Origin of the sequence: Nostoc sp. C117 (genome assembly GCF_043099735.1) — a bacterium.
Classification (GTDB): Bacteria; Cyanobacteriota; Cyanobacteriia; order Cyanobacteriales; family Nostocaceae; genus Nostoc.
On record NZ_CP170991.1, the window covers coordinates 4,790,245 to 4,847,915 of the forward strand.

General features: G+C 40.8%; 35 protein-coding genes (2 of these 35 only partly in view). 20 read left to right on the forward strand and 15 right to left on the reverse strand.

Annotated elements, in window-relative coordinates; all coding sequences use genetic code 11:
• Together ACFG4S_RS20725 and ACFG4S_RS20730 are read right to left on the reverse strand one after the other, a co-directional pair.
• Nucleotides 1-3,223: the 5' portion of a response regulator gene (locus ACFG4S_RS20725; protein WP_392530900.1), read on the reverse strand. It extends 1,052 nt beyond the left edge of the window; the window shows 3,223 of its 4,275 coding nt (coding positions 1-3,223); it begins with the start codon at nucleotides 3,221-3,223; its stop codon lies beyond the left edge, outside the window.
• Between the two features lie 255 nt (nucleotides 3,224-3,478).
• Complete coding sequence (locus tag ACFG4S_RS20730; RefSeq protein ID WP_392530901.1) at nucleotides 3,479-5,647, reverse strand: putative bifunctional diguanylate cyclase/phosphodiesterase; 2,169 nt, start codon at nucleotides 5,645-5,647, stop codon at nucleotides 3,479-3,481.
• A gap of 672 nt (nucleotides 5,648-6,319) precedes the next feature.
• Here ACFG4S_RS20730 and ACFG4S_RS20735 point away from each other — a divergent pair.
• The gene (locus ACFG4S_RS20735; RefSeq protein ID WP_392536040.1) at nucleotides 6,320-12,526 is read left to right on the forward strand and encodes an AAA family ATPase; all 6,207 of its coding nucleotides are present in this window, start codon (nucleotides 6,320-6,322) and stop codon (nucleotides 12,524-12,526) included.
• The gene (locus ACFG4S_RS20740; protein ID WP_392530902.1) at nucleotides 12,519-12,998 is read left to right on the forward strand and encodes a response regulator; all 480 of its coding nucleotides are present in this window, start codon (nucleotides 12,519-12,521) and stop codon (nucleotides 12,996-12,998) included. The genes ACFG4S_RS20735 and ACFG4S_RS20740 overlap by 8 nt, the downstream gene beginning before the upstream one ends.
• A 28-nt stretch (nucleotides 12,999-13,026) precedes the next feature.
• Here ACFG4S_RS20740 and bioF read toward each other — a convergent pair whose 3' ends face one another.
• From bioF to ACFG4S_RS20755, 3 genes are all read right to left on the reverse strand, one after another.
• On the reverse strand, nucleotides 13,027-14,262 hold the full coding sequence (bioF, locus tag ACFG4S_RS20745; RefSeq protein WP_392530903.1) for an 8-amino-7-oxononanoate synthase: 1,236 nt from the start codon (nucleotides 14,260-14,262) through the stop codon (nucleotides 13,027-13,029).
• Between the two features lie 163 nt (nucleotides 14,263-14,425).
• A complete protein-coding gene (gene ruvA, locus ACFG4S_RS20750) occupies nucleotides 14,426-15,067 on the reverse strand; it encodes a Holliday junction branch migration protein RuvA (RefSeq protein ID WP_392530904.1) in 642 nt (213 codons plus the stop codon).
• Nucleotides 15,064-15,825, reverse strand: a complete 762-nt coding sequence (locus ACFG4S_RS20755; RefSeq protein ID WP_392530905.1) for a sucrose-phosphate phosphatase — start codon at nucleotides 15,823-15,825, stop codon at nucleotides 15,064-15,066. The genes ruvA and ACFG4S_RS20755 overlap by 4 nt, the downstream gene beginning before the upstream one ends.
• A 378-nt stretch (nucleotides 15,826-16,203) precedes the next feature.
• On the opposite strand from ACFG4S_RS20755, the gene ACFG4S_RS20760 reads away from it, so the two are divergent.
• Nucleotides 16,204-16,905, forward strand: coding sequence for a Uma2 family endonuclease (locus ACFG4S_RS20760; RefSeq protein WP_392530906.1), 702 nt, complete (start codon nucleotides 16,204-16,206; stop codon nucleotides 16,903-16,905).
• Between the two features lie 110 nt (nucleotides 16,906-17,015).
• Here the strand turns inward: ACFG4S_RS20760 and xseB are convergent, their stop codons facing one another.
• Together xseB and xseA are read right to left on the reverse strand one after the other, a co-directional pair.
• Nucleotides 17,016-17,249: an exodeoxyribonuclease VII small subunit gene (xseB, locus tag ACFG4S_RS20765; RefSeq protein ID WP_392530907.1), complete on the reverse strand. Its 234-nt coding sequence runs from the start codon at nucleotides 17,247-17,249 to the stop codon at nucleotides 17,016-17,018.
• Nucleotides 17,242-18,510, reverse strand: coding sequence for an exodeoxyribonuclease VII large subunit (xseA, locus tag ACFG4S_RS20770; RefSeq protein WP_392530908.1), 1,269 nt, complete (start codon nucleotides 18,508-18,510; stop codon nucleotides 17,242-17,244). Before xseA ends, xseB begins: the two co-directional genes overlap by 8 nt.
• Before the next feature lie 628 nt (nucleotides 18,511-19,138).
• On the opposite strand from xseA, the gene ACFG4S_RS20775 reads away from it, so the two are divergent.
• Both ACFG4S_RS20775 and ACFG4S_RS20780 read left to right on the forward strand, forming a co-directional pair.
• A complete protein-coding gene (locus ACFG4S_RS20775) occupies nucleotides 19,139-19,906 on the forward strand; it encodes a glucose 1-dehydrogenase (protein WP_392530909.1) in 768 nt (255 codons plus the stop codon).
• A 164-nt stretch (nucleotides 19,907-20,070) separates the two neighbouring features.
• Nucleotides 20,071-22,731, forward strand: a complete 2,661-nt coding sequence (locus ACFG4S_RS20780) for a glucosidase (RefSeq protein ID WP_392530910.1) — start codon at nucleotides 20,071-20,073, stop codon at nucleotides 22,729-22,731.
• A gap of 745 nt (nucleotides 22,732-23,476) precedes the next feature.
• Here the strand turns inward: ACFG4S_RS20780 and ACFG4S_RS20785 are convergent.
• From ACFG4S_RS20785 to ACFG4S_RS20805, 5 genes are all read right to left on the reverse strand, one after another.
• Nucleotides 23,477-25,468, reverse strand: coding sequence for an amylo-alpha-1,6-glucosidase (locus ACFG4S_RS20785; protein WP_392530911.1), 1,992 nt, complete (start codon nucleotides 25,466-25,468; stop codon nucleotides 23,477-23,479).
• 66 nt (nucleotides 25,469-25,534) lie between these two features.
• Nucleotides 25,535-26,926, reverse strand: coding sequence for a Dyp-type peroxidase (locus ACFG4S_RS20790; protein WP_392530912.1), 1,392 nt, complete (start codon nucleotides 26,924-26,926; stop codon nucleotides 25,535-25,537).
• A 95-nt stretch (nucleotides 26,927-27,021) separates the two neighbouring features.
• Complete coding sequence (locus tag ACFG4S_RS20795; RefSeq protein ID WP_392530913.1) at nucleotides 27,022-28,956, reverse strand: galactose oxidase-like domain-containing protein; 1,935 nt, start codon at nucleotides 28,954-28,956, stop codon at nucleotides 27,022-27,024.
• Nucleotides 28,957-29,009: 53 nt separating this feature from the next.
• A complete protein-coding gene (locus ACFG4S_RS20800; protein WP_392530914.1) occupies nucleotides 29,010-30,020 on the reverse strand; it encodes a sugar phosphate isomerase/epimerase family protein in 1,011 nt (336 codons plus the stop codon).
• Between the two features lie 272 nt (nucleotides 30,021-30,292).
• Nucleotides 30,293-33,271 (reverse strand): glucosidase, encoded by a 2,979-nt coding sequence (locus ACFG4S_RS20805; protein ID WP_392530915.1) that lies wholly within the window; start codon nucleotides 33,269-33,271, stop codon nucleotides 30,293-30,295.
• Between the two features lie 392 nt (nucleotides 33,272-33,663).
• Here ACFG4S_RS20805 and ACFG4S_RS20810 point away from each other — a divergent pair, with 392 nt between their 5' ends.
• The 8 genes from ACFG4S_RS20810 to ACFG4S_RS20845 all read left to right on the forward strand — a co-directional run bounded on the left by ACFG4S_RS20810 (nucleotide 33,664) and on the right by ACFG4S_RS20845 (nucleotide 42,230).
• Nucleotides 33,664-34,524, forward strand: coding sequence for a hypothetical protein (locus tag ACFG4S_RS20810; protein WP_392530916.1), 861 nt, complete (start codon nucleotides 33,664-33,666; stop codon nucleotides 34,522-34,524).
• A 547-nt stretch (nucleotides 34,525-35,071) separates the two neighbouring features.
• On the forward strand, nucleotides 35,072-36,889 hold the full coding sequence (locus tag ACFG4S_RS20815; protein WP_392530917.1) for a GMC family oxidoreductase: 1,818 nt from the start codon (nucleotides 35,072-35,074) through the stop codon (nucleotides 36,887-36,889).
• Between the two features lie 471 nt (nucleotides 36,890-37,360).
• A complete protein-coding gene (locus ACFG4S_RS20820; protein WP_392530918.1) occupies nucleotides 37,361-38,443 on the forward strand; it encodes a ferritin-like protein in 1,083 nt (360 codons plus the stop codon).
• 50 nt (nucleotides 38,444-38,493) lie between these two features.
• Nucleotides 38,494-39,051 carry a hypothetical protein gene (locus tag ACFG4S_RS20825; protein WP_392530919.1) on the forward strand — a complete coding sequence of 186 codons (558 nt, stop codon included), beginning with the start codon at nucleotides 38,494-38,496 and terminating at the stop codon, nucleotides 39,049-39,051.
• 115 nt (nucleotides 39,052-39,166) lie between these two features.
• Nucleotides 39,167-39,835: a pentapeptide repeat-containing protein gene (locus ACFG4S_RS20830; protein ID WP_392530920.1), complete on the forward strand. Its 669-nt coding sequence runs from the start codon at nucleotides 39,167-39,169 to the stop codon at nucleotides 39,833-39,835.
• A 382-nt stretch (nucleotides 39,836-40,217) separates the two neighbouring features.
• Nucleotides 40,218-40,370, forward strand: coding sequence for a hypothetical protein (locus tag ACFG4S_RS20835; RefSeq protein ID WP_392530921.1), 153 nt, complete (start codon nucleotides 40,218-40,220; stop codon nucleotides 40,368-40,370).
• Between the two features lie 43 nt (nucleotides 40,371-40,413).
• The gene (gene iolE / locus ACFG4S_RS20840) at nucleotides 40,414-41,604 is read left to right on the forward strand and encodes a myo-inosose-2 dehydratase (RefSeq protein WP_392530922.1); all 1,191 of its coding nucleotides are present in this window, start codon (nucleotides 40,414-40,416) and stop codon (nucleotides 41,602-41,604) included.
• 233 nt (nucleotides 41,605-41,837) lie between these two features.
• The gene (locus ACFG4S_RS20845) at nucleotides 41,838-42,230 is read left to right on the forward strand and encodes a YybH family protein (RefSeq protein WP_392530923.1); all 393 of its coding nucleotides are present in this window, start codon (nucleotides 41,838-41,840) and stop codon (nucleotides 42,228-42,230) included.
• A 133-nt stretch (nucleotides 42,231-42,363) separates the two neighbouring features.
• On the opposite strand, the gene ACFG4S_RS20850 is transcribed toward ACFG4S_RS20845, so the two are convergent.
• Nucleotides 42,364-43,419, reverse strand: a complete 1,056-nt coding sequence (locus ACFG4S_RS20850) for a serine hydrolase (RefSeq protein WP_392530924.1) — start codon at nucleotides 43,417-43,419, stop codon at nucleotides 42,364-42,366.
• Between the two features lie 597 nt (nucleotides 43,420-44,016).
• On the opposite strand from ACFG4S_RS20850, the gene ACFG4S_RS20855 reads away from it, so the two are divergent.
• The 6 genes from ACFG4S_RS20855 (at nucleotide 44,017) to ACFG4S_RS20880 (ending at nucleotide 50,900) form a co-directional block, all read left to right on the forward strand.
• The gene (locus ACFG4S_RS20855) at nucleotides 44,017-44,742 is read left to right on the forward strand and encodes a polysaccharide deacetylase family protein (RefSeq protein WP_392536041.1); all 726 of its coding nucleotides are present in this window, start codon (nucleotides 44,017-44,019) and stop codon (nucleotides 44,740-44,742) included.
• 207 nt (nucleotides 44,743-44,949) lie between these two features.
• The gene (locus tag ACFG4S_RS20860; protein WP_392530925.1) at nucleotides 44,950-45,129 is read left to right on the forward strand and encodes a hypothetical protein; all 180 of its coding nucleotides are present in this window, start codon (nucleotides 44,950-44,952) and stop codon (nucleotides 45,127-45,129) included.
• 12 nt (nucleotides 45,130-45,141) lie between these two features.
• The gene (locus ACFG4S_RS20865; RefSeq protein ID WP_392530926.1) at nucleotides 45,142-46,416 is read left to right on the forward strand and encodes a ribulose bisphosphate carboxylase small subunit; all 1,275 of its coding nucleotides are present in this window, start codon (nucleotides 45,142-45,144) and stop codon (nucleotides 46,414-46,416) included.
• A 762-nt stretch (nucleotides 46,417-47,178) separates the two neighbouring features.
• Nucleotides 47,179-47,937 (forward strand): DUF2993 domain-containing protein, encoded by a 759-nt coding sequence (locus ACFG4S_RS20870; protein WP_392530927.1) that lies wholly within the window; start codon nucleotides 47,179-47,181, stop codon nucleotides 47,935-47,937.
• A 106-nt stretch (nucleotides 47,938-48,043) separates the two neighbouring features.
• Nucleotides 48,044-49,738, forward strand: coding sequence for a beta-carotene ketolase CrtO (gene crtO, locus ACFG4S_RS20875; RefSeq protein ID WP_392530928.1), 1,695 nt, complete (start codon nucleotides 48,044-48,046; stop codon nucleotides 49,736-49,738).
• A 418-nt stretch (nucleotides 49,739-50,156) separates the two neighbouring features.
• Nucleotides 50,157-50,900 carry a tetratricopeptide repeat protein gene (locus tag ACFG4S_RS20880; protein ID WP_392530929.1) on the forward strand — a complete coding sequence of 248 codons (744 nt, stop codon included), beginning with the start codon at nucleotides 50,157-50,159 and terminating at the stop codon, nucleotides 50,898-50,900.
• A 67-nt stretch (nucleotides 50,901-50,967) separates the two neighbouring features.
• Here the strand turns inward: ACFG4S_RS20880 and ACFG4S_RS20885 are convergent, their stop codons facing one another.
• Nucleotides 50,968-51,879, reverse strand: coding sequence for an Rpn family recombination-promoting nuclease/putative transposase (locus ACFG4S_RS20885; protein ID WP_392530930.1), 912 nt, complete (start codon nucleotides 51,877-51,879; stop codon nucleotides 50,968-50,970).
• A 39-nt stretch (nucleotides 51,880-51,918) separates the two neighbouring features.
• Entirely contained in the window at nucleotides 51,919-54,330 is a 2,412-nt protein-coding gene (locus ACFG4S_RS20890) for a tetratricopeptide repeat protein (protein ID WP_392530931.1), read from the reverse strand.
• 498 nt (nucleotides 54,331-54,828) lie between these two features.
• Between ACFG4S_RS20890 and ACFG4S_RS20895 the strand changes: the two genes are divergently transcribed.
• Nucleotides 54,829-57,671 carry the 5' portion of a plasmid replication protein, CyRepA1 family gene (locus ACFG4S_RS20895; RefSeq protein WP_392530932.1) on the forward strand. Its footprint extends 421 nt past the window's final position, so only the first 2,843 of its 3,264 coding nucleotides appear in the window; the start codon lies at nucleotides 54,829-54,831; its stop codon lies beyond the right edge, outside the window.

The following is a 57,671-nucleotide window of genomic DNA, read 5'->3' on the forward strand; positions in this document are numbered from 1 at the left end:
TAGCCAAAATTAAACCGTCCATATTTGGCATCTGCATATCTAAAACGGCAATATCAAATTCCTCTCCAGAATTAATCAATGCCAAAGCTTGCAAACCAGACTCCACAGAGCGAACAATCATGCCCCAATTTGAGGCTTGGACGCCGATCACTTGTCGATTAGTGGCATTGTCATCGACCACTAGTAAGCGTTTGCCGGTTAAATTTGGTTGAACAACCTCCAGGTCAACGATTTCTGGACTAGAAGCCGACTCAGCCACCAGGGTAAAATAAAATGTCGAGCCAACCCCCACAGAACTCTCAACCCAAATACTGCCACCCATCATTTCACATAAGCGTTTGGTGATGACTAAACCCAATCCAGTACCGCCATATTGGCGATTCATCGATGCATCAACCTGGCTAAAAGGCTTAAATAGTCGCTCCAGTCGTTCTTCGGGAATGCCAATGCCTGTATCCTTGATGGCAAATTGAATTTCGTATTTGTCTTGACTAATTACTTGTTTTACTGTCACAGAAACAACAACTTCCCCAACCTTGGTGAATTTAACTGCATTGCCAATTAAATTCACTAAAATTTGTCGGACTCGCGTCACATCTCCCACAATTGTCTTTGGGTTTTGACAGTCAATTAGATAAGCTAAATCTAAGTTTTTGGCTGCGGCTTCCGCAGCGAGAAGGTCGAGAGCTTCTTCTATGCAATAACGTAGGTTGAAAGGATGTTCTTCTAAATCTAATTTCCCCGACTCGATTTTGGAGAAGTCCAAAATATCATTGATGATAGTCAACAAGGCATCACTACTACTGCGGATAATTTCTACAAAGTTGTGTTGTTCGGGCGTGAGTTCCATATCTAGCAGTAGTCCAGTCATACCGATTACGGCATTCATTGGAGTACGAATTTCGTGGCTCATCATGGCCAAAAACTCGCTTTTGGCACGATTTGCAGCTTCTGCTTCCCGTTTAGCCTGTTTCAGTGCCCAGTTGTTCCAGGTGAGTTCTTCGAGTCGCTGACTTTCTTGCTCTAGTAAATCTGCGTGGGCTAGGGCAATACCCAGTTGGGCTGCAACTGCTTCTAATAATTCTATTTCTTCTGGAGTCCACTGACGAAAATGGCTGCACTGGTGTATGCCAATGATTCCATTCGGTTTTCCTTGATAGGAGGTGCGGATTACTAGCAGGGACTTGAGGTCAATCTGCCGTAATATTGGTTCAGCAGTTTGGAGTAAAGCATCGAGGTAAACATTGGGAGAAGCGATCGCCCGATCCTGTAAGATTATTTTTTCAACATCAGGATTACCAACCATCGGCATCTCTAATTCCAGCATCGAACTGCAACCAGGAACAACATACTCTGCGACTATGGGAATTTGTGGTGTGGCGTCACTCACATAAGAGTGGATTAGACAGCGGTCTACTTTGAATGCTTGTCCAATTTGAATGGCAGCCGTAGCAAAGATTTTTTTGGTATCCAGGCTTTGACGGATTTCCTGAGTGATTTGTTCGAGCAACATCGTGCGTTGCAATTGCTTTTGTATTGCCCGTTCAGCTTGTTGGCGCTCGGTAATATCAATGGCAATTCCTCCTACCAAACAGCGATCGATTTGACTAGAAATCGGAAATTTATAAACTAAAAAATCTCGAACTATACCGTCAATGCAGGGTGCAGATTCAACTGCTTCTAGAACTTGGTTAGTATGAGCAACTCTTTGAATGTTGTCGATGAATTGCTGGGCAAATTCCGGCGGATAAATGTCAGATACAGTTTTGCCAATCATTTCTCGTGTAGGCAATTGAAACACCCGCAAGTATGGTTCGCTGACGTAGAGAAACATTCCGTCAGTATCGGTAATCCAGGCAGGTATCGGGCTGTAATTCATGAAAGATTGAAAACGTTCTTCACTTTCAATCAGCAGAACTTCTGTGCGTTTGCGTTCGGTGATATCTTGCAGGAAACCAATGATAGCAATAGTTTGCTCGTGTTCATCTCGTAAGGGTACTACAGTGGAGCGGCAAATTCCCTGACTACCATCTTTGCGGACAACATTAATTTCATCTGACCAACGTCTCTGCTGTTTGATTCCTTCAAGAACCATATTGTTTAAGCTTGTAGCTGTTTCTTCAGCATGTTGAAGAATATCAGGAGGAGTTTTGCCTAAAACCTCCGCTTTGGTATAGCCAAATATTCTTTCAGCAGATGGACTCCAGTCTGTAATATTGCCTGCAAGATCCGTAACGATCGCGGCATCATGAATATTTTCAAAGGTGAGAGCTTGGCGACGTAGAGCAACTTCGACTTTTTTCTGCTCTAAAACTCTGAGAGATAGCTCCTGATTTATGGCTGCTATTTGATAGTTACTCGCTTTGGTAGCTTGGGCGAAATAAGTTAACAAAGTGAGTGTGGTGGCAAATAATAACCCCACAAACAATACAACTGTGGGGATGCGCGAATGCAAATTTGTGAGTAACTCTGGAGTGGGATAAATTTGTACTCGCCAGTTAAGTCCGTACAAGTTAACGTTGATCTCTTGCTGCCAAGGTGACTGTTTTGTTAGTTGTGAATCATCACCATAAATCAATTCCTGACCCTCAAATACCTTAATTTTGTAAACTCGTGGCACATGGACAACTGAATCAAAAAAGGGTTGAATTTGAAAAACTCCTAAGATGAATCCGTCAAATTTATCTTCTAAAAATAAGGGTATGTATGCTAAAAATCCTTTGCCACCCACTACAAGGTTGACTGTGCGAGTCAAAGTTGTTCGATGGCGATCGCGTGCTTTTTCTAGTGCTTCCCGTCGCCTAGTTTCTTGACTTAAATCAAAATTTAATGCTTTTTCGTTTCTGGCTAACGGCACAATCCATCTCACTCGCAAAGATGGATCGACCCATTCAATTGCCCGATATCCTCCGAAGTCTTTGACAGAGGACGCTGCATCTGCTTCCCATTCCTTTTGAGGAGTACCCCCACGCACTTGCCAGCGTCCTCCCATCCGTTCTAATGCGATGATACGAGTTTTTAGTTCAGTAGCCAGTTCAGTTTGAATGGCGATCGCCTGTTGGTAAATCAGTTGTTCAATCTTGGACTGTTCTTCAATTACAAACCATTCCCGGAGTCCAATCACTGCAATTGAGATCAAAATACCAACTAACAAGGGCAACACATATTGCTTGCCAAAACTTGTTACTAACTGTAACCAGCGATATTTATACTGACTAACCACTGATTCGCCTTTGAGAAATTTAAGTATTTTTTTTTAGTAATGTTTACTTTTAATTAATTTAAAATATGAACAGCAATGGTATAATTACGGAAACATTTTTTGTGAATATTTGTGTATATTTAAAAATAAAAATTCACCCTTACTTATCTACTAAGTACCTAGTCGGAAATAAATGAAATTTTTTGTAGTCAGGACTTTATTCCTAATAATCCAAAATCAGTGATGAATTGCTCGCTACGAACTGTGCTAAGCTTTTTAAAAGCCGATTCCTCTTCCCGCCTGAATCGCTATCAGTGTTTCTGCTTTTTCGGGGCTGAGGGGTTTAGAGAATAAGTAACCTTGACCGAATTCACATCCAAGCTCCTGTAACCATTGAAGTTGCTGTGGCGTTTCAATACCCTCTGCAATCACGGCTAATCCAAGTTGATTACTCAAAGCAACGATGGTACTTACAACTTGATAATTACGATTTCCTTCGTGCATTTGACTGACAAAAGAGCGATCGATCTTCAAATTATCAGCAGGTAAACGATGAAGATAATTGAGTGATGAATAACCAGTACCAAAGTCATCAATACTGATCTGAATTTTTCTTGCCTTTAGTTGACTTAATAAATCTATTGTCTTACTGATATTTTCAATTAGCATACTCTCAGTAATTTCTAAATCTATAGAATCGCCTTCTAAACTTGTTTGGGCTAGTATTTTATCCATGTCTTCAATGAAGTTCCCTTGGCGAATATCTTGAGCAGAAAGATTAATACTAATTTTTCGGGGACAATGACTAGGAAACTTTTTTTTCCAGTTTGCAAGTTGTTGACAAGCTGTGTAGAGCATCCAGCGATCGATTTGCACAATTAGCCCTGTTTCTTCGGCGATAGAAATAAATTCCCTTGGCAAAATCAACCCGCGAATCGGATGTTGCCAACGTACCAATGCTTCAAATCCAATCAACTGACATGCTTGGAGTGGGTTTTTTTTTAAAGACGCTGTACCAATGTCTTGGCTTTGTTTTGCGTAGCGATCGCCAAGTAGATCAATTATCGGTTGGTAATATATAACAAACTCTTCTCTTTCCAGAGCTTTGCGAATATCGGTTTCTAAAGTTAGTCGATTTACGGCTTGGGTGTGCATTTGGACATCAAAAATTTTGTACGAACTTCTCTTTTGAGCCTTAGCTCGATACATAGCAATATCCGCATCTCGAAGTAAATCAGAGGCTTGATGATAGTGATTTGTTCCTAAGACAATGCCGATGCTTGTATTAATAACCACTTCTGCATCGCCAAGTATCAATGGTGTTTGAAAATCTGTGAGGATACGCTCAGTCACTTGAATGGCTTTTTCAATACCAGAAATATCTTCCAGCAAAATTACAAATTCGTCGCCACCAATGCGAGCGACTAAATCAACTTCCCGCAGATGAGTTTTTAGTTTCTGAGCAATATTCTTTAGTAGTTGATCTCCAGCTAAATGTCCTAGACTGTCATTGATGACTTTGAATCGATCTAAGTCTAGAAACAAGACAGCATAACGATAAGTTTCTAGTCGTTTAGCTCGGTTAATCGCTAATTCTAGGCGTTCTACTAAAAGTGTCCGATTTGGTAAATCCGTCAACGGATCGTGCAAAGCGTTGTGAATAATCAACTCTTGTGCTTGTTTGCGATCGTTCACATCCAATAAAACACCATACCAGACAATATCCCCGTTTTCTCGAGACTCTGGACGAGCATTTGTTTGTACCCATTTGATTTTGCCAGAGGGTGTAACTAATCGCCACTCGCAAGAAAATGGTTTTAAAGCTTTAGCGCTCTGTTTGGCAGCTGCATAAAATCCTGTACGATCATCAATATGAATTTGAGCAAAACAAACAGAGGCATTTTCTAAAATTTGATTTGGTGTTAACTCTAAAAGATCTAAACAGCCCAAACTGATGTATTCAAAGCTATTAGAACCATCAGAATGGCGAACAAAATTGTAAATCATTCCGGGTATATTAGACGCTAAAGTTTCTAGCAGCTTTTGGGCTTGTTTCCGTTCTGCTCGCACCTGTGCATCTCGAATTTCTCGACGTACTGCCTCTGGCAATCGATTTAAGTTATCCTTCATAACATAATCATGGGCACCCGCTTTCATCATTTCCACAGCAAATACTTCGCCGATTGTGCCGGAAACGAGAATAAAAGGAATATCTTTTTGGCTCTCCTTTGCTATTTCTAAAGCCGCAGGAGCATTGAATCCAGGCAATCGATAATCTGAAATTATCACATCCCAGGTACAGCTATTGAGAGCTAAATATAGCTCTTGGGCTGTTTGGACACGCTGCCAAATTGGATTGAAACCACCGTGACGCAGTTCACGGAGAACTAACATAGCATCGGTTTCTGAATCTTCAACAATCAGCACGTTCAATGGTTCACTCATGCCCTACAATCTCCTTAGTAATACAATACCAATTTGAAAAAAGAATGTGACACATACAAACCTGCAAACCCAGAGAGAGATAATCACACTTTCTTAATTTTGAATTGTGTTAGCAAGTCCGCGTACTTCTTCAAAGAAGCAAGCTACGTGCTGCGTCTAGGAGAGAGCGTGATTGCGAATTGCGAATTGGTATAACCATTGAATAATCCAGCAATATTTTCATTTCAATTTTGTAAAAATGCCCCTAGCATAGTTGAAGAAAGAAGCAAGGAGGCAAAACTAAGTCTGTCTTCTTGTATGTTCATTTCTGTTGTCTCCTGGTATGTTCATTCTCCTTGTTCTCTTGATAAATGGGAAATGAGGGGTTCGGCTATTGTATAATCGGGTTTGTGACTCAACTAAATTTTGGATTTTAAATTGACCTGATATCTCACAGCAGTAGCTCTGAGTAAAAAGTTTTAGATTTAGGATTTGAAATTTGTTGTCATATTTTAATTCGCTTGCTCTGAAACCAGTTTTTAAATTTGGGATTGAGAATTAGACATCTCCAAAATCCTAAATTCGTCTTGAAAGTTCTGAGCGCTGGAAGCCGACGCTGAGACTTTCGGCAAAATCTAAAATTCGGTAAACCCGGCTTTGTCCTTCTGTATAGTAATTGCAGGTGGTTTGACTATGCTGGAAATTCCTGGATATGAAATTCTGACAAAAATCCATGAAAGTGTTAATTCACGGGTCTATAGAGGAATTTACCAACGGGATCGTTTGCCTGTAATCTTCAAGATTTTGAAGAAAGACTACCCCACCCCAGAAGAAATCACGCGCTATAAGCTCGAATATGAAATTACACGGAGCTTATCATTGGAAGGTGTCATCCAAGCTTATAGTTTCCAGCAATATCAAAATAGTTTTGTACTTATTTTGGAGGATTTTGGCGGAGAATCTTTAGCAAAAATATTAACTACAAGAAAATTTACCTTAACACAGGTTCTTAAATTAGCTATTGAAATAACTCAAACTTTAAGTGAAATTCATACCGCAAATATTATTCATAAGGACATAAATCCATCCAATATTGTTTTAAATATCCAAACACAACAACTGAAAATTATTGACTTTGGAATTTCAACTGCCTTATCGCGGGAGACATTAACTCTCAAAAATCCAACCGTGTTAGAGGGAACACTAGCTTATATATCTCCAGAGCAAACAGGCAGAATGAACCGTTCTCTGGATTATAGAACTGATTTTTATTCTTTAGGTGCCACCTTATATCAACTGTTGACCCATCGATTGCCGTTTGAATCGAGTGATGCCCTGGAGGTAATTCATTATCATCTGGCTTTAGAACCCATTCAACCACATTTTATCGATCCAGAAATTCCTGTGATGGTTTCCGCAATTGTCTTGAAATTGTTAGCAAAAGCAGCAGAAGAACGCTATCAAAGTGCCTGGGGAATAAAAACTGATTTAGAAGAGTGTTTGAAGCAGCTACAAAATAGGGGACGAATAGAGTCTTTTTTGTTAGGGCAACAGGATATTTTTGATAAGTTTCATATCCCGGAAAAACTGTATGGGAGAGAAAGGGAAGTTAAGACGTTATTAGCAGCGTTTGAAAGAGTTGCAGGTCAAGAGGACGTAGAGAGTCTTGGCAATCAATTCCCCGTGTCCTCCTCTCACCATGTCACAGCATCTTCTTCGCAAGTTGAAATGATGCTGATAGCAGGATACTCTGGTATTGGTAAGTCAGTTTTGGTGCAGGAAATTTATCGGCCAATTACACAACGGCGAGGTTACTTTATTTCGGGAAAATTTGACCAATATCAGCGCAATATTCCTTACTTGGCGATCGCCCAAGCTTTAGAATCACTGATCAAACAATTACTGACTGAAGACGAAGCGCAATTGTGTCAGTGGCGCGAGAACCTCTTAGCTGCCCTCGGCTCAAACAGTCGAGTAATTACCCAGGTAATTCCAGCATTGGAATTGATTGTCGGCAATCAACCAGACGTACCTGTATTACCGCCAGCAGAAGCTCAAAATCGCTTTCACCAAGTTTTCCAAAATTTTATTCACGTCTTCACCCACTCAAAATATCCACTGGTGATTTTTTTAGACGATCTTCAGTGGGTAGATAATGCCTCCCTGAAGCTGATCCAACTGCTAGCTAGCGCCACAGATGGGCAATCTTTGTTCTTGATGGGGGCATACCGAGATAACGAGGTAAATCCAGCCCATCCCCTGCTGCAGATGGTGGAAGAAATCCGGCAGCTGGGAGGGGTGGTAAACCAACTTTTTCTCTCACCATTGAGTTTACCTGATATCAATCAGTTAATCGCCGATACATTGCACTGCCAACCAAAGGATTGCCTGTCTTTAGCCGAACTCGTGGAACTAAAAACCGGTGGCAATCCCTTTTTTATGAATGAATTTTTGAAATCTCTCTACAGTGAAGGGCTACTGGAATTTCATCACCAAACGAAAAAATGGCAATGGTCAATAGAGCAAATTCAGGATCGGGGGATCACAGATAACATTGTAGATTTAATGGCAGGTAAAATTCACAAGCTTAATCCTCAGACCGAGCAAGTCTTGCGTCTAGCTGCCTGTATTGGCAATAAGTTCGATCTGGAAACCTTGGGATTTGCGGCTGAACTATGCCAGCGAGAAGTTGCCCAGGCTTTGGCAGTAGCGATCGCCGAAGGGTTAATTTTACCCCTGAGCAATGCCCACAAATCCATTGAATTGGATGTACCGCTTCCTGTCCATTGCCCTGCCATTGAATATAAATTTGTTCACGATCGCATTCAGCAAGCAGCTTATTCTCTAATCCCAGAATCAGAACGAAGAAATGTTCATTTGCAAATCGGGAAACAACTGCTCCACCAAACTTCTGTCCAACAACGAGAGCAAAATATCTTTGACATCACAAATCAACTCAATTTGGGTAAAGAGCTAATTACAATCCAGTCAGAGCGAGATGAACTGGCTCAACTAAATTTGATGGCAGGGGAAAAAGCGAAAGCTTCGACAGCATACAACTCTGCTTTAAAATACTTCCAAACTGGTTTAGAACTGTTGGCTGATACTTGTTGGCAGACTCAGTATGAACTAGCTCTAGGGCTGTATAGTTTGGCAGCAGAAACCGCCTATCTCAATGGCAGACTAAATGAGATGGAGGAATTGGTAAGCAGAGTCCTAGAAAATGCCAAAACCCTAGAAGCCAAAATTAAAGTCTCTGAGGTAAAGATTCAAGCCTATGCCGGACAGATGCAATTTTTGGAAGCACTTGAAATCGGTCTTCAGTCTTTAGCAGAATTAGGCGTACATTTGCCAGGCGCACCAACTTCAGAAGAGATCGAGCGATCGTTTTTCCATACTGCCTGCAAGTTGCAAGGTAGGGCAGTTGAAGATTTGCTTCATCTACCAACCATGACTAATACAGTTGCTTCCCTCAGCATTCGGTTACTGGCAGGTTTAATGGCTCCAGCCTACCAAGCAGCCCCAGAGTTATTTCCACTGATGATTCTGGAGATGGTGAATTTATCCATTGACTACGGCAATCATGACCTTTCTGCCTTCGCCTTCGCCTCATACAGCAACATTCTGGGTAGTGTGCTTCTGGAGATTGAAAGGGGTTATCAGTTTGTGCAATTGGCACTCAAGCTACTAGAACAATCCAGTAACTTACTGATCCGTTGTAAAACCCTGTTCATGGCAAATACCTCTGTACGGTTTCGGAATCTTCACCTCAAAGAAACCATTAAACCGTTACAAGATGCTTACCAAATTGGCATTGAGACCGGAGATTTAGAATTTGCTGGATATAGTATTTTGCACCACTGCGACCACTGTTTTTTTACAGATTTACCCTTGTCTGAATTAAAACAGAAATTAGAAAGCTACATTCAGGCACTGACTCAACTGAAAGAATCTACTAATGCCAATGCACTTAAGCTTTATCAACAGACAGTCTTGAACTTGATGACGACATCTCCCGCTCCCGATCTTTTGATTGGTGAGGCTTACAATGAATCGCAAGAATTACCTTTGCTACAACGGGCTAATCATCATAAGGGGCTGTTCTATCTTTACTTCAATAAGCTGTTTCTTTGCTATTACTTTCAGAATTTCTCTCAAGCAGTTGACAACGCCAATGAAGCAGAAAATTATCTAGATGGGGGTAGGTCGAATGCTGTTTTCCCCATATTCTATTTTTATGATTCTCTGGCGCGACTGATGCTTTATCCCCAGGTGAATCAGGTGGAACAGGCAGTTATTCTCCAACGGGTAGCAGAAAATCAACAGAAGATGCAGCTTTGGGCGCACCATGCCCCGATGAACTATTTACACAAGTGGCATCTCGTAGAAGCAGAACGGCATCGGGTATTGGGTGAGATGATGGAAGCAATGGATGCCTACGATCGCGCCATCGCCCTAGCGAGGGAAAACCAATACCTCCAAGAAGAGGCTCTAGCCAATGAATTAGCAGCAAAGTTTCATCTGGCAAACAACCGAATTACCATTGCCAAAGTTTATCTGCAAGAAGCAAGGTATGGTTATTCCAGGTGGGGGGCAAGGGCTAAAGTCCAGGCTCTAGAGAAGCAGTATTCTCAACTGCTAGAGGTACGCTCAGAAAGAATTGAAACAGGTCGAGTTGACACGACACAATCGACTTCCAGCAAGTTAGAAGCACTTGACCTAGAAACGGTGTTGAAAGCTTGTCAGACCATCGCCAGTGAAATTGTGTTAGATAAACTCCTGGCAAAATTGATGACCATCTTGATTGAGAATGCCGGGGCGCAAACAGGTTACCTGATTTTACCAACACAAGACCAATGGCAGATTCAGGCGATGGGATCGATTGGCGATGAGACAGTAGCCGTTTTACAATCAATTCCCCTGGAATCGAGAACATCAGATAACACTCCTTGCTTGCCAACTGCCCTGATTAATTACGTGGCTCGCACCCAAGAAAGTATTGTCCTTGACAATGCGGCTCAATTCGGCAACTTTCAATCCGAACCCTGGATTGTGCAGCACCAGTCGAAATCGCTTCTTTGTGCCCCCCTGTTGAAGCAGGGAAAACTAACGGGAATTATCCTTTTAGAAAATAATCTCATCACCAGTGCATTTACCCCAGAGCGACTGGAAATCCTGCGTTTACTTTCGACTCAGGCAGCTATTTCCATTGACAATGCCCGTTTATTAAAGCAGCAAGCAGAGCTGAATGGATCTTTACGAGCTGAAATTGCCGATCGCCAACAGGCAGAGAAAGACCGCGATCGCCTGATTGCCATGCTAGAAGCCACCACCGATTATGTTGGTATGGCAGACCCCCAAGGCAATGCCCTCTGGAATAATGCTCAGTTTCGGAAACTCCTCGATGTGTCCCTAGATTCAGACATTTCCTGCTTTAGCATCCCAAACTACCATCCCCAGTGGGCACTAGAGATCGTTCAAAACCAGGGTATTCCTCTGGCGATTCGAGATGGCACCTGGGTTGGTGAAACCGCTTTGTTAAGCAGTGATGGTAGAGAAATTCCCGTTTCCCAAATGATCGTTGCTCACAAATCAACAGATGGCAGTCTGGAATATCTTTCTACCATTATGCGGGATATCAGTGAGGCGAAACGCAAAGAAGTAGAACTAAAAAGAGCAGAAACAACGCTACAAAATTTGGTTAGCGGAACGGCTGCGGTTACAGGAGAAGATTTTTTCCCAGCTTTGGTTCATCATATTGCCGAAGCCTTGGAAGTACCCTATGCCATTGTCACCCAATTAGTAGATAGCAAACTTCAATCTCTGGCTTTTTGGGCGCATGGGGCATTGCAACCAAAAATATCCTACTTTCCAGCTCGTACACCATGCGAATTTGCCTTGAAAGACGGATTGTTTTACTGCGAAAGCTATATTCAGCAAATTTTCCCTGAAGACTTAGACTTAGTAGCAATGCAAGCAGATAGTTATCTGGGTATTTCCTTAAAAAATGCCAACGGCGACCCCATTGGCAATCTTTGCATTCTCGACGTAAAACCACTCTCAGATAGGCGACGAATAGAGATTATTCTAGATGTATTTGCCGCGCGGGCAGCAGCAGAATTGGAGCGCAAAAGGGCGATTGAAGCCCTGCATGAACTGAACCAGTCTTTAGAAATCAGAGTTAAACAAAGAACTGCCCAACTAGAAACTGCGAATAAAGCATTGGAATCTTTTTCCTACTCAGTTTCCCATGATTTGCGGACACCATTACGGGCGATCGATGGCTTTTCGAGAATGATGCAAGAAGACTACAGTCAGCAACTCGATGCCGAAGCGAATCGTTACTTAAAAGTTGTGCGGGACAATGCCAAACGCATGGGTGAGTTAATCGATGATTTATTGACCTTATCGCGCCTAGATCGTAAGGAAATATCCCAGCAGCTTGTTTACCCAAATCAGGTGATTCAAATAGTGCTGAATGATTTAGCCCCGGATTGGTCAGGTCGTCAAATTCAATTTGTCATCGCCCCCAATCTACCTGTATGCCAAGGTGACCCTTCCTTGCTTAAACAAGTTTGGATCAATCTGTTTTCCAATGCCATCAAATACACCCGCTACAAATCCTCTGCGTGTATTGAAGTGGGTTATCAGGCGATCGATAGTGAAGGAGTCTACTTCATCAGAGATAATGGGGCAGGATTTGATATGCGGTATGCCGATAATCTGTTTGGAGTGTTCCAACGTCTTCACCCCGAACACGAATTTGAAGGTACGGGGATTGGACTAGCGATCGTCCAACGCATTATTCAACGTCACGGTGGACGCATTTGGGCAGAAGCAGCAAGCGATCGAGGCGCGACCTTTTACTTCACCGTTCCTAATAAACTAACCTATGACTGACCAACCCATTGATCGGCAAATTGATCCGTCATCCCAGCAACCAATTTCCATTGTCTTAGTTGAAGATAATCATGCTGATGCCGAACTAACGATTCGGGCATTGCGTCATGGCAGAATTGGCAATCACATTCAACTGCTTCAGGACGGAGCAGAAGCACTAGATTTTATCTTTTGTCAGGGAAACTATGCTCACCGCAGCATAACGAATCAACCCAAAGTTATTTTGCTGGATTTGAAACTACCAAAGGTAAGTGGATTAGAAGTTTTACGACAACTCAAATCTGACCCACGCACTCAAATGATTCCAGTTGTAGTGCTGACCTCTTCCGCCGAAGACCGAGATATGATCGAGAGTTACAACATTGGGGTGAATAGCTACATCGTCAAACCAGTTGATTTTGAGCAATTCAACCAGGTAATCCAACAGCTTGGTTTTTATTGGCTTTTGTTTAACCAATTGCCGGTTTTCTAAATGGGAGTGCTGAGTGCTGAGTTAAGAGTTAGGAGTTTTGTTCATCTCCTTGTCCCCCTTGTCCCCCTTGTCCCCCTTGTCCCCCTTGTCCCCCTTCTCCCCCACTCCCCTCTTTCAACACTGCTACCAATTTTTCAATATGCATTGCTTCATGAGTTGCCATCAAAGAGATTCTGATGCGACTTGTAGGTACTGTGGGGGGACGAATTGCTGGGGCAAAAATGCCAGCATCTCTTAGCTGTTTTCCAGCTTGGAGAGCATCTGTGGGATTAGGCAATTGAAAACATAATATCGGTGATTCTGAAGGCACTAATTTTAGGTTAGGTAACTGTTGCAGCAAAGTTTTTAAGTAATGCACATTTCGCCACAATTGGGCACGGCGTTGCGGTTCTTGTTGCACTATCTTGACTGCTGCTAAGGCTGCGGCTGTATCAGCAGGTGAAAGCCCTGTAGTATAAATCCAAGTGGGGGCGCGGTTCCGCAAAAAGTCAATGAGGGCGCTACTTCCCGCAACATACCCGCCTAAACTACCCAAAGCTTTACTCAAAGTACCAACTTGAATTAATTGCTTTCCTGTACACCCAAAATGCTCAACACACCCAGCACCAGTTTTTCCTAGTATTCCAGTAGCATGAGCTTCATCAAGCAGCAGCATACAGCTAAATTCATCAGCCAGATCCAACAGTGCGGGTATTGGACATAAATCGCCATCCATACTGAAGACGCTATCAGTAAGAATCAAACAGCGTCGGTAGTTTTGCCGCTGCCGACTCAACTGGGTTTTTAGTACTGTAACATCACAGTGCGGATATTCCAGAACTGCTGCACCACTGAGAATGGCTCCATTTTTGAGACTGGAATGATTGTATTGGTCAGATAAAATTAAATCACGCTTGCCGACTAAAGCGGTAATTGCACCCAAATTAGCTAGATACCCGGAACTAAATACCAAAGCATCTTCAGTTTGTTTGGTAGATGCGATCGCCTCCTCTAACTCCCTGTGCAATTTTCGATGCCCACTGATTAATCTAGAACCAGTACTACTAGTCCCAAATTCTTCAATAGCATCGATCGCCGCTGCCATCAAACGTTCATCTCCAGCCAATCCCAAATAGTCATTACTGGCAAAATTAATTACCTTTTGCCCAGCTAAAACCACCGTTGCCCCAGACCGACCCTCGATAGTTTGTACTGAACGATACCAGTCTGCTCGATGAATTGTTGCTAAGGACTGTTCTAGCCAAGCATAAGGGTCAGTGGGCATCGAGGGGATGAGGGGGATGAGGGGGATGAGGGGGACAAGGGGGACAAGGGGGACAAGGGGGACAAGGGGACAAGGAGATAAACAAAACTCCTAACTCTTAACTCTTAACTCTTAACTCCTAACTCAGCACGGGCTAAACGCCCCGCTACCGCTAACAGCACTCCTAATGCCCAACTTGTTCGCTACTACTGAGATGAGCGATCGCTTGTTTAATCCAATCTTCTACATAGGCGTCCTTTGGTAGTCCGATGTCTTCACTTACCACATGTAAGGCATGGCTGACTTCATGGGCAGTATATCCCAAAGCAAACAGTGTCATTTGCACTTCTTCGAGAATTCCGGGTGCTGGTCCGCCTGTGGCGACGAAGAAGCCGGCTGACTTACGCCATTCAATCAATTTGCTCTTCAGTTCTAGACAAATGCGTTCGGCAATTTTCTTACCGACGCCGGGAGCCTGAATTAAGATTTGTGTATTGCCAGCGATAATTGCTTGGACTAAATCTGGTAGTTCCAAAGTGTCCAGGAGGGCGATCGCTAAGGCTGCACCAATACCACTAACAGTCAGCAAGTGGCGAAATAAATCGCGTTCAGATGGCGAAGCAAAGCCATAGAGTAAGGGCACTTCTTCCCGAATTTGGAAATGGGTAAAAATTTGCGCCACTCCTCCTGACTCTGGTAACTGATTTGCTAGACGTTGGGGAACTTGCAAATCATACCCCAAGCCATTCACTTCCAGAGTCAGGATAACGCGATTAGCGCCAATTGTTTGGATACCTGCGACTATACCTTTTAAATAACTAATCATTTCAAGAAACCAAAATAATTTAGGCCTTCGATAATTCCACCTGCACAAAAACCTTTTGCCAGGTAGCGGTGGTCTACGGGATGCTCATTGTGCCATTGGAGTAACTCTTTTCGGGCATTCCCCACAATGATTCCCCGTTCGTTGCCTACAGCAAATAAAGCAATATCATTACCTGAATCACCACAGACAACTGTTTGTTCTGCTGCAAATTTCCACTTCTGGCGTAAAAATTGCATTGCTTGACCTTTATCGCTGGTGCGGGGTACAATGTCAAGGTCTATATCGCTACTGTAGATTAACTTTACATTTAATTTATATTTTTGCAACTGAGCTTCAAGTTGTGGTAGAACATTTGCAGATGCTTCTGGTTCTAGAAAAAAGCTCACTTTGAAGGGACGCTGCTCTGAGTCTGGTTGCCGTACTAACTCACGGTATTGCTTGGTAACAGATAATATTGCTTCACGTTCCCATCCCGGAGATAATATTTCTGCCCAATCTGAGTCTTGAGTATCAGTACCATCAAGGTAAATTTCTGTACCCACAGCCAGGACGAGGGCATCGGGTTCCAAGAGATTTTTTTGAGCTTGGAGTTCTTGGTAAAGTAAAGGCGATCGCCCAGTAGAATAAACGATCTTAGTGCCATATCTTTCACGATGCTCACTCAGCAATTGCTTCAGTTGTGGTAAAGCGCTGTCATCGCCCACGGTGCGATATACAAGGGTGTCGTCTAGGTCAGTTACAAAAAGAAATGGTTTCATAATATTTAACTCTTGCAAAATTTCGTTATTTTACCGCGTGAAGAGACTTTTGCAAGAAGTTTACAAGAGAAGATAGGAGAAAAGAAGTATGAATAGAAGAGAATTTTTGTATATTGCCCGATTACAACTACTGGTCTGTCAAATTCATTTTGACGGTTAGATAGACGCGATAAATCGCCGTCTCTACAGCCAATTTATCCATCAATAGTGTCCTATCATCCCCATATTATTTCTTATGGTTAGACTACTGTTTTGGGTCTTCTACAATATAGCCTTCCGATTTCTGATTTCATTGGCTCATTCACATTCAGTAAACTAAATAACCTACCTCAGTACACTGCGATACAATAAATTTAAACACCTCTACTGCTTGCGATCGTGGTAAACACCTCTCCACCACATCCGCCAACCGATTCTACTTCCTATATTCTGCCTCTTGAGAGTGGCGATCGCCTCACTCGCCCAGAGTTTGAGCGTCGCTACAATGCTATGCCCAATCTCAAGAAAGCCGAATTGATTGAAGGAGTCGTTTACGTGGCATCACCTTTGCGCTTTGAATCCCACGCCGAACCACATGGTAATTTGATGGGCTGGTTATGGTCTTATAAAGTAGCTACGCCTGGTGTGAGACTGGGCGATAATCCAACCGTGCGGCTAGATTTAGATAATGAACCCCAACCTGATGCAATTTTGTTAATCGATGCAGCGCGTGGCGGATTGTCTCATCTAAGTACTGATGGATACGTGGAAGGTGCGCCAGAATTAGTAGCAGAAGTTGCCGCCAGCAGTGCTAGCAAAGATTTGTATGATAAAAAACGTGCTTATCGTCGTAATGGCATTCAAGAATATATTGTTTGGCAGGTTTTTGATAGCACAGTTAGTTGGTTCAGTTTGCAAAATGGTGAATACGTAGCACTGATACCAAATGCGTCAGGCATAATTCAAAGTCAAGTGTTTCCGGGATTGTGGCTTGATGTATCAGCATTAGTTGCGGGAGATATGCAACAGGTGTTGGCAGTATTGCAGAAAGGGCTAAGTTCAGTGGAACATGAGATGTTTATTCAGCAGATAAGTATTTAAGGAAACTCCAAGAAATAAAAACAACCGCTTGAAGTTGTTGACTGTTGACTGTGTGTGAACAGTAGGATATTTTTTTATTTGTCAGTCCCTAAACTACCAGCCTTTAACTTCTACTCATCACTTAAAGTTTCAATCAACAAATCCACCTGCTGCTGTCGCTGCTGCAAAAAACTTTCGCACTGACGTAAATATTCAACAGCACTTGCAAATTGCTCAAATACCGCTTCTAATTCCAACTCACCCGCCTCAATCCGAGCAATTATTCCCTCTATTTCAGCAACCTTTGATTCATAATTCCACCCTTCTACTAAATCAGAACTAGAGGGACTTTTACGTTTAGCCATTAAACCCTTCGCGTCCTTTGTGCCTTTGCGGTTCATTCATTTCCATAACCTTCACTTTAACCTCTCCCTGCCCCAACTGAATCAACAAATCTTCTCCCACAGCTAACTGAGTCACAGAACGAGCGATCGCCCCATTTTCCCGCCTCACCACCGCATAACCACGCCTTAACACTGCTTTGGGGTCAAGAGTTGCCAACTTTTGCCTTAACAACTCTAGATGCTGCGTTGCTTGTTGCGATCGCCCCATTGTTACTTGCAGCAATTGCTGACGCTTCCAACTCAGTTTACGCACCTCTTGTTCTACTTGTCGATCCAACCGCAAACGTCGCAAACGATTTCGTAATACTTGCAGTTTATTCTCAGCATTTTCCCGAAAATCATGCACCGCTTCATGTAAAGCCAGAACTCGTTGCCGATGCTCAGTATACAATTCTGAAAGTGCTGGTACAACCATTTCTGCCGCCGCCGTTGGTGTATGCACACAGACATCTGCAACTAAATCTGCTAAAGACTCATCTCGTTGATGTCCGATACCAGTAATTACAGGAATCGAACAACTAGCAAGCGATCGCACCACACGTTCATCATTAAAACAAGCCAACTCTTCCACTGCGCCACCACCACGGGATAAAATTAGCACTTCGGCGCGACCATCTCTTTCCACCCGCTCAATTGCCTTGACTATAGATTCTGGTGCTTGTTCGCCTTGGACTGTCGCCGGAGAAAATAAAACGTGTAAACCTGGATACCTTTGCTTGAGGGTTTTTTGAATATCACCCCAAGCCGCCGCAGTGGGTGAAGTGACGACAGCGATGGTTTGGGGATGGACGGGGAGCGATCGCTTTCTTTGCGCGTCGAACAATCCCTCAGCCAGCAAGCGATTTTTGAGTTGTTGATAGCGCAGCGCTTGCAAACCAACACCAGCAGGTAGAGTTTGCCAAACTGATAACTGATATTCTCCCCGTTGTGGATAAACGCGAATACTACCCAAAATAATTATCTGTTCGCCAGCAACGGGTAGCTGGGCGAGTTTCGGCAATTGGCTATTCCAGACTACGCATTTAATGCCAGCGGTGCGATCGGTATCTTGCAGTGTGAAAAATAACCCGCTGCGATGGTGGTTAGTACTGGAAACTTCACCGGTTACCCAAACTTGCCGCAATTGTTCATCTTGCTCTAACAGCAAGCGGATATAGTCGGTTAATCCAGATACTGAAAGCGCCGTATCGAGGATTAGGGAGTCGGGAAGGTTGAAAGTCATCAAAAATATGCGAAAGCAAAAGCTTAATCAAATCTTAGCAAATAAGCACCTTGGCAACGTGGCGTATATACGGTAACTTGGAGCCTGAGGAAGCGATCGCTTCTCTTAGATGTGAAATTCAAAAATCATAAAATATACAATCAATATACCTTTTGGTAGATTAATTTTTAATACTAGAAATATATATATTAAGACTCGTATTTGATTTGGGAAAAAACTCAGTACAGTTTAATCTTTTTGTGGGATTTAGTGCAATTGTCTTCGATTTTAGCAAAGGCTTGCCGATGGAGCGTCTTATACCTAGTGAAAGTATACGCTTATTGATTACAGGACTGATATTTGCTGGAAGTGGATCATTATTTCCAATTTCACCACTAGGAAAACTGAGTGGATCTCACCTCAACTCCTGTGTAACGCTGGCATTTTGGATACAAGGTAAGATGCATCGGCGTTCCACATCTTAATTAAGTAATCACGGTAGGATTTTACAGACAAAAATGTGGCGTATATTAAGATAGCCTACTTGCTAAATTTGAGCGTTCACATCAGTAATACAAGGGTAATATAAGGCGACAATCTTCTTTTCTTATACCTCAAAAAGACATCACGCGATCGCAAGGAGAATTTTATGAAGCTTCAAGGTAAAATAGCTTTGGTCACTGGCAGCAGCCAAGGAATTGGTCAAGCTATTGCAGTGCGACTTGCCCAAGAAGGCGCAGATATCGTAATTGACTACCGCAGTCATGAAGAAGGCGCCCAAGAAACTCTATCTAAAGTCGAATCTATCGGTCGCTCTGGCTTTATTGTTAAGGCAGATTTAGGTGTAGTGAGTGAAGTTCGCCAATTGATTCAATCGGGCATCGAACACTTCGGTAAGCTAGATATTTTAGTCAATAACGCTGGCATTGAGAAGAACGCCTCTTTTTGGGACGTAACAGAAGCAGATTATGATGCAGTGCTTAATGTCAACCTCAAAGGTGTGTTTTTCGCAACTCAAACCTTTGTTCAGCATCTGATTGAGACTAAACGGACTGGAAAGATTATCAACATCAGTTCGGTACATGAAGAACTCCCCTTCCCGCACTTCACTACTTACTGTGCTAGCAAAGGTGGTGTCAAAATGATGACGCGTAACTTGGCTATTGAGCTCGGACCCCTGGGAATTACGATCAACAATGTGGCACCGGGAGCAATTGAGACGCCGATAAATACTGGTCTTTTGAACAATCCCGAAAAATTAGGCGCTCTGCTCAAGAATATCCCATTGGGTCGTCTCGGTCAGTCGCAGGATGTGGCTTCCCTAGTCTCTTTCCTGGCCTCGCCTGATGCTGACTACATAACAGGTTCTACTTTCTTTGTTGATGGGGGGCTGCTGTGGAACTATCAAGAGCAATAATATTTAACTAAAAATTGAGCTAAAGACGTTTTAGGTTGCGGCTCATTGTTGCTCTCTTGACCGTCTATTCTCGATTAGCTCTTGTCACCATTCATCAACTCATTGCGGAAAAATTAATAGGGAGTTTGCGATCGCTCTGTTGACAATTACAAAACAACAAAACTATGACTGCTGAAGAAACAAGATTACAAGCAGACCAAAATCGTACCGCTTATTGGAAACGCTGGGGTCCTTACCTGAGCGAACGGCAATGGGGAACGGTAAGAGAAGATTACAGTTCAACTGGTGAAGCTTGGGATTACTTTCCCCACGACCACGCCCGTTCTCGTGCCTACCGTTGGGGAGAAGATGGAATTGCCGGAATTTCAGATAATCATCAGCGTCTGTGTTTTGCTCTTGCTTTATGGAATGGCTGTGACCCAATCCTCAAAGAGAGAATGTTTGGTTTAACGGGAACACAAGGCAATCATGGGGAAGATGTCAAAGAATACTACTTCTACTTAGACAGTACTCCCACTCACTCCTATATGAAATTTCTGTATAAGTATCCGCAGCAGGTATTTCCATACACCGATCTTGTTGAAGAAAATCGCCGCAGAGGTCGTCACGACCCTGAATTTGAGTTGTTGGATACAGGCGTGTTTGCTGGCGATCGCTACTTTGATGTGCTTGTTGAGTATGCTAAAAACACACCTGAAGATATCTTAATTCAAGTTAGTATTATCAACCGAGGCTCAGAAGAGAAAACACTCCATTTTTTGCCAACACTCTGGTTCCGTAATACCTGGTCTTGGAACCCAATTGAAGAGAAACCCTTTCTTAAAATCTTCAAATCTGACCCTAAATTCAGCATTGTAGAAGCTTCTCATCCAATTCTTGGAGATAGATGGCTCTACTGTGAGGGCGCTACAGAACTCCTATTTACAGAAAATGAAACTAATTATGAAAAATTATTTGGGGTAAGTAATGCTTTTCCTTACGTCAAAGATGGAATTAATGATTATGTAGTAGACGATCGCCAACAAGCAGTAAATCCAAATCGGATTGGTACTAAAACTTCAGCCCATTACAAATTAGTAATTGGTGCAGGAGAAACTAAAACTGTACGGCTGCGTCTGAGTGATTCTCCAGACTTCGTAGAACCTTTTAGTGCTGATTTTAACGGAATTTTCCAAAATCGTCTCCAAGAGGCAGACGAATTCTATCAGCGCATCTGTCCCTTTAAGCTATCCGAAGATATGCACAATGTGCAACGACAGGCCTTTGCTGGTATGCTCTGGAGTAAGCAATATTATTATTATGTAGTAGAAGAATGGCTTCAGGGCGATTCTGTAGGAATAGCACCGCCTCCAGAACGGAAGCAGGGCAGAAATCACGAATGGATTCATCTATATAATGATGACGTTCTCTCAATGCCAGATAAGTGGGAATATCCTTGGTTTGCTGCTTGGGATTTGGCGTTTCATCTGATTCCACTGGCAATGGTAGATCCTGATTTTGCCAAGTACCAGATAGATCGATTGACGCGGGAATGGTACATGCACCCCAACGGTCAAATTCCCGCTTATGAGTGGGCTTTTGGTGATGTGAATCCACCTGTTCATGCTTGGGCAGCTATGCGGATTTACGAGATTGAGAAAAAAATGTATGGCCGTACTGACAAACAATTTTTGGAACGGGTGTTTCAAAAGTTACTGCTCAATTTTACCTGGTGGGTTAACCGCAAAGATATAGAAGGAAACAATGTCTTTCAAGGTGGCTTCCTAGGATTAGATAATATTGGTATTTTTGACAGAAGTGCTGAACTTCCCACTGGTGGACGGATTAACCAAGCAGATGGCACCAGTTGGATGGGTATGTACTGTCTGAATATGCTGACGATCGCTCTAGAATTAGCCAAGGACAACCCAACCTATGAAGACATTGCCAGTAAGTTTTTTGAACATTTTCTTTACATTGCTGATGCCATAGACGGCATTGGCAACGCAGAAATAGCACTTTGGGATCAAGCTGACGGCTTTTTCTACGATGCACTGCATTTACCTGATGGTCATCATACTCCTTTAAAGGTGCGCTCAATAGTCGGGCTGATTCCCTTGTTTGGCATTGCCATTTTGGAACCAGAAACTTTGAAGATGTTTCCTGGCTTTAGACGGCGGATGGAATGGTTTATTCGCAATCGTCCTGACTTGAGACAAAATGTGGCTTGTATGGAGACACCAGGCGTTGGTGCTAGAAGACTCTTAGCGATCGTCGGGAAAGATAAACTCCGCCGCATCTTAGAAAAAATGCTAGATGAGCAAGAATTTTTCAGCCCCTATGGCATCCGCGCTGTTTCTAAGTTTCATAAATCATATCCCTACACTTTGACAATACACGACCAGGAATACCGAGTGGATTATGAACCCGCAGAATCCACTAGTAATCTGTTTGGTGGCAATTCCAACTGGCGTGGTCCGATTTGGTTCCCCATTAATTATCTGTTGATCGAAACACTGCAAAAGTTTCACCATTACTTAGGTGAGGATTTTAAGGTGGAGTGTCCCATTGGTTCTGGGCAAATGTTAACACTTTGGGAAGTTGCAACTGAGTTATCTCAAAGATTGATTAGGATTTTCTTGCAAGATTCCTCCAGTCGGCGACCAGTTTACGGCGGCACAGAAATCTTCCAAACAAAGTCTGATTGGCGTGATTTAATTCTTTTTAACGAGTATTTTCACGGCGATAATGGAGCCGGAATTGGTGCCAGCCATCAAACTGGCTGGACTGGTTTAGTAGCAGAACTAATTCAGCAGTGTGGAGTGAATTGCACGCCAGAGGGTTAAACAATCTAGAAAACCTCTTTCAAAATCTCTCTTCTTTTAGGCTGCGGTGTACACACAAGTCTTTTGACCTGCACCTTTGTTGCATCGACCTGCACCTTTGTTGCATTGACCTGCACCTTTAATGCATTAACCTGCACCTTTAATGCATTGACCTACACCTTTGTTGCATAGACCTGCACCTTTGTTGCATCGACCTGCACCTTTAATGCATTGACCTGCACCTTTGTTGCATCGACCTGCAAAAATTAAAGTACCCTACTTTACGCAGCAACTTTAAAACACTTGTGTGTACACGGTAGCCTAAAAGGAGAGAGACTTTGAATTTTCCCCCTTAGAGGATGTTTGAAAAGTCTTTTGCGGTGACTTTAGGCACTTTTAGATCCCCCCTAACCCCCCTTAAAAGGGGGGAACCGGAGTCAAAGTCCCCCTTTTTAAGGGGGATTTAGGGGGATCTAGAACTTTTTGTTACCGATAAGAGGACTTTTCAAACAACCTCTTAGAGTGTCGGGAAGAGGGTTATATCATGTCCGCTTAATCACTTATCAAAAAAAATTCTTCGCATCTCCGTGTCAACCCTAATGATAAGTCTTCAACCCGACATGATAAGCTGTTATGCAAATAAGATTGCACATCAACTGGTGAGGTTGTCCTTTGTCCTTAGTAAAGACAAATGACTAATGACTAATGACTAATGACGGTCTACACGAAAAATAGTGCAATATGTAGGCGCGTTAGCTTATTAGCTCTATTTTTCTATAGCTAGCCAAGCACGCAGTACTTCTGCAACAGACCAGGCTTGGGCGATACAACCTTTGGGGTCCATTGGTGCATCGCCATTAAAGATTTCACTGATGCTTCCCAAACCAGCGGTGCAAAGGTGATGCTGCATTGGTTCTAGGAATTCACGAGCAGCTACTGGGTCTTTGTAGACACGAAAGTGAGCTAAAACAAACGGGCCAATGAGCCATCCCCAGACAGTTCCTTGATGATAGGCAGCGTCACGGTGAAACTGATCTCCGCCGTAAAAACCTTGATATTGGGGATCGTTAATAGCCAAACTGCGAAGACCGTGGGAAGTTAGGAGCGATCGCTCACAGGCATCTACAACTTGCCTTTGCTGTTCTGCCGTTAGTGGACTTTCTGGTAAGGATACGGCAAAAATTTGATTTGGTCGCTCTGAAGCATCATTACCATTAGGACCATCTAAAACATCGAAGCAATAACCCTTGGCATTATTCCAAAAACGCTGAAAACCTTTGAGGGTAACATCAGCCATCACATCGTATTGCTGATGAGGTTTACCCAATTTTTGAGCAAACTTCGACATTGTTCGCAAAGCATTATACCATAAAGCATTCACTTCTATTGGCTTGCCGATGCGAGGTGTGACAACCCATTTGTCGATTTTGGCGTCCATCCAAGTGAGTTGCACCCCTACTTGACCGGCATAAATTAATCCATCATTGGGGTCGAGGTGAATATTGTAGCGTGTCCCTTGACGATGGAATTCGATAATTTCTTCTAATTTGGGAAATAGTTCTGCTAATATCTGGTCGTCTCCAGTGGTATCAAAGTACAGCCGAATGGCTTCAAAGTACCATAGTGTTGCATCCACTGTATTGTAATCGTCTTCCGTGAGTTGGGTGTTATCGTCAGGGAAACGATTAGGCAACATCCCGCGATTAGTAAATTGAGCAAAGGTACGCAGAATCGAGCTTGCAATTTCTGCGCGACCAGTAACCAAAGTCAGACCAGGTAGACTAATCATCGTGTCACGACCCCAGTCACCAAACCAGTGGTAACCAGCGATCGCAGTTTTGCCGCCTTGACGGTCAACAATGAACTGATCCGCAGCGAGTAATAGTTGCTGCACCCAATCGGGAGGTTTTTGAGCTTGTGGGGATTGGGTAGCTTGCCAAGTAGTTATCAACTTTTGCTCGTAGTCACGACGCAAGCTTAAAGCTGTTGTACCGTTCAAGTCGGGACTCTTTTGGGTGCTGGCAACAAAAGTGAAAGAACTCCCCGGTTCGAGCGTAGCTTCAAAGGTAGCCGCCAAGAAGTTATCGTCCTCATCATTCAGTCCCCGCTCTCGTTCTGCTGCTAGTTGAAATCCGTAGTACCATTCGTTAGCAGCTGAAGCCTGTCCTTTGTCAGTCAACAAGTATAATGGCTGTCCTCCAGAAACTACCGTTACTGAAACGCCACGCTCCACAGGTGTGACCTGTACCCGCCAGTCTTTAGCCGGTGATTCCTTGGCGTGGGTTCTACTGTGATAATCACGATAGTTGACCAACGCTTTCATTGAAAGCTTCAGCGGTTTTCTTGCTCGTAGAAGTTCATAACGAATGTATGTAGTATCAGTACCCGACTGCATCCAAATCCGTTTTTCTAAGATCGCACCCCCACAAGCAAACCTCCAAACTGGGATTGTGCCTTCTAAATAAAAGCTTTCAATATTGCGGTAGCCTGGGGGTGCAACCGTACCGTCAGGCCAACGATTGGTAAAAAGTGGATAAGAGCTACCGTTATACTCCGCAGTTTCATCGAGCTTAGTCAGCAATAAAGTTCGTTTCAAGGGTGGTTGCAATGCTGCTACCAGTAATCCGTGATAGCCGCGTGTCGATAAACCGGCAACTGTACCAGAGGCATAACTACCGCGACCATTGGTTACTAACCATTCCCTCGACTCTGCGGTATTCAAATTTCCACAGATTTCTCGTCCAAAGTTAATGTTCATAACAAAATAATTTTCAGTTCTTCTCTAACGGTACAGGGCGATCGCCCTGTAGTAGCTATAGAAAAGTCATATTGTTTGAAGGAAGCTAATGCTGGGTGCAAAAAAATACTCGCCACCCTTCATTTTCACCCACTTTTGAAAGTTATAATCCATAGTTTCTGATTCACCCCACTTTATTGGCCATTTTTGACTTCCTGTTAATTGACCAATAACAGGGTCTTGTCCAACATTTCTACAGACAAAATGGTTCTCATTAGACCATGCTGCTTGTATGAAATTGAATTGATTACTAATATCAGCCTGAAAGCACATAAAAAGCATTCCCGAACCTTGTTCTGGTTCTTTTGCAAGTTCCTTTTCTCCATAGCTCATAGATCGTCGAGCAATACGATGACCTTTCTCAACCATTAAAGATTCTTCAAATCCTGGAGAAGATTCAACTCTTCCTGTATCTCCTCTAGGATTGGTTGTACGAATATGAGAATGAAAAGGACATTTTGTCGCTTTAGTATCTAAGTCAAAATTAAAGTTGTTAGTTAGTAAATTATTTGCTTTTTCTGAGAGTATTACAGGAGTTCCATCTTGAAAACGACCCATAATTAGCGCTCTGGCTAAATCACAACTAATCCCTAATTTATCAGCTAAGATTTTAACATTTTGATTCCATCCTTTAACATTTTGTTCAAGTTTGCGATAAACTAAGTAGCTACCATAACTGTCATCTGTTCTACCATTTGGATCTTTGACTAAAATGATGTCTAAAGAAGCTCTTGGGTCCCATTGACTGAAGTCAGATTCTTGTTGAGCTTGTTGAATATCTCGTTTTAAAAATAGAGGCTGACTAATACCATCAATAAAACCAAAATGTTCAATAGTTTCACCAGATTCATTCTTCAGGAGAAAAGCATCATCTTCTTGAACAATTTCGGCTATTTGAGATAGTTCTACTTTAATTTTATTTACAGTTTTCAGTAACTCATTGTGGTTGATATCGGCAATTGTTACTAAGGCATGAATTTCATTTTGGAATCCTTTTTCCCATGTATCAATAGCTGGGTCGCTTAAAAGGTTGCCAATATTATTATCTTTCATACCATAGCGAAACGCCATATCATGGGGGATTTTGGAAGGTTGAAATTCTAGGTACTCATAACCAATTCTAGATAAAAAAAAGTTGGCAAACAAACCAAATGCTATATTATCTTCCTGGTAAAGAAGGGCTTCATGTGCTTGTCTCTTGGCAGATTTTAGATATTGTAATGCAAAATTTCGTATCCATTTTTTAACAAGATCTCTTTTACCATCCTTAAACTTTAAGAAAAGATGTACGCTAAAGTCTCGTCCGTGTCCATTGAGAATTCCCCCTTGTAAATCTTCAAGTAAAGTTTGGTATTCACATGGATTTTCAGTATCAATTCCTTCTTCTAGAAATGTTTTGAAGATATTTTCCTCAATCATAAATTAACTCCTCTTCCATTTTTCAATAGGACGATTACTCAATTTATAGGACAATAGAGTTAGAATGTATTAAACTTTCTCTATTGCCGATTTTCTCAAGCTTCTAACTTCACCATCTTGGCGTGAGATGGTTTACCTATATCATTGAGGTAAAACATCATATAGTATCCGGGGGGATACAAATTAGCATTATCTGGTGTTTTAAATTGAATCGAAGACTGTTCGCCTAAAGCTATATTTTCTATCGGCAAATCTGCCAACCGTTGTCCAAAATCGAAAGAATGAGTAACTGAACCCAGCTTTATTAATACAACTGAACTTTTTTGAGTAGCATTATTCACTGAGATTGTGCCAGATTGATTATATTTAATCACATCTGGAGCGTGCTGAATTTCTGGGCGAGAACCTGGTTTAAATAAATAAGGGGGACTGAATATTTCTGATTGCCAAATTTCAGCAGGAACAAATGGTTGTGTGTCACCTTCAGAGAAATAACTTTGGGGATTTTTGTAATATTCCTCAATGCTGAATTCTTTTACTTGACCTGATTTATCGGTAAATTGTGGGAATTTATAATATTCTTTAGGATCTCGTAGAATATCAACATGAACTGTTCCATCTTTTTCCCTAGCTACGCGATTAGCATTACCACCAGTAATTAAAACACGAGCATCTGGTAATAAAACTGCGCCATTGTGATACAGTCTCGGCAGATTAGCAGGATTCATTGACTTAATACTATAACCTCCCAAAGCTTCTGCATTGGGTGTCATTAATAAGGGTTCATATACAGGTTTGTATTCTGGATATTCACCACCATTGACTACTAAAATTTCCTTGTTAGGTAGAATTACTGCTTGGACATTTGCTCGTGCTTTATTTAGAAAGTTATCGACAATTTCCCACTTGCCATTCTTTTCTCCACTATTTTGAGGAGAAATCCAACGTTGTAAACTAGAAGCAACCCTGGCATCTTTTGGAAAACCGTCTATTTTACCTCCTCGTCCAAAGTTGATATCATTAGTGCCGACAAGACCGCCAATCAGTAAGATATCTTCAGAGTTAGGGACTTGCAGTGCTGTTCCATAAGCTTTAGAAGTCTCTTTTCTTTGAGGACCAACTTCAAAACTTACAGATAATTTGTTCTCACTATCCTTATGGATAGACATCAAATAGCTATTTTTGCTGTTATGGGGAACTAAAACATTAGCAATACCAGCTTCATCACCTGTAATCAATAATTTCCCGTCAGCGGTTGGAAAGACTCTGGGATAAAGGTCAACGCCGTCGTAAATACCGTTTTCGAGTTTGGTATTGAAAGGGCTATTTTCTATTTGTGTCAGGTCAATATACTGGATTTTTTCGGTTTTAGGATCGTAAATTTCAATACTTGGATTAATTTGGTTTGGAGCGTCTATTTTTAGACCGGAAAAAATGACTATTTTCCCATCAGCTAGTGAAATCAAACTCGGATACCAACGTCCTTCTTGAAGCTGACCGATCGCTGACCATTTACCTGTTTGCCAATTATAAAGGTTAACTTGTTTTGAACCTGTGAATTTTCCACCAGGATAATAGCGGCCAGTACCACTAACAAAAATAATGTTGCCATCTAATAGTTGCAAATGACCTGAGCAAAATAAATCGTTGGTTTCTCCATATTGAATTACAGGAGGTGAAGCAATACGTTCAAATTTTTTAGTTTCTGGATCGAAAAGGGAGGTGTTGTTAACAACGTCATAGTCTTTGACTGTCACTCCCTCTTGAAAATTGGGTTTTCCATCGTTGTAAGTTAAGGTAGTGCGAAAACTACTACCATTGAGGCTGAGTACTTTTCCATTCGGAAGCACTATGGTGTGGACAGATTGCATCAAGTTGTCTTTGCTAGGCAGAGGAACTGTTTCCCATGCTCCCATTTCTTCCTTAGAACCTAGTATTGTTGATGCGATCGCCGAATTTACACTGTATATACTAAGAGTGAGAACCAAAATGCAAGTAAGAAGAACTGAGACAAATCTAGTTTGTTTCATTGCTTTATAAAAAAGTCTACTTAATTTTCATGCTTATTAATTGCTAGGTTGAGCTAGTTGCAAATGATTTTATCTAACTCTCTTTGAGTAATATCGATAGCTTTTTGGGCGATATCATAAGCACTCGGATATTGATTTGCTGTATCTTCTCCTGGTATCCAAAACTTTCTTCTAGTTAAACGCAAGGAATTCAGAAAAGCTGGAATAGCATTAAATATCTCAACTGCGATCGGACCATCGTAAACTGCAAGAATTGGCTCTAAAAAAGACTGCCAAGGAATCCAGCTTGTGTGAACAGCTCCTCTATCTGGAGGGGAAACTTGAACATAATGAAGTCTTTCTTCATCAGCAAGCTGCTGAACTTGCTCCGCAAAAACTTCTGGCCCATCACCATCAAGAATTTCGTGTGAACTGTCGATAACAACCCCAACTTGTTTACTAGAAACTCCTTCCAGAAACTTTATCAATTGGGATAATTTATTAATCCCTGGAGTTTCCCAATGAGTTATCGGCTCGATCGCCAATTTAACGTTTTTTGGCTCTGCATATTCACCTAACTGATTTAGAATTGGTTGGGCATTGGTGTAGCGAGTTTGAAGATAGTCTTGTAATTGGTCGCTCCAAATAGGATTATTGTCATCCGTAAGTGGAAAAATACCATAAGGAATAACCAAAGGACCCATCATAATTTCACCACCTAGAGCGGCAGTAATGTCAACTCTTGACTTGAGATACTCCAAGGCTTTTTGTCGTTGCTCAGCGTCAGGAGAGCTAGGGTCAAATGTACGAGTTGTACCGACATTTGTGGCAATTTGCACATCTTCTAATCCCTCTCCATCCATAAAATCTCTTAGTTTTGAATATTCATCTATTTCTTGCGAGTAACTTTTAGCTCCTCCATTTGGTACAATTGGAAGTTCAAAGCCATTGTAACCAAGTGCGTTCAGCTCTTTCATGTGTTTGATGACAACTTTTCGATACTCTAAGTCCGAAGGTTTCACATCAGTGGTAAACATGAAAAAGCTCAGATAAATATCTTTTTTACCTAATAGCTGATTAGTCATATAAATAAAGCCTTTTTTGATTGTATCGATGTTGGAATAATCAATTAGGATGCCTGTAAAATTCATAACTTTTGCGAAACAGTTAGGAATCTTAAAGCAAAGAGAAAAAAGTTTGTAGTAAGCACTTCAAAGCTTAAAATTGACCGAATAAATTGCTCGCTACAAACCTTGCAAAATTAATGTGAAAAAACTAAGTATTACAACCCAAAATTGTCAGTTGAGACAAGCTTTGTAGTTGAGTTTTAGCTATACAACAGTCATTGAGATGAAATTTAGAGAGTATCAGGAGTCTTATCTTGATTTCCATATTCTGCATACTGTTGTATGAGTTTAGCAATTACACCTGTCCAACCTGTTTGATGGCTAGCTCCAATTCCGGCACCATTATCACCATGAAAATACTCATAGAACAGAATATTATTCTGCCAATCTGGTTCAGATTGAAGTTTATTATTTGCACCAAATAGTGTTGTTTTTCCTCCATAAACAGGGCGATTACCATTATTATCTTTGAGAAAAATGTTGATTAATCTCAGGGATATATCTGTAGCAACATCCCAGAGACTCTTATCAGTACCATTCACTGTTGGGTATTTAACTTTAAAGTCATTCCCCAAAAAGTAATTAAACGTCTGAAGTGACTCAATAATCAAAAAATTCACGGGAAACCAAATCGGACCACGCCAATTAGAATTACCTCCAAACAAATAAGTTGTAGATTCTGCTGGTTCATAATTTACCTTTCCACGTTCATTTCCATCTACTTGTAGATAAAAAGGATTTTTCAGATGGTACTTTGACACGGAGCGAATACCATAGGGACTCAAAAACTCATTTTCATCTAACATTTTTTGGAGAATTGATTTGAGTCTTGTCTGTGGTCTCACCAGTGACAGAAAAGCACCTTTTTTATTTGGTGAATTCCCATTATTAAGACTCAGAGAAATATTTTCATGCTGTGTCAAGTCAGGACGATTGTTGAGAAACCAGTCAAACCGCTTTTTGAAGTCATCAGATAAATATTCATCGACGGTTTGCTGATCGATAGTTTCAACTGCGAATAATGGAATTAAACCTACCATTGAACGCACATTGATCGGGATATTTTTCCCCTTAACACTCAATATATCTTGATAAAATCCTTGCTTGTCATCCCAAATATCGATATTTGAGCCACCAATTTTATTCATAGCATCAGCAATCAACAGGAAATGCTGAAAAAACTTTGATGCCATTGTTTTATAAACTGGCTTTTGGGTTTTCGCTGCTAGTTCTGAAGCAATTTTTAGCATCTTGAGGCAATACATTGCCATCCAAGCAGTACCATCTGATTGCTCTAAACTTTCGCCATCACCCAGATTACTTCTATCAATTGGACCAATATTATCTAAACCTAAAAAACCTCCCGAAAAGAGATTTTTTCCATCAGCATCTTTACGATTAGTCCACCAAGTAAAGTAAAGAGTTAGCTTCTGAAAAACTTCTTCCAGAAAATTCACATCAGCTTGACCATACATTTTTTCCTCAATTTTATATATCCGCCAGGTAGCCCAAGCATGAACGGGTGGGTTTACATCTCCAAATGCCCACTCATATGCCGGCATCTGACCATTAGGATGCATATACCATTCCCTTGTCAAAAGGCGAATTTGGTCTTTAGCAAAATCAGGGTCAATCAAAGCAAAAGCAATAGTATGAAACGCCAAATCCCAAGCCGCAAACCAAGGATATTCCCACTTATCGGGCATAGAAATAATATCCTCGTTAAATAGATGAGTCCACTCACTATTTCTACCACTTTGACGTTGTGGCGGAGGTCCTGCTGGATCTCCTTTGAGCCAATCATTGACTATATAATTATAAAATTGTTTACTCCATAGCATTCCTGCAAATGCTTGACGTTGTATGTCTCGCATTTCATCAGGTATTTTATAGGGATTGACGGCTTGATAAAAATCGTCTGCTTCCTGTTTGCGTTGTTTAAAGATAGTTTCAAAGTTTGAACTAAAAGGTGTAGCTAAGTTTTGCTCGTCACTTAGTCGCAAGTAAACTACCTTCGTCTCCCCTGAAGAAATATTCAATTCATAGCTAGCTGATACTTTGGTTCCATGCTGATTGGGGTTAACGGCATTGTGTTGACCATGAACAATATAATTATTGATTCCATCTTTGACGTATGGAGAAGGATTAGAACCCCAGCCAAATCTCTCTCTATTGGTTTCGTTTTCTGTATAAAGCATTTCTGATGGCTGTTGACAATACAGCCATTTTCTAGAGGAAGATTTAACAGATGGATAATATACCTCCACAACTTTTAATTCAGAAGTAGATGGAACATTATAAAGAGATGGTTTTTCGGAGTAAACTGTAATTTGTTGAAAATTACTAATCAATGTATATTTCTGATTATTTGTTTCATCGATAATTAACCATGTATTACCTCGATTTTTTACTTCAACTTTTGCACTTTGTGATAAACCTATCTGATTCTTCTTAAACTGTTTTTGTAAGTCTGAGGATAAATTACTACTATCTAAATCATTTTGAAATGTGGATGCGAGATTAAATAATCCCCATGACCAGGTATTACGGAACCAAAGAGTAGGTAAAAGATATAGTTTTTTTGCTTCTGGTCCTTGATTAGTAACGCTGATTTTAATCAGAATGTCTTCAGGAGTATTCTTGGCATACTCAACGACAACATCAAAATAGCGATTATTTTCAAATACCTTTGTATCAAGCAGTTCATATTCTGGATTGGTTTTGTTATTTCGCCCATTCACAGAAATTAAGTCATTGTAGGGAAACTCTGCTTGGGGATATTTGTAGAGACACTTCATGTATGCATGGGTAGGAGTATTATCCAGATAAAAGTAATATTCCTTAACATCTTCCCCATGATTACCTTTATCAGTCTTACCACCAGTTAAGCCAAAAAGTCTTTCTTTCAGAATTGGATCGACACCATTCCAAAGGGCTATGGAAAAACATAACTGTTGATGATTATCGCAAATTCCCGCAATGCCATCTTCTCCCCAACGATAAGCACGGGAGCGAGCTTGGTCATGGGGAAAATAGTCCCATGCTTCACCCGAAGTACTATAGTCTTCGCGAACAGTTCCCCATTGGCGATCGCTTATATAAGGACCCCACCGCTTCCAATATTTAGATTTAGTTTTGTCGAGGTTTTCAACCAGTCTTTTTACTTCCTCCGTTTTTTTTCTGGCCTCGATTTGTTCAATTTGTGTCATGATTTTTCTGTGTGAGACTAATCGATAGATTAAACATAGCAGCTAGCATTACACTACAGTATAATTACTGATTTTAAGTAAATATACAACAACGTCACCGTAATTTATAAAACTTAAAAGTATAATTACTGATTTTTCAGTAATTATACTGTTTGAGTAAGTAAGGAAGAAATATAACGTAGACAGCTAAGAACAGTAATAACCCTGTTTAAGCTGATGTGATGCGGATTTAAACTACATAAACAGTCTTGATGGTCGTTGACTGTTGCCTGTTGACGGGTTTTCAGTCATCAGTTATCAGGTAAATGGACAAATTAAATGCGTAACAGCTTAATACCACTAATTAAAAACAGGAACTTATCCCACTGTTCTGTTAAATTTAATAGGTATGTATGAAAAAAACTAAGTTTGCCCATCTAACCATATTATCATTGCTATTTTTTAGTTTCACAGAGCTATTTGTTTCTAATTCATCTCCAGCCTATTCAACAGATAATAGTACAGAAGAAATCAATACAGAAAATAGAGATTTTAATTGTTATGTACAATATTCTGACACTAAATATCCTGAAGCAAAATCCTACTGTCATGCACTTGCTAATACGAAAATTGCTGAATCTAAGAAAATCTGGAGAAATTTGACAGCAATAGTTAAAGATAATACAAAAATTATTTGGGAAAATCCAAAAGCAAAGAGTCGTTTATTAGTAGTGAATTGGACAAGTTGGGATGGCTATAAAAAAGAAGTTGGTCAAGATATAAGAACGTCTAGAGATACTTGGGTAACAGTTGCACCAGAATTACAAGAATTTTGTAAACAGTTTTCTGTACCTAAGAAAATCACACTACCTTACAGAATAAATCAACTATTAGGATTGCCTCCAGAAGATAATGAAAAAAACAAAAATCGGAAGGTTGTCGAAATTTGGGTAGAACAAAGTGATTTATTTAGACCGACTCCAGATCCGGAAATTACTGACCATGAAGCAGAACTAAATTTTCCGGAGTTAAGTTGGTTTATGTTGATTTCTGATAAATATAAATATTGGTTTTTAAACCAATTAATGACAAACAATTATCCTTGGACGAAACTTGGATATACTTATGATTGGGGAAAACACAGCGACTGGGTGAAAATTGATCCAAGCAGACCAGTAAATGTAGGCTTAAGTGAATTTATTATTAGAGAAAATGCTCCGATAAAAGTTCATTCGGTATCAGCAGCAGAGGATTATTGCAAGCAAAAGTTATAAATTTTACAAGAATTTATCTAACTTGGAACCTTTTGTACGCTAAAGAAAAATTAACAATACCTTTATTCTTTATCTAAAAGGGTATTAGCAGCACAAAACATGTTTTCTTGCCATATACTTCACCTGTATTTACGTAATATTACTGATTGACAACCGCATATTTACGGTGATGATAATTGAGTGTTGTTTTCAAAGATATTACTTACAAAGTTTGTAAAACAAAGACACAACACAATTGAGCTACAAATTCAGCAATTCACTAATTTACTACTAGAACCGTCTTCATTCTGACAAGATACATCTGCCCACCTATTTAGTGAAATTGGAGTTAGCAGACCAGTATTTTACAAAACTTCATGACAAGCATACACCACGGACTTTTATTAAAGAAGTTGCTAGCAGTCTGAAAATCAGTCCGTTATGTTCGCTCTCTTCAGATCGGCGATCAAGCCTTCAATAACGACAATGCTTAAACAAAACTCTTCTCATTATCTGGAGATATTGCCAAATAAATTCGTATCAAAGAGTAACCTTTAAGGAGTAACTTATGAGCCAAAGTCAGACGATTGTAAAATCGGTCGATTGCCAGACTGTTTCTGAGAGATTTTACGATGCTGTCATCGTCGGATCGGGTGTGGCTGGTGCCATTGTGGCTAAACAATTAAGCGAACAAGGGAAGAACGTTTTAATCATTGAGGCAACACCCAGTAAAGATCTTACCCTTGCGGGTTTTCAAAGTTATGTTGACCATTTCTATAGTGCTGTGGAGAAGGATGGCAACTCCCCGTATCCTTCAAATCCCAATGTTCTCAGTCCTAATAAGATTAATGACTACTTTGTAGAGAGAGGCCCGATGAAGCTTGGGGGTTCCTATACACGGGTCACGGGCGGTACAACCATGCACTGGGAAGCGAAAACCCCACGGATGTTACCGGACGATTTCCAGTTACGCACTAAGTACAATCATGGTCTTGACTGGCCGATTAGCTATCAAGATATTATGCCCTACTACCGTAAAGCAGAGTATGAAATTGGGGTTTGCGGGGACACAGAAGAACAAAAAGAGCTAGGCATCCCCTTTAAAGAGGGTTATGTCTTTCCGATGGAAAAGCTTCCCCCTTCTTATTTGGATGAGAAAGTTCGTGAGAAAGTTGATGGTACTAAAGTTAAACTCTATGGCGAAACCCTTGAGTTAAAACTGTCTACTTTTCCCCAAGGTCGCAACGGTGTACCTAACCCTAAGTATGACAATGGTGAAGTCTTTGTTCCCGATGGCATTACCAGTGAAAATTCTATTGAATATGGGGAACGTTGCCAAGGTAACGCCAACTGTGTCCCTATCTGTCCGGTTCAAGCGAAGTATGATGCCCGCAGAACCTTAGGTAAAGCCTTCCGAACTGGTAGGGTTGAGCTACTCTCCCAAGCGGTCGCTTATCGGGTCGAAATCGATCGCCAAAATGGTCGTGTCACCAGCATCCACTTTAAGCATTACAATGACCCCAAGTCTCCCGAACACACTACAGGAATTGCCAAGGGTCGTTTATTTGTCTTAGCGACTAATGCGGTGGAAAACGCTCGGTTGATGCTCGCTTCTGAACTACCTAGCACTAGTGGACTGATGGGCTGCCATCTCATGGATCACCCCTTCATCTTAGCCTGGGGCTTGATGCCTGAAGTGACTGGCACGATGCGAGGGCCTCTTTGTACCTCAGGAATTGGAACATTTCGTAACGGTACTTTTCGTCACAAACAATCAGCCTTCGCTATGGATATCCACAACGATGGTTGGGGATGGGCTACCGGATCGCCTTACAGCGAAGTGTTGGATGCGATCGACAACAAAAACAAATATGGTCAAGAACTACGCCAGACATTGATTAGTCGGATATCACGACAACTATTGCTGGCCTTCATGTGCGAATTACCTGCCGATCCCAGTAACCGAGTCACCATAGATCCGCAGTATAAGGATCAACTGGATAATTATCGTCCGGTCATTTCGTTTAACATATCCGATTACTGTCTCAGAACACTTGCCTATGCAAGATCTCTCTCTCGTGTAATCTTCCAGCGTTTGGGAGCAGAAGATTATACCCAGTACGATAAGTCAGATGACGCCTATTTTACCTATGAAGGTCAAGGCTACTTCTACCGAGGAGGAAACCACTTTTCCGGAACTCACGTAATGGGAACGACTAAAAACAACTCAGTTGTGGATGCTAAGTTGCGTTCTTGGGATCATGAGAATCTCTACCTAGTGGGTGCAGGAAGTATGCCCTCTATTGGCAGTTCTAATACAACATTGAACATTGCCGCGCTGAGTTTTTTGGCTTCTGAGCAGATGCTCAAAGACTTAGCATCTTAGGGTTAGCAACCAGGCTAGTAGTTCGCCAAGGAAACTTGGCGGGGTAAAGGGTAAGGGGAAAGGTTTTAATTCCTTCCCCCAACCCCAGTCTCCTTTTCCCAATCCAAACCTAGCAATTATGGGTTAGCAACCAGGCTAGTAGTTCGCCAAGGAAAGTTGGCGGGGTAAAGGGTAAGGGGAAAAGGGAAAAGGTTTTAATTCCTTCCCCCAACCCCAGTCCCCTTTTCCCAGTCCAAACCTAGCAATTTTGGGTTGGCAGACTACTAGTAGTTCGCCAAGTGAACTTGGCGGGGTAAAGGGTAAAGGGGAAGGTGGGACCCCCACGAAGTGGGGATAAGGGGCAGGGGGAAAGGTTTCAAATCCCTTACCCCTTAGCCCTTCCCCTTTCCCCAGCCATCACGTAGCATTTTTGGGTTGGCAGACTGCTAGTACCCCTTACACAATCGACGAAACATTGCCAGCAGAGGTATTATGACCACAGTGAATAATAGTTTGTTGATTAATACGGTTGATGATTTGCATCAGTTTCTCGTCAGGGGAATGATGATAGAACACTCTACTCTTCCCCCTTACCTGACTGCACTCTACTCCCTCAAACCAGGAACTAATTTAGAGGCTTTCCACATTCTTCGGTCTGCGGCTGTGGAAGAGATGCTACACCTAACCCTCGTAGCTAATGTGTTAAACGCGGTGGGAGGAACCATTAAAGGAACTCTGACTGACAAGAATTTTGTTCCCCAATATCCTACCCCTATACCAACGGGAGAGACAGACTTTAAAGTTGGTTTAGAGAAGTTTTCCCACGACAGTGTAGATATCTTTTTGAAGATTGAACGGGCCGAAGAAATCCCTGAAGACGCGCCATTAGTCGTGTCTCGAAACCTACAGCAATCTTTGCTGTCTGTTCCCAACCAGCCGGATTATAGTTTTTACAGCATTGGCTTATTTTATGCAGAGATCATTCGCGCCTTGTATGCTCTGCATAAAAAGATGGGTGACGATCTGTTCTCTGGCCATCATGAGCGACAAATTACTCCCGAATATTACTATAACGGTGGCGGAGAGATTATCCCAGTAACAGATCTGCGTTCAGCAATACGGGCTTTAAAAGTGATTCAAGAGCAGGGTGAGGGGTCAAGAGTCGAGGCTGTCTATGATGCAGAAAGGGAAATTTCCCATTACTACCGTTTTCAACAACTTAAGTTAGGTCAGCACTATAAAGTAGACAAGAATAATCCGGAAAATTCTGATAAACCTAATCATCCCACAGGTGAAAAGTTTAAGGTAGATTGGAACGCTGTTTATCCCATTAAGCCCAACGCGAAACTGAGCGATTATCCTCAAGGATCGGAATTGCATGAGGCAGGCCAGCAATTCCAGAAAACCTATAGTGATTTCTTGAGTAAGATTGAGTACGCTTTTGATGGTCATCCTGCAACTTTGATTCCCGCCGTTGGGGAAATGTTCCGACTCAGGGAGCAAGCTAATCTTCTGATTCGCAACCCAATTCCAGGGACGAATTTTAATGCTGCACCAATCTATCGCTTGGACTAACTAATGAGTATTGACCCGCATTTTTCAGAACCCTTCTTGATTTACAAAATGTGGGTTCACAACGCATTTATAACTATAGTGAATCTGACATTTTTGTGGAGGTAAACAAACCGATGGATATTAATACACCTGAGTTTAGGGAGTATTTCCTCGATTTCTCAGTAGCTGTAACGGGTTTTTCTCGGTTTCATCTGCACGGAACCGGCCAAGTTTCTCTTTACTTTGACACCATTCGCAACATTATTGGTGCAGAAATCTTTGGGGAGTTGCTACAAACCTTTCATGACCTTGAGGAGAAAGCAGAGTTCAGCGATGATAAGTCATTTTTGGCTACAAAGCTTCGTTCTGACATTATGGCGTCTGAAAAATTAGGGGCGATCGCTCGTAATATCATCAAGCTTTGGTATGTGGCTACCTGGTATCAACTGCCTCAAGATTGGCGGGAGGTCTTTGGTACTAAGGAGAATGATAAAACTTTTGTTGTCAGTCCCCAAGCCTATCCCGAAGGACTTTTGTGGCCGACGATTGGCGTTAACCCACCTGCCGCAAAGGCTCCAGGATACGGTACTTGGAGTGAACCCCCTTCAGTCAGTCTTAGTAAAGACTGAAATCCATTGTTGTTAGGGGAAAACAGAGGTTTGTTCTTAGCTGTTCAACCTCTGGCAAAAGACTAGTTTTTGTACTGACACAATTTCACAAAGACTCTGATTTCTAACATAAAACATGAGCATTACATCTTGGTTTCGTAGACTTTCTGCTATTGCTCTGACGATAATCGTTAGCTTAACAATTTTTGTTTTGCCCGCTAACGCTTTTGTGGCGACGGATTACCAGAAGTTGCTTTTAACAAAGGAATGTGTTGGTTGCGATCTATCGGGAGCCGATTTATATGGCAAGGTACTAGATGGAGCAAATCTATCGAACTCCAATCTCTCTGGTGCCCTACTCAATGACGCAAGACTCAAAGGAGCTAATCTCACAAAAGCCAATTTATCGGGAGCTATCCTCATGGGGATAACCTTATCAGATGCTGATTTAACAGGGGCTAATCTATCTGGGGCAGATTTATATAACGCTCTCATGAGTCGTACAATCTTGTCAAAAGCCGATCTAACGTCAGCTGATTTAACAGAGGCCAATTTAACAGAGGCCAATTTAACAGAGGCTCTGGGGAAAAATGCCAAGCTAAAGGGAGTAATTCTCTCTCGATCTAATCTATCGGGAGCAGATTTGTCCAATGCCCCGATGAGAAATACAAGGTTATCAGATGCCAAGCTTAAAGGAACCATCTTAGTTGGAGCAGATCTGTCTAACGCTGTCATGCCTGACGGCACTATCTATAACGGAGATGTTACTAAGTTTGGTGCCATTGAAGTAGCACCTAAATCTTGATCTCTGAAAATTCACAATAAAATGTAGGGTGGGTTAGGAAAATTCATAACCTTCCATGTGTCAACCTTGGTGTAATGTATAGCCAAAACTTCCTCTGAGACCAATTTAATGTAAAGTTGCAGATATCTCGATACCCCTAAATCCCCCGATAAATTGGGGGAATCTCATAAATGTTTTTCCGCTTCCTTAATCAGGGGAGCCAGCGCGGTCTTCTTCCAAAGGGAGACGCTAAAAGCGATAGCGCAGCGTTAGCGAGTCCGCGAGCGTCTGGGGTCTCCCCAAGTGGAGCGACTGGCGTGGGGTAGGGGGATCGAATGATATGCAACTTCATCCAGAATTGGTATGAGGATAAAGCTGATTTGAGGAAGTTTGACTCAAAAAAATGAATTCTCATCCGAGAAAGAATCTTGACAAAGGGATTCAAAATAGGGAAGACAATATAAAAGAAAATGGCGGGGCGATCGCAAAAATTCTCCCGCAATTTTTCCCACAAGAAGCTGTTGTTGCATTAGGGCAAACACATCTAAATTATTGACGAGCCTGAATAAGATTGGAATAGGCCAAGACCTCAATCAGGTATGACTTTTGGTAAATTTAATGTTCATCATATTGACCGGAACAAACTCGAACAAAGTCAGATAGATTCAGATAACCAAACTATGTTGAAACAACAAGGTAAACGTCAAATGAATAACCCTAGAGGCTTCCATCAATTAAAATCTATTGGTCGCTTATTAGTTCTGTTAGTAGCATTAGTATTTTTGGGAATGGGTTACTTGGCTTCTCCCAGCACTGCCGCTACAAATAAGGATAGAACATCATATTTAGTATCCTTGGTTCCTGTCTCCAATAAAACACCTATATTCAACCCAGAAAAAGTTCATTTGGGCATTACGCCCACAGGTTGGAGCAACGGGGACGATCCTACTATCGATCTCGATCCTCCTATCCGTTTTGAGCAAATTCTCAGTGAAATGGCACTATCTGGCTTCCAAGGCTCGCAAACCTCAGGTAAGTATCCAGAAGATATCAAAGTTTTGAAAAAAGAGTTAAAACTTCGTAACTTGACTATTTCTGAACCTTGGGTAGGGACTGAATTCACTGTGGGAAAGAAGGATGAAACCTTCAAAGAATTCGACAAACAGTTGCAATTTATGAAACAAATTGGTGGCAGCACAAGTATTGTGGTGGCTGAATTGGGTAACGCCGTTCATCAAAAGCCAGTTGCCCCTTTGCCTAACAGACCAAAGTTTACTGACAAGCAATGGCAGGATATGACTGAGGGATTGAACGAACTCGGTTCAATAGCCAAGAAGGAAGGTATGCAGTTGTGCTACCATCCCCATATAGGTACAGGAGTTGAAAACTTTGCTGATATCGATCGCTTGATGGCAAATACAGATCCAGAAAATGTCAAATTACTGCTTGATACTGGACATTTGTACTATGCAGGAGTCGATCCTCTGGAAGTGACAAAGAAATATAGCGATCGCATCAAGCACGTTCACCTAAAAAACATTCGCCAGTCTGTCTTAGATGACTCTATCGAAAAAGGTCTAAGCTTTTTAGATTCCATCCGAGCAGGTGTGTTTACTGTTCCAGGAGACACCAATGGCGCAATCAATTTTAAACCGATTTTAAAGGAGCTTGCCAATGCCAAGTATCAAGGATGGCTCGTAGTGGAAGCAGAGCAAGACCCTAACAAAACTAATCCTTTGAATAACGCGTTAATTGCTCGTAGTTATCTACGTGAAGTGACTGGTTTATAAGAAATACACAAACCCAGGTCTCAATAAACCTGGGTATTTCCCAATACTTGTCGGGTTTTGGGGAAAAGGGGAAGGTGGGGTCCCAAGAAGGGGATAAGGGGCGGGGGAAAGGGGAAAGAAACAACCTTTAACCTTTTCCCCAAACCTAATGCCGAGTTAAAAATGCTTTACCCGAGCAGTATTGCGGTAGTTCCTGTCATAAAAATATACACTTCATTAACCGGAGTTTAGCTATGGAATCTTCCGATAAACAAAAGATCAGAGAAGTCTTTGAAGAAGTCTATGCACGCAATGTTAAGTCAGCCGATCTACAGGGTTATGCAGAGATGTATACAGAAGAGGCGCTGTGGATGCCACCGAATGCTGGCGATCGGTGTGGGATAGCTGACATCGTTGCAGGTTTTGCAGATCAGATTGCTGAACAAGATATCGATCCAATCTTTAATGCTGAAGAAATCGAAGTCATAGGCGATTTTGGTTATGTAATCGGAATTTCTCTGGCCACTATTCGCCCGAAAGATGGCTCCCCGACCAAGACAGCTAAGTTTCGGGCTTTATGGTTAATGAAAAAAGACCAAGGAATCTGGAAAATCGATCGCCAGATTTGGAATTCCAAACCCTTGTAAACATTTAATTTGGAACAATTTAAAGATTGAATTGGTTTGATTATAGGCAGTTGATTGAGGGAGCATCTTACCTTTGGAAATATACCAGGCAATTAGAAGGCGTTGCTGATTGAGAATATGAATTTAGCTTTGCCTATAGCTGGGATACTTTTGGTTGATCTAGATATTGATAGACTAGGCGAGAAACTTGACGTACAAATTCCCTTCCTCGCTCATCGTCATGGGGTCTGATGACAAAAATACCTGCTAAGTAATGCTTACCATTAGGCATTTCAATAATCCCTGCATCCCCAACCAAAAATCCAATATCTCCAGTTTTATGAGCAATAGTTCCACCTTTACCCACACCAGCGGCTAGCAACTTATTATTATGACAATGACGCAAGATATCTAAAACTTGAACATGGCTCCCCTCTGAAATCAACTTATGTTGGTCAACTAAGGCTGATAACCGTACTAAATCTGCTGGACTTGTAGTATTAGTGCCTTTAAAGTCTCCTAACATATTACGAATTACTGTGTTTTTTAGTCCCCAAACGCGGAAACGCTGATTGAGTTTTGCTTTCCCGCCTAAACGGTCGATAATCATGTTAGTTGCAGTATTATCACTGATCGTAATCATTTTGTGAACAGTTTCTATGACGCTCAGCTTGATTCCTGATGGTTTATACTGCAAGTCACCCGAACCACTTGCTACTAAGTCACGCCGCATCACTAGCTTTTCATCAAGTTTGACTTTCCCCGCATCTATTTGTTCGTATAAAGCAATTAAAATCGGATATTTAATGGTACTAGCTGCGGGAAATACCTTTTCACCATCAATATTCAAATAGTTACCTGTTTCTATATCTAAGAAAAACATCCCAGGTTTAAGAAAACTGTAATGAGCCATTAATGCTCTAACTTGAGACTTTAACTCTGATATCTCTTTCCCTAATGGAATAATTCCCCCAAATAAAGAAGTATCGTTGGTATTATGGAAAATTTCCGGTTGATTGAGTTTAGGAATCGAATATTTTTGTATAGTTCCTTCACTCTGAAAGTTAGCTAATAAATCCTTCCAATCTCTTGTGGACTCTCTAGGAATCTTAGTAGAATCAAATTTTTCAGATTTTAATGTTGATGCAAAGCTAGTCGATGTTAGTAGAAAAGGACTAATAATAGTTAGTAAAAACCAGGGCAATCTCATTGATTTATTTCCACTATAAATTTACTTCGTTAGATAGCTTTGGGGAATATTTTATGTAAAAATACCTCTAACCTTACCAAAAAAATAATAGTTTAGATTTGTTTGCAATGTCAATATTTCATTAAAAAGCCACAAATATAGAAATTCAGGTTCACGATAAATATAGACATACTTTTGTCATATATTTGTAATAATTTCGACAAAATGCTATGCGAGATTTAAAATTGATTAATTTCGTTATCTAATTGTAAATCATTTGCTTTGTACTTACAGCAGTTTTCTTTTGGATCAAATACAAAGCTAAGGTTTTTAAGACAGAAGGTAAATGTAGAAACTGTTTATATCTGATTTCAAGTCCAACATTGTGTACGTCATTTATTTGAAAATTGCTGTATATATAAAGTATTTTTTCTGGACAAAAATGAAATTACAGTTGATAATTGGGCAACTGTCTGGATACCTAACGTGAAAAATAAAGATCCCAAATATCAAAAGATAGTTTGTGTTGCTATTAGTAGTTTGATTGCTAATTTTATTACAGCTTGTGATAACCTTCCCAGCGGTTTCCTCTTCTCAAAGACGGATAAGCCCGCTAATATACCCCAAGTTCTACCAGTTCCTATAAATCAGACTACAAACCCAATTAATCCAAATTCCAAGCAATTAAATCAAGTAGAAAACCTGACTTTTAGTGTACCAATTAAATATCAGGGAAAAACAGTTTATCATGTGCAACCTAATAATAGTGAGAAAGTTATTGCTCTAACTATCGATGATGGTCCCTGGAAAAATACAACCTCACAAGTATTGGATATCCTCAAGGAAAATCAGATTAAGGTAACATTCTTTTGGGTAGGACAAGAATTACAACAATACCCTGACCTTGCTAAGCGAGAAGTCGCTGAGGGACATGCCGTTGGTAATCATACTTGGCATCATTGGTATCGACAAATGGATGAAGCCACAGCCAGAAATGAAATTGAACGCACGGCTAACTTGATCTATAAAACTACGGGAGTAAAAACTTATTTATTTCGTCCTCCAGGAGGATTTTTAAATAATGGACTAGCTGCTTATGCTAAAAGTCAGAAAAACGCTGTAGTGATGTGGTCTTTGACTTCGGCTGATACCGATCCTCACGCCAAACCACAAGCATTTGTCAATAATGTGTTGAAAGGTGCAAAACCTGGTGCTATTGTTTTGATGCATGATGGTGGTGGAAATCATCAAAGAACTGTAGAAGCTTTGCCACAAATTATCAGTGGACTTAAACAGCAAGGCTACCGATTTGTCACAGTTCCTGAACTATTAAAAATGAACTAATAAAACAGGAGTCATAATTCAGAATTGGTGAATACTCTACCCATAAAGGGATAGAGTTTTAAGCTGATATGTGTCTAAATTAGATAAATACTCTTGATAATCGTTGACAGTTATCGGTCATCAGTCAGCTTAGTTTCGCCCACCAGGGACTAAAACACGTAGAAATTTAAAGTAATATTTTAGACTGATACGTAGGACTGTCTGGAGTTGAACAGAATACGAATAGTCTTGGTCAATGGAATTCGCTACTTAGAGAACAAAACCTACAGGTCTGGGTTTCAAATTATATTAAGGATACAGAAAGCGATCGCCATCAAGAATAAAGCGAAAAGCGATCGCTATCCCCAAAAAAACCTAACATTAACTTTAGAAGTACTAACTATTTAATAAAACAGATTCATGGGTTACTACATCGCTCCCCGCTTTCTGGACAAACTTGCTGTCCATATCACCAAAAACTTCTTGAAGCTTCCTGGCGTGCGAGTACCCATAATTTTGGGTGTTCATGGACGCAAAGGTGAAGGTAAGTCTTTTCAATGCGAGTTAGTCTTCGAGAAAATGGGTATTGAGGTAACTCACATCTCTGGCGGCGAATTAGAAAGCCCAGATGCAGGAGATCCAGCACGCTTGATTCGCCTACGCTACCGCGAAACAGCAGAACTGATCAAAGTACGCGGTAAAATGTGTGTGCTGATGATTAACGATTTAGATGCGGGTGCAGGACGCTTTGATGAAGGCACTCAATATACTGTAAATACGCAGTTGGTGAATGCCACACTGATGAATATTGCCGATAATCCTACAGATGTACAGTTACCTGGAAGCTATGATTCTACGCCTTTACATCGTGTACCGATTATTGTTACCGGCAATGATTTTTCCACTCTCTATGCACCGTTAATTCGGGATGGACGGATGGATAAATTTTATTGGGAACCAGACCGAAACGATAAAGTAGGAATTGTCAAGGGGATTTTTGAACCGGATGGACTACCACAAAGGGATATTGAGCAGCTAGTTGATACTTTTGTTCATCAATCCATTGACTTTTTCAGTGCATTGCGATCGCGCATTTATGACGAACAAATCCGCAACTTCATTCATCAGATAGGTTTTGAGGGTGTTTCGTTGCGTGTGGTTAACAGCCTTGAAGGACCACCAGAATTCAAAAAGCCCAATTTCAACCTGTCTCACTTAATCGAGTCTGGTAATTTGATGGTAGGCGAACAAAAACGAGTGGAAAGTTCCCATTTGGTAGATGAATATAACCGACTGAATCGAGGTAGAAATTCTCAATCTGCACCAGCTGCTGTTGTCACACCAATTAGTCAGCCATCGAGCAATAATGCGACTCAAGAAGCAAAAACTAATGGATTCCAGAAACAGGAAGTATCGAATACACATTTGAGCTTGGATACACAAGCACAAATTAGGCAATTATTATCTCAAGGCTACAAAATTAGTATTGAACACGTAGATGAGCGCCGTTTCCGCACAGGTTCTTGGCAAAGTTGTGTTCATAGCCACATCGATGCAGAGTCTGATGCAATATCAAATTTGGAAGCAACTCTCGCAGAATATAGCGGTGAATACGTGCGCTTGGTAGGTATCGATCCAAAGGCTAAACGGCGGGTTTTGGAGACGATTATTCAGCGTCCGAATGGGAAAAATTAGCAGTCGGTAAGTTGATGCGAAAGGCTAAGGGAACTCCAAATAAAAAAATACTCAACTACTTATTGTGGGGTGGACATCTTGTCTGCCCTTGGCTATGGGCGCGCGAGACGCCCACGCCACAAGATTAGATAATTTATTTCTTGTCAGTCCCGAATCAATACTTTTCGGGTTTTGGGGGAAAGGGGAAAGGGAAAGGGTTTGAATTTCCCTTTCCCCAGACCAAAAGAGAGATTATTGGGTTTAACCGAAAAGTATTGAGTCCCGAATGTGTTCTACGAGGTTGAGTGAAACGTTAGAAAGTACCATCAAACAATGGATTCCTACAGATGAAAATAAGTAACCTGTTGGAAACTTTAGAAGAGGTAGAAACATGAAATCAGAACAGGACAGAAAACAGTTAATCAACGCAATCAACTTATTGTTACATCAAGCTTACGACATACCTTAGACGAAATTCACACATTATTGAAGCAGATACAAACGCAAGAAAACCAGGACGATTTAAAAGCCTATCATGCTGCTAAAAGTGGTGTAGAAAATAATAGTGCTATCGTATGGAATGACATGAAAAAAGAACGTAGTGTGATTTACAAAGTTCAATTTACAAGGGTGCGAGAAAACACTACATATTCTCAAACAGGATGCTCCCAAAGTTAACAGGCTTTCAGTCTTCCGACTTGCATATATCGCAATGTAGATTCGCTCCTTAGTATCCAACCTTTAGAGTAATGAATAAGAGGATATTTTGGAGATTAGTAATTCATGCCTAACGAGCATAAATTTGAGGAAAATTTATTATCCCACGAAGCGGAAAAAAGGATCTCTCAAAAGTTAGATGAAGTAGAACAAATTGAAATAGATGTAGACACTGATTTTCTTAAAATAGCTCAGGGACAAGCGGATGGGGTTTCGGTTGCAGGTCAAGGATTAGTTATTCAAGAAGATATCCGGATACAAGAAATAAAACTGCAAACAGATGCTATTGCTATTAATCCTTTAAGCGCTCTTTTTGGCCAAATAAAACTCGATCGCGCAGTAAATGCTATTGCTCAAATTATACTCACAGAAGCAGATATTAACCGCGCTTTGTCTTCAGAGTTTATTCGCAGCCTGATGCAAAACTTGGATCTGAATGTAGATGGCGAAATTGTGAGTTTTGAGCCGGAACAAATTCAGGTATTTTTACCTGAGGCTGGTAAAATGGAATTTAGGGGAAAGTTGCTGTTAAAAGAAATGGAAAATACTCGCCCTTTAGCTTACACTGCGATCGCTCATCCACGTACTCATACACAACCCGCGATGCTGGAGAGCTTTAACTGTACTGAGGGAGAGGGAATTTCAATAGAACTAATTACAGCATTAATGCAGAAAGCCAAAGAATTGATGAATATACCCTTTTTTACATGGGAAGAAGTGATATTTAGTATCAAAAATCTCGAAGTCAAAACTGGGAATTTAATACTTATGGTAGAGGCTGAGGTAAAACAAATACCTTCATCAGCAAATGCTGTATCTCCTTAGTAGGATTAGCCCTAGTTAAATATAATTTTTTGTTACTGCCGGCTGATTTTAATTTAGTAAATTTTTTTTAAGATTTATAAAGCTACTTAATTTCAAAATAACAACTATGCAAGAGTATGATATTGTCCTGATTGGTGCTGGACATAATGGGCTAGTTTGTGCGGCTTATTTATTGAAAGCTGGTTATAGTGTATTGTTGCTAGAAAAACGTTCTGTTCCAGGTGGTGCAGCAACAACTGAAGAATGTTTACCAGAAGAAGCTCCTGGATTTAAATTTAATTTATGTGCGATCGACCATGAATTTATTCACTTGGGGCCAGTTGTTGAAGAATTAGAACTAGAAAAATATGGCTTGCATTATCTAGAATGCGATCCAGTTGTTTTCTGTCCCCATCCTGATGGTAAATATTTCTTAGGACATAAGTCTGTAGAAAAGACTTGTGCAGAAATTGCTCGTTATAGCGATCGCGATGCGAAAAAATATGCAGAATTTACCGACTATTGGCAACGCGCACTAGGTGCAATGATTCCCATGTTTAATGCACCGCCAAAGTCAATTATAGACATCGTTGGTAACTATGACATCACAAAAATGAAAGATTTATTTTCTGTCATTGGTTCGCCAAACAAAACGCTGGATTTTATTCGCAACATGTTAACCAGCGCTGAAGATTTACTCAACGAGTGGTTTGATTCAGAATTTCTCAAAGCGCCACTAGCCAGGCTATCATCAGAACTTGGCGCGCCACCATCACAAAAAACTCTGGCTATTGGTGCAATTATGATGGCAATGCGTCATAATCCAGGCATGGCAAGACCTCGCGGTGGGACTGGCGCACTTGTGCAAGCTTTGGTGAATTTAGTCACAAGTAAAGGCGGCGTTATTCTCACAGATCAGCATGTTGAAAAAGTTTTAATTGATGATGGAAAAGCTGTAGGTGTGCGGGTAGCTGGTGGTAAAGAATATCGTGCTAAACACGGGGTTATTTCTAATATTGATGCCAAGCGGTTGTTCTTACAGATGACTGATAAAAGTGAAGTTGATGGAGCCGATCCTGACTTATACGAAAGATTAGAACGCCGCATCGTTAACAACAACGAAACTATCCTGAAGATAGATTTGGCTTTAGATGAACCCTTGCGTTTTCCCAACCACGAACACAAAGACGAATATCTTGTTGGGTCTATCTTAATTGCAGATTCCGTCGCTCATGTAGAACAAGCTCATAGTAAATGTACCTTGGGAGAGATTCCCGATGCTGACCCATCAATGTATGTGGTCATGCCTAGCTATTTAGACCCCACATTAGCACCACCAGGCAAACATACCCTCTGGATTGAGTTTTTCGCACCCTATCAAATTGCTGGTGCAGAAGGCACTGGTTTGAAAGGCACTGGTTGGACAGATGAATTAAAAAACAAAGTTGCAGACAGGGTGATTGATAAGTTGGCGAACTATGCACCGAATGTCAAAAATGCAACTATTGCCCGTCGTGTAGAAAGTCCCGCAGAATTGGGAGAAAGATTAGGGGCATATAAAGGGAATTATTACCATGTCGATATGACCCTAGATCAAATGGTATTTTTCCGTCCATTGCCAGAAATAGCAAACTATAAAACCCCTATTGAGAACTTATTTCTAACTGGTGCAGGAACTCACCCAGGTGGTTCCATTTCCGGAATGCCGGGACGCAATTGTGCCCGTGTATTTTTGCAAGCAAAGCATCCCATTGCCCAAACTTTGAAGGATGCACGGGATTCGATTAAGTCTACTGTCGGGTCAGTATTTGGGATTATTTAAATTGCGACGTACTCGCTATATATTTGGCATTCTGCCTAGTTCGCTCTCTATGCCTAACTGACACGAAACTTAGACAGGGTTAAACTTTTGACCACAGCCTCTTAAAATTAAGATGGCATGGAAAACTAATACGATCGCACTTTGATTAATTAAAACGCAAATCAGTGCGATCGCTAGCTACATAGCAATATCTATTACTGTTTTTTGAACTCAAAGAGGCTATAAACAAAGGAATTGCTTTAGGTATATTTTATATGTTATGATGATTAACGCTTGACGTTAAAAAACAATTATTCAGTTTTCTGTAAGCTATTATCTCAAAAAATAAGGAAATGAATGCTTAAAAAATAGTGTACTTTGATAATATTCAAAAAATAACAAATTGTAATAACAGAATTATAGATTCTGTGGGTAAAGCATGGTCTTTATGCGTGGATTAGTTGCATCTAGCTTGATAGTTTTTTTGACATTTGGTTGTAGTAATGGGGCAAACTCATCAACAGAAAATACCACACAAGTTGTACAAGAAAGTAATGTAACCCAGTTTTTTATAGAAGCAAAGGCTACCCAAACAGCAGAAAATTTATTTCATCAAGGTAATAATTTATTAGATAGACACAGTTATGAAGATGCAATAAAAGCATACGATAAAGCGATCGCCATTAAAGCTGATATGCCTGAAGCTTGGATTAACCGTGGCATAGCCTTAACATCGCTGCAACGCTACAAAGACGCTGTGTCATCCTATGATAAAGCGATCGCCATCAACCCTAACAAAGATGAAGCCTGGTATAACCGTGGTATAGCTTTAACATCTCTGCAACGCTACAAAGACGCGCTTGCATCGTATGATAGAGCGATCGCCATTAAGCCGAACAAATATGAGGCCTTAATTAACCGAGGCATAGCTTTGACAAAATTGCAACGCTATCCAGAAGCGATCGCATCTTATAATAAAGCGATCGCCATCAAACAAGATTTGCACCAAGCATATTACAATAAAGCTTGTTCTTATGCTTTAGAGGGCAATGTCGAATTAGCAATTGAAAACCTAGACAGAGCGATCGAGCTTGTTCCTACAAAGTACAAGAATTTAGCCAAAACTGACCCAGATTTTAGTAAAGTACGTAATCAAAAACAGTTTCAAGAATTACTGCAATAGATGGGTATGGAGCATTGGGAACTATCTGCATAACTTTTTCTTGCTCCTCTCTTCCTACTTATAGGAACTAGCTAATATTCTCAAACCAAGCTTCTAAATCTGCAACAGAAGAAAAATCCAGCAGTGCTTCACCGAGATTTTCTAGCTCAGGGGTTGATAAATTTTCAATTCTGCCCTTTATCTGTGGACTAATTTCTCCCAAGCGACGGTTAAGTAAGCGCATCAGCAATTTTAATTCTCCTTGCTTTTCCCCTTGTTCAAGTCCTTGTCGCATCCAACTGGTAACTATCTGCATAACTTCTTCCTGTTGTTTTGGTTCAATGGTAACAAGTTGCTCTTGAAACACGACTTCTTCTTGGGAATTCAATTCCAAATATGTATCAATAAAGCCAGAAATTAACTGCACTTGTGCCGCGTTAAGTCCAAGACTTGTTAACAATTGTAATGATGTCAGTTTGACTTGGGGACGTTCATTTCCACTCATCCGCATTTTTGCCATCAAAGCACTAGCAACAGGATTTCGCTGATTTACAAAATCTTGCCAGTGTAATTGATTTAACTGGATAACATCATAATTAAATTCTAATATGATTTTATTTGCTAACTCCAGTCGATAAGAATTTGGTTCAGCTATTTTGGGGCTATCGTGGGAATAAATAACAATCGGATAAATGGGAAGTGCATATTTTTCATGTAACCGAGCAAAATAGGTAAACATTCGTCGATTAAAGCCAGGTTGAGAATAGGATTGGTGTTCGGTATGAATGATAAATAAAGTATCTTGGCCTTTCAATGACGCTTGCACAACAATATCGAGGATTTTCTTTTCTCCTTCAGTGACATCGGTAATCACTTCCAACGGTAAAAACTGTACCGAGTCACGTTCCCACTCGGCGCTAATATCCGGAAAAAATAGCTCAATAAATTCCGGAAAAAAGTTAGATAGGAGTTCTTTAAACAGACGATCGTGGTCTATCATTTCAGCACAATATGCCTTGAAAAGGAATACCAAATGGTATTAATGCGATCGCTTATATTCTTCCAACAATTGCAGCAAGTAATCATAGCCGTCTACACCAATAAATTTAATGATATTAGTTCGGTAATTTACTATCAATTGCTGTGCAACTTCATCGCCTAATTTATTCTGTAAAATTGTGAGTAAGCCAGCCGCTTGCCGCCATTCCACTGCATTAATTTGTTCTAATAAATACATTCCCAGACAGCTATTATATACAGTTGTTTCTAAATTATTTAAGTTGTAGTGACTTTCTGCCAAATACAAAAAGTTCAGCCCTTGCAGATATTTATCACCAGAAAACTGTACCGCCTCAGTACCTTTTTCTAGATATTCTACAGCAGCTTGGGGTTTTTCTAAGGCGACGTGAGCAATACCAAGACTGATGTAACAAAGGGCTTGAGTTTGGCGTGCAGCCAAGCTAATACCAAATGGTGAATCACGTAATTTTTCTGACAATTCCAAACCTCGACGCAAGTATTCTATTGCTTGTTCATAGACATCTGGTTCTATACGTTCCATTTGCTGCGCCGCCAACACTTCGCTATAGCCTAAAGTTGCCAAGGCGTGGGCTTCTCCCAAGCGTTCCCCTGCTTGACGTGCCAAAATTAACGCCCTTTGGCTGTAGTTAATCGCCTGAGAATAATCTTTTTGAGCAACGCAAACACGGCTATTGTGGTTGAGATTGGCAATTTCACAGGGTCGATCGCCTGCTTGGCGAGCAATTTCTAAAGCTTGTTCGTGGAATGACGTAGCCTCTGGATATTTACCTAAGATGAACTGAGAATAGCCCAACAGCGTCAATATTCTCGCTTTTTCTTGGGTACCTTCCACTTCTTTTAGGGGTGTATCCAAATAATCCATCGCATCTCGGAGTGCATCTCTACCAAACAACGCAAATACTCCGCCGTAAAGGGGAAAGTATTCACGATGGGCAAAAGTTCTGAGAATTTGTAAAACGATTTGAAAACAGGCTTTTGCTAGTTCTTCGCTTTTGGTGCGATCGATATTAGTAGCCACACGAAAACCATTGGACAACTCACACCAAACTACAGCAAAACTGAGAAAAGTGGCAATGGACGCAGATATACCCCACTTGGAATCATAGGGTTGTCTTTCAAACCAAGTTACTAAACCTTGCTGCATTCTTTGGACAATTACTGTCAACTCTACCCAGTCTTTCATATTGATATCAGACTGGCAGACAAGGATTTCTGTTGCAGATATGCCATCAGCCAATACAGAAAACAAAAGTTTTGGTAAGGGACTACTGACTTTTATAGCCCATGTAGCCCAAGGATCTTGCTTTGATTGGGACTCTCTCAATCCTAATGGAGTTGTTGTTGACTCATAAATCCAACTAACAAGAGAAGCTTCTAATTGCTGATAGGATTCTACGCCGCAAGTAATGCCGATCGCTAGTTGTTGTATTTCTTCTTGCAATTGCAAATCTTCATCATCAGATACGGCTTCTTTTAACTCTTGCGCCAGTTTTTGTAATTGATTTTGGCTGAAACCTTGGTTTTGGTTGGGATCTATAAATTGTAATAAAATTGATAAGCGGGAAGCTTCTGAGGCTGTGATAATTTGTTGTACAACTGCGGTAATTACAGCTTGATTTCGTTTTTGTGTTTGGACTCGTTCCCATTCTCCTTGAATACTTTGTAATGCTTTCAGGGTACGATTTAAACGAGCCTTCTTTAACTCCGGAGTCTCTCTTTGGAACAAACTCGGAGAATTTATCACCTTATTTAGTTCCGATTTGGTAGAATTTAAGCTGTCGCTCAAACAGCGTTCAAAGATTTCACCATTACCGCTACTAACATTTTCTACTAACTGACAATATATATACTCTTTAGAATTAATTTGACCTTTCAGCGCGGTAGTAACAATTTCCTCAATTAACTTTTGATAGTTATTAAATAAAGAGTCAGATACTGGGTCTAGGGGAGATTTTGCTGCTAGATTATCACTTTCAGAAGTAGAATAAGGGGCTACTAAACTTTTCTCAGAAGTAGGAAGATCGGGGATTTCTTCTTTCGTTGGTGTTGTTAAAGTTTTTCGAGAATTTGCAGGTGAAGTATTACCTTTAAACTTCGATAAGTAATAATCAGCTAAAGAACCACAGAGGAATTCTTCCCGAAATGCGTCTATTCTAGCACTTGAGTGGAGTTTGCGCTGACGATATTTATGATACCAGAAACCAGAAATGAATAATCCGGCGATGATTCCTATGCCAGTTCCGGCGATCGCCGGAATGACAACTTCGGAAGTCTCATTTTCTTGTCCAGATTCGATAGTCGCATCGGAAGATGGTGTTTGAGCAACAGCATAGTTACTCCCTGAACTTAGCTGCACGCTAGTAGCGATCGCCCCAACCGACAGTATAAAGATTAACTTTGATTTCCACATAATTTGATAATTTAAAAATATGTTAAGTAGAAGACAGAAGCCAAGAAAGCTTATACAGTAGGCTTTTTAAGATTTTTCTTTAACTGTATAGTTATTTTCGCCACGCGGTCTTAGATCCCTTTTTGAGGAAGGAAATTAAACTGAATATAGAGTGATAAAGTTTGGTAATAGTAGTTTCCGGAAGATATTCTTATTTATTAACATTTTTGCGTCTAGAAATCCCTGTAGACAAAGATCTTAACTTATCGCTCGTGGCGATCGTATTCCTTAACCGAAAAATTTACTGATAAATAAAAATTTACCGCAAACAAATATCACAATACAAAATTATTACTTTGGGGATCTACTAGGCAGAATAACCCACTAAAGCCTTAACCGATGTGTCTCCCACAACGCAGTAATAAAAGCATCACAAAAGCTTCGCAATATTGCTTATAATAAACTTAGAGATGCATGTTAATGTTTTAATCTCATCGTCTTGCCATTGAGGCTTTTGCTATGCATCTGCACTATTTACACCCCCAACACCTTGAAGAATTAGTCAAGACTAGTGGTATAGACTTACACTTAGTGCATCTCAATTTTAGGTCACTCCAAGGTGTAACAGCTTATGAGTACCTGTTGATTTCTGAGCTACTTCCCCGCACGAATACGGGAATGATTAAAAGTAGTTGGTTAGAGCGTTACGCCCATATTACTGAAGGTGGTTGGTGGTGTTCCGGGCTAGACCCCTTGAATAATTGGCAAATAATGGAATGGGGATGCTTTAAGCCAAACCAATCCCGAAAAAATAACAATGGTAAATCTATCAAATACGAGCATCCTCCTAGCACCCCAACGCGAGTGTTTTGTTTGCGGATAACACCGCAAATCTGGCAGCAAGTAGCAGGGCGTTACAATCTGGTTATGCCAGATAATATCACCATTACCCCCGATGGCGAAGCCGTTGGTTTCTGGCAATGGGTAATGGAAAAAAATATTTCCCTGATTATCTGCGAAGGTGTGAAGAAAGCAGCAACTTTGTTGACACAAGGATATGCAGCGATCGCTATTCCTGGAATTACTAGTGGTTATCGAGTTGTCAAAGATAAATTTGGTAAAGTTACCCGTCGTCAATTGATTCCTGACTTAGCAGCATTTGCAATTACAAAACGGAGCTTTTATATTTGTTTTGATTTTGAAACTCAACCCAAAAAAATTGCGGCGATAAATAATGCTATTTCCCAACTTGGTTGTTTATTTCAGAAAAAAAATTGTCCTGTTAAAGTCATCGAACTTCCAGGAATAGAAAAAGGAGTTGATGATTTTATCGTTGCCGAAGGTGCAACTAATTTTGATAAAATTTATCGCCAAAGTCTAGATTTAGAAATTTATCTTGCCCAAACCAAACCCCACACCGATTTAAGCATTCCGGCTGCACTCAGCTTGAACCGACCCTATATAGGTGAAATACCTTTTCCCACCTCTGGATTAGTAGGAGTAAAATCGCCAAAAGGAACAGGTAAAACCACAGCATTGCAAAGCGTTGTTCAACAAGCAAAAAATAGAAACCAACCTGTTTTATTAATTACTCACAGAATCATTCTAGGACGATTTTTGTGTCAAAAAATTGGTATTCAATGGGGAATAGGGAATAGGGAATGGGGAACTTGTACTGAGCGACTCGTGCCGAGCGGAGCCGAGGTAAGTCGAAGTATAGGGAATGGTGAGATGAGGGAGCAGAGGAGCAGAGAAGAAAGTCTTTCCCCTCTGCCCCTCGGCCCCTCGGACCCTCTGCCTCTTTCTCATACCCAATTCCCAATTCCCAAATCATTTGGTTTATGCGTTGATTCGATTTGGAAATTGAACCCAGAAGATTGGCATGGGGCAATAGTCATTTTAGATGAAGTCGAACAATCTTTATGGCATCTATTAAATAGTAATACTTGTAAGCACAAACGTGTAAAAATCTTAAAATTATTCCAAGATTTAATTGCTACAGTTTTAACAACTGGAGGATTAGTAATTGCCCAAGATGCTGATTTATCAGATGTTTCACTAGAATATTTACAGAGATTGGCAGGAATTAAATTAACACCTTGGGTAGTTCTAAACGAATGGAAACCTCAACAAGGTTGGGACGTTACTTTTTATGATTCGCCGAATCCAACACCGCTAATTCATCAGCTAGAATTAGATTTGCTGGCTGGACGTAAATGTTATGTTACTACTGATAGTCGCGCTGGGCGTTACAGTTGTGAAACCATTGAACGTTATTTAAAAGAGCGCTTACAAAAATTAAGACGACAGTTTCCGAAAACTTTAGTAGTTAGTAGCCACACTACAAATACACCAGGTCACGCAGCAGTTGATTTTATCGCAGCTATTAATCAAAAAATATCTGAATATGACGGTGTTTTTGTTACCCCTAGTTTGGGGACAGGAATTAGTATTGATGTTCAACATTTCGACCGAGTTTACGGTATTTTTCAAGGGGTAATTCCTGACTCGGAAGCACGACAAGCCTTAGCAAGAGTACGGGATGATGTGCCGCGTGTTGTCTGGTGTGCTAAACGAGGTATTGGTTTAATTGGTAGTGGTAGTACAAATTATCGCTTGCTATCTGATTGGTATCAGGAAAATCAAAAAGAAAATTTAGCATTACTCAGTCCTTTACATAAAATTGATGTGGATTTACCTTTAGTTCATGACCCAATTCATTTACGAACTTGGGCAAAGTTATCTGCTAGGGTAAATGCTTCTATTCGCCTCTATCGTCAATCGATGCAAGAGGGACTAATTGCTGATGGACATCAAATTCAGATGCGGAGTAATGCGGTTCACAATAATATTATTCGAGATTTACGCCTGGCATTTTTAGCGAGCGATCCCAATGATTTAGCAACTCGCAGAAGGTTAATTCTAGAAATAGTTAAAGTGCAAAAAGATTGGGCACAAAGTCGTCAAAAAGCCAAAGATATTAAACGCAAAATTAAAGAAATCAAACAACAAAATCAATTAGCATTAGCTACAGCTGTAGCTAATGCTAAAAATATCGATTATGTTGAATATGAACAGTTATTAGTTAAACATTCATTAACTGATGCAGAACGCAACCAAATTAACAAATATCTTCTCAAACAAAAATATGGGATAGAAGTTACTGCTGGTCTGAAATCACAGGATGACCAAGGATACTATTGTCAACTCTTAATTCACTATTATCTGACTCATGAAAGTGAGTATTTTTACATCAGAGATCAGCAAGAATGGCAGCAGCAATTATCTTGGGGCGAAGGGAAGGTTTTTCTCCCAGATTTAAGGACTTACACTTTAAAAGTGGAGGCGATGAGGGCGTTAGG

Coding starts and splice junctions, on each gene's coding strand:
- ACFG4S_RS20730 (WP_392530901.1), bottom strand. CDS start 5,647: ATGAGTGAACCATTGAACGTGCTGATTGTTGAAGATTCAGAAACCGAT.
- ACFG4S_RS20735 (WP_392536040.1), top strand. CDS start 6,320: ATGCTGGAAATTCCTGGATATGAAATTCTGACAAAAATCCATGAAAGT.
- ACFG4S_RS20740 (WP_392530902.1), top strand. CDS start 12,519: ATGACTGACCAACCCATTGATCGGCAAATTGATCCGTCATCCCAGCAA.
- bioF (WP_392530903.1), bottom strand. CDS start 14,262: ATGCCCACTGACCCTTATGCTTGGCTAGAACAGTCCTTAGCAACAATT.
- ruvA (WP_392530904.1), bottom strand. CDS start 15,067: ATGATTAGTTATTTAAAAGGTATAGTCGCAGGTATCCAAACAATTGGC.
- ACFG4S_RS20755 (WP_392530905.1), bottom strand. CDS start 15,825: ATGAAACCATTTCTTTTTGTAACTGACCTAGACGACACCCTTGTATAT.
- xseB (WP_392530907.1), bottom strand. CDS start 17,249: ATGGCTAAACGTAAAAGTCCCTCTAGTTCTGATTTAGTAGAAGGGTGG.
- xseA (WP_392530908.1), bottom strand. CDS start 18,510: ATGACTTTCAACCTTCCCGACTCCCTAATCCTCGATACGGCGCTTTCA.
- ACFG4S_RS20775 (WP_392530909.1), top strand. CDS start 19,139: ATGAAGCTTCAAGGTAAAATAGCTTTGGTCACTGGCAGCAGCCAAGGA.
- ACFG4S_RS20780 (WP_392530910.1), top strand. CDS start 20,071: ATGACTGCTGAAGAAACAAGATTACAAGCAGACCAAAATCGTACCGCT.
- ACFG4S_RS20785 (WP_392530911.1), bottom strand. CDS start 25,468: ATGAACATTAACTTTGGACGAGAAATCTGTGGAAATTTGAATACCGCA.
- ACFG4S_RS20790 (WP_392530912.1), bottom strand. CDS start 26,926: ATGATTGAGGAAAATATCTTCAAAACATTTCTAGAAGAAGGAATTGAT.
- ACFG4S_RS20795 (WP_392530913.1), bottom strand. CDS start 28,956: ATGAAACAAACTAGATTTGTCTCAGTTCTTCTTACTTGCATTTTGGTT.
- ACFG4S_RS20800 (WP_392530914.1), bottom strand. CDS start 30,020: ATGACTAATCAGCTATTAGGTAAAAAAGATATTTATCTGAGCTTTTTC.
- ACFG4S_RS20805 (WP_392530915.1), bottom strand. CDS start 33,271: ATGACACAAATTGAACAAATCGAGGCCAGAAAAAAAACGGAGGAAGTA.
- ACFG4S_RS20810 (WP_392530916.1), top strand. CDS start 33,664: ATGAAAAAAACTAAGTTTGCCCATCTAACCATATTATCATTGCTATTT.
- ACFG4S_RS20815 (WP_392530917.1), top strand. CDS start 35,072: ATGAGCCAAAGTCAGACGATTGTAAAATCGGTCGATTGCCAGACTGTT.
- ACFG4S_RS20820 (WP_392530918.1), top strand. CDS start 37,361: ATGACCACAGTGAATAATAGTTTGTTGATTAATACGGTTGATGATTTG.
- ACFG4S_RS20830 (WP_392530920.1), top strand. CDS start 39,167: ATGAGCATTACATCTTGGTTTCGTAGACTTTCTGCTATTGCTCTGACG.
- ACFG4S_RS20835 (WP_392530921.1), top strand. CDS start 40,218: ATGAATTCTCATCCGAGAAAGAATCTTGACAAAGGGATTCAAAATAGG.
- iolE (WP_392530922.1), top strand. CDS start 40,414: ATGACTTTTGGTAAATTTAATGTTCATCATATTGACCGGAACAAACTC.
- ACFG4S_RS20845 (WP_392530923.1), top strand. CDS start 41,838: ATGGAATCTTCCGATAAACAAAAGATCAGAGAAGTCTTTGAAGAAGTC.
- ACFG4S_RS20850 (WP_392530924.1), bottom strand. CDS start 43,419: ATGAGATTGCCCTGGTTTTTACTAACTATTATTAGTCCTTTTCTACTA.
- ACFG4S_RS20865 (WP_392530926.1), top strand. CDS start 45,142: ATGGGTTACTACATCGCTCCCCGCTTTCTGGACAAACTTGCTGTCCAT.
- ACFG4S_RS20870 (WP_392530927.1), top strand. CDS start 47,179: ATGCCTAACGAGCATAAATTTGAGGAAAATTTATTATCCCACGAAGCG.
- crtO (WP_392530928.1), top strand. CDS start 48,044: ATGCAAGAGTATGATATTGTCCTGATTGGTGCTGGACATAATGGGCTA.
- ACFG4S_RS20880 (WP_392530929.1), top strand. CDS start 50,157: ATGGTCTTTATGCGTGGATTAGTTGCATCTAGCTTGATAGTTTTTTTG.
- ACFG4S_RS20885 (WP_392530930.1), bottom strand. CDS start 51,879: ATGATAGACCACGATCGTCTGTTTAAAGAACTCCTATCTAACTTTTTT.
- ACFG4S_RS20890 (WP_392530931.1), bottom strand. CDS start 54,330: ATGTGGAAATCAAAGTTAATCTTTATACTGTCGGTTGGGGCGATCGCT.